The 57,671-nt window shown below is 59.1% G+C and carries 48 protein-coding genes and 1 tRNA gene; 33 read left to right on the forward strand and 16 right to left on the reverse strand.

The features are described 5' to 3' along the window. Window positions 1–214: 214 nt before the first annotated feature. Window positions 215–364 carry a hypothetical protein gene (locus tag VSP_RS42905; protein ID WP_198141313.1) on the reverse strand — a complete coding sequence of 50 codons (150 nt, stop codon included), beginning with the start codon at window positions 362–364 and terminating at the stop codon, window positions 215–217. A 673-nt stretch (window positions 365–1,037) separates the two neighbouring features. Between VSP_RS42905 and VSP_RS04705 the strand changes: the two genes are divergently transcribed. From VSP_RS04705 to VSP_RS41925, 5 genes are all read left to right on the forward strand, one after another. After that, window positions 1,038–2,900 (forward strand): NACHT domain-containing protein, encoded by a 1,863-nt coding sequence (locus VSP_RS04705; RefSeq protein ID WP_009959099.1) that lies wholly within the window; start codon window positions 1,038–1,040, stop codon window positions 2,898–2,900. Further along, window positions 2,891–3,826: an endonuclease/exonuclease/phosphatase family protein gene (locus VSP_RS04710; RefSeq protein ID WP_232289545.1), complete on the forward strand. Its 936-nt coding sequence runs from the start codon at window positions 2,891–2,893 to the stop codon at window positions 3,824–3,826. Before VSP_RS04705 ends, VSP_RS04710 begins: the two co-directional genes overlap by 10 nt. Continuing rightward, the gene (locus tag VSP_RS04715) at window positions 3,823–5,406 is read left to right on the forward strand and encodes an AAA family ATPase (RefSeq protein WP_009959101.1); all 1,584 of its coding nucleotides are present in this window, start codon (window positions 3,823–3,825) and stop codon (window positions 5,404–5,406) included. Before VSP_RS04710 ends, VSP_RS04715 begins: the two co-directional genes overlap by 4 nt. Before the next feature lie 84 nt (window positions 5,407–5,490). After that, entirely contained in the window at window positions 5,491–6,279 is a 789-nt protein-coding gene (locus VSP_RS41920; protein WP_156346124.1) for an HNH endonuclease, read from the forward strand. A 780-nt stretch (window positions 6,280–7,059) separates the two neighbouring features. Beyond that, window positions 7,060–7,470 (forward strand): hypothetical protein, encoded by a 411-nt coding sequence (locus VSP_RS41925; protein WP_157210740.1) that lies wholly within the window; start codon window positions 7,060–7,062, stop codon window positions 7,468–7,470. A 141-nt stretch (window positions 7,471–7,611) separates the two neighbouring features. On the opposite strand, the gene VSP_RS38910 is transcribed toward VSP_RS41925, so the two are convergent. From VSP_RS38910 to VSP_RS04760, 6 genes are all read right to left on the reverse strand, one after another. After that, a complete protein-coding gene (locus tag VSP_RS38910) occupies window positions 7,612–8,826 on the reverse strand; it encodes a hypothetical protein (RefSeq protein WP_009959106.1) in 1,215 nt (404 codons plus the stop codon). A 455-nt stretch (window positions 8,827–9,281) separates the two neighbouring features. After that, a complete protein-coding gene (locus VSP_RS04735; RefSeq protein ID WP_009959108.1) occupies window positions 9,282–9,704 on the reverse strand; it encodes a hypothetical protein in 423 nt (140 codons plus the stop codon). 152 nt (window positions 9,705–9,856) lie between these two features. Further along, window positions 9,857–11,071 carry a hypothetical protein gene (locus VSP_RS04740; protein WP_198141314.1) on the reverse strand — a complete coding sequence of 405 codons (1,215 nt, stop codon included), beginning with the start codon at window positions 11,069–11,071 and terminating at the stop codon, window positions 9,857–9,859. A 614-nt stretch (window positions 11,072–11,685) separates the two neighbouring features. Next, complete coding sequence (locus tag VSP_RS04750; protein ID WP_009959111.1) at window positions 11,686–12,681, reverse strand: hypothetical protein; 996 nt, start codon at window positions 12,679–12,681, stop codon at window positions 11,686–11,688. 429 nt (window positions 12,682–13,110) lie between these two features. Then, the gene (locus VSP_RS41930) at window positions 13,111–13,320 is read right to left on the reverse strand and encodes a hypothetical protein (RefSeq protein ID WP_156346126.1); all 210 of its coding nucleotides are present in this window, start codon (window positions 13,318–13,320) and stop codon (window positions 13,111–13,113) included. Between the two features lie 417 nt (window positions 13,321–13,737). Then, the gene (locus VSP_RS04760; RefSeq protein ID WP_009959114.1) at window positions 13,738–13,959 is read right to left on the reverse strand and encodes a hypothetical protein; all 222 of its coding nucleotides are present in this window, start codon (window positions 13,957–13,959) and stop codon (window positions 13,738–13,740) included. A gap of 120 nt (window positions 13,960–14,079) precedes the next feature. On the opposite strand from VSP_RS04760, the gene VSP_RS04765 reads away from it, so the two are divergent. Then, entirely contained in the window at window positions 14,080–14,739 is a 660-nt protein-coding gene (locus VSP_RS04765) for a helix-turn-helix domain-containing protein (RefSeq protein WP_009959115.1), read from the forward strand. 146 nt (window positions 14,740–14,885) lie between these two features. On the opposite strand, the gene VSP_RS04770 is transcribed toward VSP_RS04765, so the two are convergent. The 3 genes from VSP_RS04770 to lexA all read right to left on the reverse strand — a co-directional run bounded on the left by VSP_RS04770 (window position 14,886) and on the right by lexA (window position 17,167). Continuing rightward, window positions 14,886–14,971 (reverse strand) — tRNA-Leu (locus tag VSP_RS04770). A 301-nt stretch (window positions 14,972–15,272) separates the two neighbouring features. Next, on the reverse strand, window positions 15,273–15,935 hold the full coding sequence (locus tag VSP_RS04775) for a glutathione S-transferase family protein (RefSeq protein ID WP_009959116.1): 663 nt from the start codon (window positions 15,933–15,935) through the stop codon (window positions 15,273–15,275). A 623-nt stretch (window positions 15,936–16,558) separates the two neighbouring features. After that, window positions 16,559–17,167 carry a transcriptional repressor LexA gene (gene lexA / locus VSP_RS04780; RefSeq protein WP_009959117.1) on the reverse strand — a complete coding sequence of 203 codons (609 nt, stop codon included), beginning with the start codon at window positions 17,165–17,167 and terminating at the stop codon, window positions 16,559–16,561. A 102-nt stretch (window positions 17,168–17,269) separates the two neighbouring features. Here lexA and VSP_RS04785 point away from each other — a divergent pair, with 102 nt between their 5' ends. Continuing rightward, window positions 17,270–18,064, forward strand: coding sequence for a tetratricopeptide repeat protein (locus VSP_RS04785; protein WP_009959118.1), 795 nt, complete (start codon window positions 17,270–17,272; stop codon window positions 18,062–18,064). Between the two features lie 54 nt (window positions 18,065–18,118). After that, a complete protein-coding gene (locus tag VSP_RS04790) occupies window positions 18,119–19,345 on the forward strand; it encodes an aminotransferase class I/II-fold pyridoxal phosphate-dependent enzyme (protein ID WP_009959119.1) in 1,227 nt (408 codons plus the stop codon). Here VSP_RS04790 and VSP_RS40650 read toward each other — a convergent pair. Then, complete coding sequence (locus VSP_RS40650) at window positions 19,226–20,620, reverse strand: glycosyltransferase family 4 protein (RefSeq protein WP_009959120.1); 1,395 nt, start codon at window positions 20,618–20,620, stop codon at window positions 19,226–19,228. The two genes, VSP_RS04790 and VSP_RS40650, sit on opposite strands and share 120 nt — an antisense overlap. Window positions 20,621–20,813: 193 nt before the next feature. Between VSP_RS40650 and VSP_RS33875 the strand changes: the two genes are divergently transcribed. The 3 genes from VSP_RS33875 to VSP_RS33880 all read left to right on the forward strand — a co-directional run bounded on the left by VSP_RS33875 (window position 20,814) and on the right by VSP_RS33880 (window position 23,911). After that, a complete protein-coding gene (locus VSP_RS33875; RefSeq protein ID WP_009959123.1) occupies window positions 20,814–21,899 on the forward strand; it encodes a hypothetical protein in 1,086 nt (361 codons plus the stop codon). Between the two features lie 81 nt (window positions 21,900–21,980). Then, window positions 21,981–23,522 (forward strand): flavin monoamine oxidase family protein, encoded by a 1,542-nt coding sequence (locus tag VSP_RS04810; protein WP_009959125.1) that lies wholly within the window; start codon window positions 21,981–21,983, stop codon window positions 23,520–23,522. Window positions 23,523–23,545: 23 nt separating this feature from the next. Next, complete coding sequence (locus VSP_RS33880; protein ID WP_157210742.1) at window positions 23,546–23,911, forward strand: hypothetical protein; 366 nt, start codon at window positions 23,546–23,548, stop codon at window positions 23,909–23,911. 415 nt (window positions 23,912–24,326) lie between these two features. On the opposite strand, the gene VSP_RS04820 is transcribed toward VSP_RS33880, so the two are convergent. Further along, window positions 24,327–25,880, reverse strand: a complete 1,554-nt coding sequence (locus VSP_RS04820) for an outer membrane protein assembly factor BamB family protein (protein ID WP_009959127.1) — start codon at window positions 25,878–25,880, stop codon at window positions 24,327–24,329. A gap of 152 nt (window positions 25,881–26,032) precedes the next feature. Between VSP_RS04820 and VSP_RS38915 the strand changes: the two genes are divergently transcribed. From VSP_RS38915 to VSP_RS33890, 4 genes are all read left to right on the forward strand, one after another. Then, window positions 26,033–26,758, forward strand: coding sequence for an SET domain-containing protein (locus VSP_RS38915; RefSeq protein ID WP_009959128.1), 726 nt, complete (start codon window positions 26,033–26,035; stop codon window positions 26,756–26,758). Window positions 26,759–26,815: 57 nt separating this feature from the next. Next, the gene (locus VSP_RS04830; protein ID WP_198141315.1) at window positions 26,816–27,631 is read left to right on the forward strand and encodes an alpha/beta hydrolase; all 816 of its coding nucleotides are present in this window, start codon (window positions 26,816–26,818) and stop codon (window positions 27,629–27,631) included. 87 nt (window positions 27,632–27,718) lie between these two features. Then, a complete protein-coding gene (locus VSP_RS04835) occupies window positions 27,719–28,258 on the forward strand; it encodes a hypothetical protein (RefSeq protein ID WP_009959130.1) in 540 nt (179 codons plus the stop codon). 26 nt (window positions 28,259–28,284) lie between these two features. Further along, entirely contained in the window at window positions 28,285–28,479 is a 195-nt protein-coding gene (locus tag VSP_RS33890; RefSeq protein ID WP_009959132.1) for a hypothetical protein, read from the forward strand. An 872-nt stretch (window positions 28,480–29,351) separates the two neighbouring features. Here the strand turns inward: VSP_RS33890 and rpiB are convergent. Further along, complete coding sequence (gene rpiB, locus VSP_RS43740; RefSeq protein ID WP_009959134.1) at window positions 29,352–31,598, reverse strand: ribose 5-phosphate isomerase B; 2,247 nt, start codon at window positions 31,596–31,598, stop codon at window positions 29,352–29,354. Window positions 31,599–31,721: 123 nt separating this feature from the next. Between rpiB and VSP_RS04850 the strand changes: the two genes are divergently transcribed. The 3 genes from VSP_RS04850 to VSP_RS04860 all read left to right on the forward strand — a co-directional run bounded on the left by VSP_RS04850 (window position 31,722) and on the right by VSP_RS04860 (window position 34,586). Further along, complete coding sequence (locus VSP_RS04850; protein ID WP_009959135.1) at window positions 31,722–32,093, forward strand: type II toxin-antitoxin system RelE family toxin; 372 nt, start codon at window positions 31,722–31,724, stop codon at window positions 32,091–32,093. 38 nt (window positions 32,094–32,131) lie between these two features. Beyond that, window positions 32,132–33,346, forward strand: coding sequence for a magnesium/cobalt transporter CorA (gene corA, locus VSP_RS04855; RefSeq protein WP_009959136.1), 1,215 nt, complete (start codon window positions 32,132–32,134; stop codon window positions 33,344–33,346). 76 nt (window positions 33,347–33,422) lie between these two features. After that, window positions 33,423–34,586: an aminotransferase class V-fold PLP-dependent enzyme gene (locus VSP_RS04860; protein ID WP_009959137.1), complete on the forward strand. Its 1,164-nt coding sequence runs from the start codon at window positions 33,423–33,425 to the stop codon at window positions 34,584–34,586. Between the two features lie 416 nt (window positions 34,587–35,002). Here the strand turns inward: VSP_RS04860 and VSP_RS04865 are convergent, their stop codons facing one another. From VSP_RS04865 to VSP_RS04875, 3 genes are all read right to left on the reverse strand, one after another. Further along, window positions 35,003–37,294 carry a M60 family metallopeptidase gene (locus VSP_RS04865; RefSeq protein WP_009959138.1) on the reverse strand — a complete coding sequence of 764 codons (2,292 nt, stop codon included), beginning with the start codon at window positions 37,292–37,294 and terminating at the stop codon, window positions 35,003–35,005. Between the two features lie 126 nt (window positions 37,295–37,420). Then, a complete protein-coding gene (locus tag VSP_RS33895; RefSeq protein WP_081452401.1) occupies window positions 37,421–38,647 on the reverse strand; it encodes a purple acid phosphatase family protein in 1,227 nt (408 codons plus the stop codon). A gap of 39 nt (window positions 38,648–38,686) precedes the next feature. Further along, window positions 38,687–39,283, reverse strand: a complete 597-nt coding sequence (locus VSP_RS04875; protein ID WP_009959140.1) for a helix-turn-helix domain-containing protein — start codon at window positions 39,281–39,283, stop codon at window positions 38,687–38,689. A gap of 140 nt (window positions 39,284–39,423) precedes the next feature. On the opposite strand from VSP_RS04875, the gene tdh reads away from it, so the two are divergent. The 15 genes from tdh (at window position 39,424) to VSP_RS04950 (ending at window position 57,605) form a co-directional block, all read left to right on the forward strand. Next, window positions 39,424–40,449 carry an L-threonine 3-dehydrogenase gene (tdh, locus tag VSP_RS04880; protein WP_009959141.1) on the forward strand — a complete coding sequence of 342 codons (1,026 nt, stop codon included), beginning with the start codon at window positions 39,424–39,426 and terminating at the stop codon, window positions 40,447–40,449. A 23-nt stretch (window positions 40,450–40,472) separates the two neighbouring features. Then, on the forward strand, window positions 40,473–41,945 hold the full coding sequence (locus VSP_RS04885; RefSeq protein ID WP_044133430.1) for an arylsulfatase: 1,473 nt from the start codon (window positions 40,473–40,475) through the stop codon (window positions 41,943–41,945). A gap of 39 nt (window positions 41,946–41,984) precedes the next feature. After that, window positions 41,985–43,181, forward strand: coding sequence for a glycine C-acetyltransferase (locus VSP_RS04890; RefSeq protein WP_009959143.1), 1,197 nt, complete (start codon window positions 41,985–41,987; stop codon window positions 43,179–43,181). 35 nt (window positions 43,182–43,216) lie between these two features. Continuing rightward, the gene (locus VSP_RS33900; protein ID WP_009959144.1) at window positions 43,217–44,092 is read left to right on the forward strand and encodes a DUF3472 domain-containing protein; all 876 of its coding nucleotides are present in this window, start codon (window positions 43,217–43,219) and stop codon (window positions 44,090–44,092) included. Window positions 44,093–44,100: 8 nt separating this feature from the next. After that, a complete protein-coding gene (locus VSP_RS04900; protein WP_009959145.1) occupies window positions 44,101–44,712 on the forward strand; it encodes a trimeric intracellular cation channel family protein in 612 nt (203 codons plus the stop codon). Between the two features lie 486 nt (window positions 44,713–45,198). Beyond that, a complete protein-coding gene (locus VSP_RS04905; protein ID WP_009959146.1) occupies window positions 45,199–48,774 on the forward strand; it encodes a proline dehydrogenase family protein in 3,576 nt (1,191 codons plus the stop codon). A 120-nt stretch (window positions 48,775–48,894) separates the two neighbouring features. After that, the gene (accB, locus tag VSP_RS04910; RefSeq protein ID WP_009959147.1) at window positions 48,895–49,440 is read left to right on the forward strand and encodes an acetyl-CoA carboxylase biotin carboxyl carrier protein; all 546 of its coding nucleotides are present in this window, start codon (window positions 48,895–48,897) and stop codon (window positions 49,438–49,440) included. Between the two features lie 120 nt (window positions 49,441–49,560). Further along, window positions 49,561–50,922, forward strand: a complete 1,362-nt coding sequence (accC, locus tag VSP_RS04915; protein ID WP_009959148.1) for an acetyl-CoA carboxylase biotin carboxylase subunit — start codon at window positions 49,561–49,563, stop codon at window positions 50,920–50,922. A 115-nt stretch (window positions 50,923–51,037) separates the two neighbouring features. Next, window positions 51,038–51,913: a homoserine kinase gene (gene thrB / locus VSP_RS33905; RefSeq protein WP_009959149.1), complete on the forward strand. Its 876-nt coding sequence runs from the start codon at window positions 51,038–51,040 to the stop codon at window positions 51,911–51,913. A 49-nt stretch (window positions 51,914–51,962) separates the two neighbouring features. Further along, window positions 51,963–52,208 carry a hypothetical protein gene (locus VSP_RS04925; RefSeq protein ID WP_009959150.1) on the forward strand — a complete coding sequence of 82 codons (246 nt, stop codon included), beginning with the start codon at window positions 51,963–51,965 and terminating at the stop codon, window positions 52,206–52,208. A gap of 4 nt (window positions 52,209–52,212) precedes the next feature. Then, window positions 52,213–52,461, forward strand: a complete 249-nt coding sequence (locus tag VSP_RS33910) for a PIN domain-containing protein (RefSeq protein WP_075089372.1) — start codon at window positions 52,213–52,215, stop codon at window positions 52,459–52,461. Between the two features lie 2 nt (window positions 52,462–52,463). After that, a complete protein-coding gene (gene lpxK / locus VSP_RS04935) occupies window positions 52,464–53,699 on the forward strand; it encodes a tetraacyldisaccharide 4'-kinase (RefSeq protein ID WP_009959153.1) in 1,236 nt (411 codons plus the stop codon). Between the two features lie 1,021 nt (window positions 53,700–54,720). Then, window positions 54,721–55,302, forward strand: coding sequence for a 23S rRNA (guanosine(2251)-2'-O)-methyltransferase RlmB (rlmB, locus tag VSP_RS33915; protein ID WP_009959154.1), 582 nt, complete (start codon window positions 54,721–54,723; stop codon window positions 55,300–55,302). A 65-nt stretch (window positions 55,303–55,367) separates the two neighbouring features. Continuing rightward, entirely contained in the window at window positions 55,368–55,949 is a 582-nt protein-coding gene (gene secG / locus VSP_RS43580) for a preprotein translocase subunit SecG (RefSeq protein WP_009959155.1), read from the forward strand. A gap of 48 nt (window positions 55,950–55,997) precedes the next feature. Continuing rightward, window positions 55,998–57,605, forward strand: coding sequence for a peptide ABC transporter substrate-binding protein (locus tag VSP_RS04950; RefSeq protein ID WP_009959157.1), 1,608 nt, complete (start codon window positions 55,998–56,000; stop codon window positions 57,603–57,605). Window positions 57,606–57,671: the final 66 nt, after the last annotated feature.

Below are 57,671 nucleotides of genomic sequence, written 5' to 3' on the forward strand. Positions count from 1 at the left end.
AGTTGAGCCTGCAGGGCTAGATCCCCTCCGTCCTCCAACTTTCCCGGTATCAGAACAGGCAGAAGTGGGGCCTGACGTCAGTAAGGTCTACAGCTTGCTGGAACTGGAGAAGCGGGGTTTTGTGCGGTCGATGGCGGTTGCGGAAGGAGGGATTAGCTATTGGATGGCTCGAAGCACCCAGGCCGACCGGGAGTACAGTGTCACCTTCAGATCATCATCCCAACAGAAGCTCCAGCACATAGACGCAGAAATAGTCTTGTCGGCCCCAGGAAAGATCGACGAGTTTGCCAGGAACTTTTACCAGCATGTCGTGGGCATCAATCCTGACATGCCAGAAGTCCAGGAGGCAAGAGCATGGCTTCAAACGGGAACTGTGGGGGAAAAGCAGTTTGGCATACTGCGTTGTAAGACTGAGTCTCCAACCCAGTTCTACCGTCGACTGAGCATCGCCCTGGTGCCTCCTTCAACTTCTTTGGAGTGAAATCACTCTCAGTATCGCAACCCATGAAGACAATCCTCTGCTCACTCGTATTGCTAGTGTTTTGCTCCTTTCTGGGTGCCAAGGATCTGCATCTGGTTGATGGAAGAGTGTTTCCTGCTGTCGCGATCAACTGGGATGCCAACGGCCAACTGAAGGTGATCCACGGAAGCGGAGTGATTTCGATTTCACCGACTTTGTTGTCAGAGGCCGACAGGATTGAGTTCAACCTCAAGTATCCCAAGCCAGCACCAGTCCTTGCCAGTACGCCGACACCACCAGTCTCGGGGGCCCCAATTCAGTCTCTTTTGCCCACATCGGGAGCGCAGCGTTTGTCTCCAGCGGTTGCTTCGGAGAGACCGACTGTAGAGACTGTGACGACTTCACGGTGGACGATCAGTTCCACAGGGAAGCGCCACAACTCAGGTTGTAGGTACTACGGATCCGGTAGTTCATGTGGACCAACTGCTGGTGTTGCGTGCAAAAAATGTGGTGGTTGATTCTCCGAGAATTCTTGGACAGGGGTTGATGGCGCAGCATCAGCAAACAAACTTTGAGCATGAGCAACTCTTGGAAGAGCAAATCCAGATTTTCGAAAGTCCGAAGCGAACTTGCGCAACTTGAGAAGCAAGAGTTCGCACGGGCGATCCTGCCGATGTTGAAGTTGCTTGATGAGGGCATTCATCTTACGCAAGAGCAGGGAACATTTGATACATCAGGTATTGATTTCTGTACGGAAGGGGTTGCTGAGCGACCTAGGTGGGCTGTTCAATGCAAGGGTTTCCACGTAGCTGAGGAGGAATTGGGCGAAGTTCAGGTCCGACAGTGTGCAAGGTCTATATCCACCTTGAAGAAGAGCAATTGTAAGCCTCTGAGGTATACCATGGTATACAATCGGAGAGACAGGGATAGGCGCTTTCGAGACCGTGTATGCTCCATGCTAGAGCCACTCCAGGAACTCGATATCCAACCAGAACTCTGGTCATTGGATGACCTGCTTGTCAATGTCTTCAATGAGCTCGAGCGCCGTTTGGAAATAGAGGCGTCCGTGGCAGGAAATAGGATAAAAGAGCAGCTTATTAGTCACCACGGTGAAATCAAGAGCGAGATCGTAGACTATATTCCCTTCAAACTACAGAAGCTTACTACCGATCATACGCAATTCATTGTGGAGGATACTCAAGATCCCAAAAATAGAGGGGCCTTGGACGTCTTGCAAGAATCTAATGGTGATCATTTTCATCTAATTCTGGGTGACTTTGGAGTCGGTAAGACAACTCTTGCTGAGAGGGTGGCTTTGGAAGTCAGCCTGTCGGATGATAGGCAGCATGTGCTATTCATTCCCGCTGCAAATTTGCCGGCGTCAGCACGCGGGGCGAAAGAGGTGCAGTTTGCTCTGATGCCTGTTGCGGCAGTACTGGAGAAGATTGAGGATGCCGGACGTTGGATAGAGTCGATCTTGGCTACCGTTGCTGCAAACCTCCTGGAACGTAACGACTCGTCGATAGTGCTAATTGTGGATGGGCTTGACGAATCACAGCTGCTTGCTTTGCCGAACGGATTTGCATATCTGTTTGACTGCTTGGCACCTGTAAGAGCTGCAATCATTCTCACGATGAGACTGGAGTTCTGGGAGAGGCGGAGGCTTGAATTTGAAGCCGCGTTCACAGGTCGCATAGGGCCCGGTAAACCGCAGGGGCATCGCAGAAGAAGGGGGAACGTTGTTACGCTTGAACTATGGAACAATCGACAGATTGCGGAGTACATTGATCTAGTATCGGCAAATAGAGGTGGCGGCGTTCATCTTGATGTATTAAGCGAATTGAAAGCTCTTGTCTTGGATGGTGGATATCATTCTCTATATGGTGATATTCCGCGTCGGCCTCTTTTTCTGAAGATGCTTGTGGACTTGGTTATAGATGGAGGGGTGAAGGAAACTGGCCGTGTTGCTCTATTTTTGGGCTGGATTAGGATGAAAACGCGGCGTGATATCATGGCTCCAAGGACGGGGGTTGGGGCGCGGATTGGAATCGTGGACGCGAGGGAGGTTGCTGATCTCACGGAAGAGATAGCAATGAATGCAATGCTGCTCGCTGCGAAGGACATGTGGGGGGAGAGTGAAGGGAAAGTTTTTCTAAAACCAACAATCGGATTTGGACGTTTGAGAAGCTTGGACGAAAGCCTCAAGAGCATAAAGGACGTCACGGGTCTTGCCCTAAATACGCTATTGCGTCCTCTGAAAACCACCTCTCCTCTCCAACTTACTGAATTGAAGTTTGCCCATCTTGCGTTTCAGGAATTCCTGTTTTCCTTGCAACTAGCCAGAGGGGAGATCGTTCTCAACCCAAATTGGACGTTTCCTGATGAGATATTTGCGTGGAAAGCCTCTATTGAGAAAGAAAGTGCTGAGCTATGGAAATGAAGAGCGTTACTTTGATGCTCTCGCTAAACGACACTCCGGCGTACCTTCGGGCTTGGTGCCGGCTAGGAGCTTGTGGTCTTCTTTTGATCCTTATTTCAGCTCCACTGAATGGTCACGCCTCAGAGGTGGTCAGGCTGGTGACTTGGAACCTTGAATGGTTCCCGGGACGAAAACCCACGGCTACGCAGGGAAAGAAGGATCGGCACTTCCTTGAGGTTGCAGCCGTCATTCCCCAGTTTCGAGCCGATGTCATGGTTCTACAGGAGGTTCGGGATCAAGACTCGGCTGAGAAGTTGGCAAAGCTAATGCCAGGTTTCCAAGTTCATGTCGTGAGCCGGTTCAAAGACGAGGTGGGTGGTGCAGTCGGTCTTCAACAAATTGCGATCATGTCCCGATTTCCTGCTGATGGTGCGTGGGCTGAGTCTTGGAAGAGAGGATGGGCCAATGCACCGAGAGGATATGTGTATGCGAAGCTGATTGTGGAAGGTCGTCCTCTTCACGTCTATGGGCTCCATCTGAAGAGCAACCTGGGGGATCCGATCAAGAACACATCCAAGAGGGAAGACGCCGTAGAGCAGCTTCTAGGGCACATTAAGGACCAATGCAAAGCGGGTGAGCCTGTCGTGGTGACCGGAGACTTCAACACATCAAAGGAGCAGCTTAATTTGGCAGGAGATCGCACTTTGTTGAAGCTGGAAGAACAGGGCTTCTTTTGGGCTTTCGAAGGGGTGCCGCTGAAGGACAGGATCACCATTCCTGGAGGTGGTCGCTACCCTGATGCCTGTTTCGATCACGTCTACACACGGGATCTGGGGCGACCTGTGGCTGCAGTTTTGAAAGACACACCAGGGAGTGATCACTTTCCGGTGGCGGTGGATCTACTGCAAGGAGCCGCCAAAAATATTTATCAACCGGGCGAACAATGAAGGCAAAATTAGAGGGGGAACTCTTCTTTCAGGTGCTGGAACCAGGAGAGAAAATTCCAAAAGGAGCCAAAGGATTGGGGTTCTTACAGGAGGACCGATGGGACGACTGGGGGCAATACAGCACCCAGTTTTACCTTACAATAGTGGATGATGAAGGTAAGAAGCATGATGTAGGGCAGACTAAAATAGGGCAAATTGGACTTAAGGCGCATCATGCATCGGTTGCGCTGCCTGCTAAAAGCCGGAGCGTAAGATTGCCTCGTCGATTCTCAAGCCTCGATGAGGACTGCTTTTCACTCGGACAGGATGATCATTTCTATGACAATCTAAACCGCCTAGGCAGCGCGCTTCGAAGAAAAGTACTTCGATCGTTGAGAGACGTTGCGGCAGATGTCGATCTATGGAAAATTGCGCGAGATGAGGCGGTAATGGAACGCTCTTTAATGCGATCTATTACTGCCACAACGGTTGAAAGGCATTTTAGGAGAATTGCAAAAGGGGGCGCAAGATTAACAGACTTCAGTTTCAAGTTTAGCATCAAGTCGGAGAATGAGGATGCGGCATGGAAAAATTTGGAATTTGAGGTCATAGCTGACCAAAAGCCGCCAACCAATGTTCATGCATTGATAGGAAGAAATGGTGTGGGAAAGACCACCCTAATTGATTCGATGGTTGCAACGTTTGTGAACGATGAATCTGATTCTGGCAGTTTTGAGTGGGGCGGAAGTAAAGACGATGACGTGGGGTTCAGCAATCTGGTCAAAGTGTCATTTAGCGCCTTCGACAGTGGGGAGATCATTCCTCGAGTGGAACCTCAAGCGCCGGAATCAAAGTATACCTATATTGGCCTGCGCGAGGATCTCAAAGGGAGTTCTAGTTTCGGTCTGCCTAAAGATACAAAACAGCTCGCGGTAGAGTTTGTTGATAGTCTGGAAAAGTGTGGATCTGAATTGAAACGGGATCTATGGCTTGAGGTTATTCAAATGATGGGGGAAAGCGAGCCTCTTATGCGAAGGGCGCAGGTTGCGAAATGGATCGATCTCAAGCTTGAATCAAAGCTTGGCAGAGACAGACTCGTAGACTATTTTGATAAGAAATTAAGCTCCGGGCACAAGATAGTTCTTCTCACGATGACTCGTCTCGTTGAGAAGGTGGAGGAGCGGACACTTGTGCTGATCGATGAACCCGAGGCACACCTCCATCCGCCTTTGGTTTCAGCATTCATACGAGCAATATCGCACCTGCTGTTAGAGAAAAATGGGGTGGCGATAGTTGCAACGCATTCTCCAGTGGTTCTTCAAGAAGTTCCAAAGAGTTGTGTGTGGATACTCAACCGTGTTGGAGAGTCCGCGAAGTCCAAGAGGCCATCCATAGAGACGTTTGGGGAAAATGTCGGCACGCTGACGCATGAAGTGTTCAAGCTGGATATAACAAGTACTGGTTTCTATTCGTTAGTCAGTGATGTGGCGAAAGAGAAAGCAAGCTATCGACAAGCGGTTCGAGCGTTTGGAGAGCGACTTGGTGGGGAAGCGAGGGCAATGTTGAAATGCATGTACTTAGAAGAATTGGAAGATGATTGAATTATGAGATATATTGGGAAACCGAAGGCGAAAGGTGGGGGTGTTTTTTGCGCCCTTGCTGTTTATAACCTTTGCATCAGTAAAGTGAAAAACAAGGATCTCAAAGTCCGACTTGTTGGTATCGCATCTAGGATTAAGGAGTGCGCAGACGAGTATGATCGTTTGGCGGGTGTGGCGCAGCTTCATCGAATCTTAGCGCACACAGGCATCGCATCAGTTACGAAAAAGGAGTTGATGGCCATTTACGATGTGCGGATGGTCGGTCAAGACGGCCCTGGAAGAGGTGTGTACAACACGCTGATTGATCGAGTTCTCAATCGTGATTGCCCGCTTTGCGATGCTGGTGTGGCAACCACCCTCGATCATCATCTTCCCAAGTCTAAGTTCCCCAGTTTAAGCGTGGCACCTTACAATCTTGTACCCGCGTGCCCATGGTGTCAGAGGGAAAAGCTAGCCAAATTACCGCAAAACTCTAGTGAGGAGTGTTTTCACCCCTATTATGATGATGTTGAAGCAGTTGAGTGGCTGGATTGCATCGTGCTCCAAGGTAGCCCAGGTGTAATCAAGTTTATAGTTAGCGAACGGTGTTGCGATCAATCCGTTATGGAACGAGCGAAGAGCCATATGAAAACGTTCAATCTTGGCCGATTGTATTCACTGCGAGCAGCTAGTCAGATCACTGGGAGTCGAGCGCACTTTGCCAAGGTGTATGATAAGGGAGGCGCTGCCGCATTGTCTGCACACCTTCTTGAAGTGTCTAAAAGTTGGTATTCAATACACAAAAACTCCTGGCAGGCTGCAATGCATCGTGCTGCGTCGGAGTCTGATTGGTTCTGCAATGGTGGATTCAATGAGTGGAAGTCCTATCGCTAGCTGATGTCCCTTGCGTATGGTGTAGTCTTGGAACCGCAACGCTGCTGAGCGAGCGATTCGATATCTAGCTGTACAACGGAAGATTTCTGGCTCATTCACTGCAAAAGGTGCCGAGGAATACCTGCGAATGCTTGGTATCGCTCAGACCTGTCGATTCCAAAACAAATCATTCTTGGGGTCTCTAGATTCAGGGGAGACCAATCTGGCGGTGTTTAAGAGCCGGCGTTGACTTTGGTGGCTGGTGTTTAATGAGAAAGTGCACAGATGCCTTCTGACGTGTTGGGTTAGTCCTTAGTAAGGACTAGTGGTGGCGTGACCTTTTTACAATTTAGGCCCCTGTGAACAATTGTTTGCCGTGCATCTGTGTTCGAGTGAGGCTTTGACCGGATGAAGAGTTTGCTGGTCACTGCTGCCCTTCGAAAAGAGTCATTGATTGCTCGATACTTTGGAACTGCCTGATTGAACTAGCAACGTGACGGTGAAGGGGGCAGACTACAAGTTGCCAGTTGGTGGGCGCAGCCGATGTGTGAGTTGGGAGACAGGGGATGATTGATGTTGAGGTGAAGTCGACCGTTCTACTACACCTTGAATCAAGAATGTCTTGAGTTGAGGTGCAGAAACTGTTAAACTTGTATTAACAATCAATCGAGCAATCCGCCTTCATCATCAGACCAATCAGGGGTGAAGTGAAGGAGCAGCGATGAAGCTCAACATGCCGAGCCCGGGCCTTGGTTGGTTGTCCTAAAGAAATGATATACTTAAAAAAGATAAAAGACGTAAATGAAAGGCTATAAGGAAAACTCCTTTGATGTCCCCGAGGGGAACTATAGAATGAAAATCGTAAGCGGTGCTGTCGGTGCTGACAGGTACGGGAGTGAAAGGTTCCGCATTGTCGGTGATTTGACATCTCTCCCCTGCAGAGTCTACAACTACCAAGCTGGTATGAACTACAAGGATGGTTCATCAGAAATGCTGCCTGATCTGCACAAGATCTTGGGAGCCGAGGTGGTGAAAGTGGTAGGCGAGGATGGGCAGGTCTTACAAGAGGGCCTGCATCATCTACAAGGCAAGGAGTGTGACGTGCAAATCGTCCACATCAGCAACCCGAAACATGAGAAACCTTTCTGCAAGGTGGCTCGTGTGACAAAGTCAGGGGTTCTTGTGAAGGATCCTGATGCTAGATCTGCCTGACAGGTGAGCAGTGACAGTTCGGCCTCACGTGATTCCTTTGAAAAGGGGTTACGTGAGGCCGAATTGTTTTCAGACGGTTGGTCTCTGGGTGCCAGTGTGTATTCCAGATGGAACTGTCGAACTCGCCTACGGATGCGAGCTTCAGGCCGTGGGAGCTTCAGGGTTGAGTTCGTAGATTCGCTCGGAGTCGCCTTCTACGGGATCTAGTAACCAGCCAAGATTGATCAGTTCTTCAATTGCGGGATTGAGCAGTCTCGTCTTGACGGGGTAGGCTGAGCCACTGCTGACTGCTCGTAGAATGATGCAGGTATCCATTGGCCCAGTGGGGCTTTCGTCAAGAATCACAGTCAAGCCACGCTCTTCAACAACATTGTGAGCAAGAATGTGATCAAGTAACTCGATGGCAAATGGTGATGTCGGAGGGTGAAATCTGGCTTCCGAGTTTGTCTCGGGTGGAGTGCACGATGCGTCGGTGGAAAACTCTCCCGTAACGCCGGTCTGGAGCCGTTCCTGGGTGATCGTGCAGTAAAGTGTTCGCGGAGGTGTGTCTTCAGCTGTCAATCTGAGAGTGACTGTAAAGGGTAGAAGGCTCCGACTGACCAAGGGGATCCTCATGATGTTGGACGCTTCCCCGGGGTTGAGGGGTATTCTGAGACGAAGGTTTCTGGGGTTGAGGGTTCCATCGTTTGGGCTTCTGTGCCAGTGATCCAGTTCCTGACGGGCTACACAGCCAGTTTCGCTGTGTTCCACAACAACTGTGAGCCCTCTGGCCGACTTGTCTCCGTCGTTTCGGATGCGTAGGAGGATGAGGTAACTGAGGCCAGGATCGGTATGGAGCGGCTTCTGGATCAATGCCTCGGCTAGTAAAACTGGACCTCCTTCAAGCAGTCCTCGTACGCCCCACTGTTTGAGGGTTGCTCTGGCTATGGTGCATCTGTCGTCATGGAGCATTCCCGTCAAATCGTCGCCATCCAGGAGGTAGATGTCGTGAGGTTGTTCACTCTTCCACTCATCAAACCACCGGAGGTCTTCCTTCTTGAGGCGCGTGGGGAGGCACAAGTACCAATCCTTCAGCTTGTAGTCAGGACAGTTGGCTGCGGTCTTGTAGGAGTCTCTGATCTGGTGCTTCTGGGGATCGTCAAGACCTTCTGGAAAGTACTTGACCTGATATACGTCCAGAATGCCACCGTTTCCGAGGGTGCCGTTGCAGACATCAATACCCCCGTCACCACGATGAATTCGAACTCGCCGGCTGGAAGGGGTGTGCGCCTTGATGATCAGTGAGGCGACATCTTCAAATGCCTGCCTGGGTTCCGATACAACGTCCTGGAGCTGCTCGAAGGGATTTCTGGCCATGGGGTGAATATCGGGCGTTTAGGGTGTGGATTCAAGTTGGCTGCAGTATTCTCCCGTGTGCTTGCTGGTCCGCAACAGTTTGCATCAGATTTGGAATCGCTGGTGCCCTGTCAGATGTGGTACCTTGATGCGTTTTGAGTTTTTTCGTCTAGGGTATCCGAGGTGAGCAGGTGAAGATTCTGTAGGGAGGAGCTTGAAATTGCAAGTGGCCGTGACTCTTGTGAGCGATGCATTTTAAAAATCTCAAAGTAGCCAATTGAAAGTACACTGCTTCGGGGCTTGGAGCAGGGTCGCATTGCTCATTCTACAAAGGCGAGCGCGTCACAAAGTGATGTTGCGTGCTGCCTTGTTCCAGATGAACTCAAGAGGTGCGCAGGCGGGTTCCGAGCCAATGCGCATGTGATTGAATCTTCCTCAGCACAGAAAAAGTCACTGGTGCAGAGGAAGGTCGGCGGCTACTCGTCAGAGTAGTCAGTGTACAATTCGCCGGCGGGATAAATTGATTCGATTACCGCGTAGGGAACAATGAAATCTTCATCCTCGTACAAGCGAACCTCGACATCAACTCCCAAGAGCTGAGTGTCATTGAGGGTCGCGATGATCGTGTCGATGTCGTTCTCGTATTCCTCGGGAACTTGGACCAATCGGCCGAGTTCTTGAAGAAGGGCGGGTTCATCTGTTGAATAGATCTTTCGGAGAATGCGTGGTCTGGCAATGCTGCCCACAGAGATTGCGACATCAACGTAAACCAAATCCTGTTCGTCTGCGTTTATGTAGCGGCCTGCGCGGATGAATGCAGCTGCATAGGAATTTTCTGGGAGAAACGAGTGATGGCGCTTGAGCCACTTTGCGAAATTGAAATTTGGACCGTATAACATATGATTCTGACTGAATATTTGAAGGGTTTGGCGGAGCCAGGGACCCTGGATTGGTGATTTATTCATAAATGGCTTCTGGTGCGTTGGAAGCATGTGGCGAGTATGGATACAGCTGACTGGTGATTCCAACGCATCAGAGGCCCTGTTCTGAATTATTGAGGGCGTGTTCTGTTTCTTCTGCGTTCTGCTCTGACCGCTTTTGCAGATTTGCCGGAGTAGTTCTTCGACTTTGAGTCCAGGTCACCCATGCGAATCCTCATTTGAAAGTGTGCTTTGGCGGCATAGTAGGAGTCTAGGAAAGTCTTCATTTCAAGATTGAGCAGGATTGCTTTGGATCGATCGCCATTTACAACAGTGTCCCATGTGAATTCATAGCGGTCCTTGAGGTCAATGGCTTTGGTTTGGTAGACAAGAGTTCGCTTTAGAGCCCAGCGATCCATGAGAAGGTCGACTTTGATGGAAGGTTCTAGATCAACGCCACGCTGAGATGTGATGAGTTCTTTGAGTTCGGCTTGTAGATCGGTGTTGAAGTGTGTGGCAGTGATGATGATGTGGGAGTGAGGAAGAACACGAAGAGGCATGAATGACTGAATGCTCATTTCATGAACGATGTATGCACCGTCGATGGAATTGTTTTTAATGAGTGAAGCAATCGATTTTCTGATGGCAGACCAGTAGTTCTGAGCAAGCACGCTGTTTGTAACGCCAAATGGAATGTCGCCATCAAATGAACAGGTGAGGAAGAAGTAGTGAGCACTTGAGAAGCCAGGGCTGTACATGGAGTATGAATCCATGCCTTTGAAGAAGCTGCATTTGCTGCACAGACCCCATTTGTTGCACGGACCATTTCTGGGTGAACAACAATAGGACATCTTGCCTGAGTACATGCAGTTGGATGCAATGACTGGGAGAATGTTTTGAAAATAATTGCCCTTCTCAAAGCCATTGGAGTAGTCCCTCTCTTTGATGGCAGTGGATTTGATGAACATCTTTTGATCAATGGAGAGGAGATGTAGGTTGTCAGTGAGCTCTGTTCTTGAGAGCCAGTTCAATTGTTCGAGGCGAGTGATTTTCTGCGTTGCACCTGAATTTATTAGAGAAGAACCCTGCGGGTGTACTCTGGAGAGAACAACAGGATTATTTGAAGTGAGGTGAGCAGAAGGAGACCCAGAAGCAGGATCATTGAGTGAGATTGCTGTATGGGGATCAATTAATGATGAATGAGAAGAAGGAGTGGGTATAACTTGATCTTCTAGGAGCGATTTGGTGAGAACTGGTGTTCGCTGTTCACCAACGAATTGTTTCACCTCATTGACTGAAGTGATCATTTGGGATTGAGTCTCTTGATTTTCTGAAATGCTTGTCATAAGAAGGCGATCTAACGGACCAGTCGTCCCGTGATCGACTGGTGAGAGGTGCCATGGAGAGCAGGCGGGTTGTCGCATCTGCTCACAGGAGGCCGTATGGTTATCTGTGGGGATAATCTGAAGGGGTGTCCGGCACCGTCCGAACATGACGGTGCCAGGCAGGACCGTTATCGCCTGCGGCGGTGCGGTCGGAAGCCAACACCTGGGTGATACAGGTGCAAATGCCTAGACGGGTTTATCGGAGCCGAGTCTGGATCGGCATCGATTTCGCCCTCAAAGGCGTCGAGGTCTCGGTGATCTTCTTCGAAACTCATCTCAATCGCTCTGTCAGAGAGACTGGGGTGAATTTCGTCGGAGTCACTGAAGCGGTTCTGCTGGGGATATTGATAGCGTCGTCTGAAGGGGGGCATGTGCAGCCTTTCTTTTTTGGTGGGTTAAACGTGCCGAGCCGTGGAGCTGGGCGGGAATATTTGTGAAACTAGGAGCGGTGATCATGGGAAAACTAGAACTGGGAACTGTCTGTAACTTAGATGGGATTGATACACCTAGGCTGATAATTGTCAATCGAAAAGATTGAGCTTTTTCAAGGAAACAACACTCGTGAATATTTTGCCTCATCTGGCAGAATATTTTGGGCGTGGGGCAGGGGAAATTTCGAAGCGGGTGACTCTGGTGCCGTCGTAGTCGATTTCAAATGTGCCGGTGGTGTCAGGGAATTCATTGCTGGTGACGACATAAGTGACTTGAAGTTGGTGGGGACCCGTGAGCTGCACAATGTGGTTCACCGCGTCGGTACACGGTTTGAAAACGAGGCTGTGATCAGGTGCTGTCTGTGCCACAAAGGCATCAAGTCCTCTCATGCCCCCAGGGCCAATTCTGATGCCTTGGAGAGGTGTGCCCTCCCATTTTAGCTCGCAGGTATAAATGGGCAGATCTTCGCCGTTGAGCTTATCCGTGATTCGTTGAATGTAAGCAAAACAGCTTGTGGCAGGTCTTTGACGGTGGGGATTCTGGATCCTGATGTGGTAGTGTAGCACTTTTATTCCCCCGGCCCAGTCTGCCAGATCTCCATTTTGAGGGGTGACAGACATCTGAAGTTGGTTCCCAGACTCCAGGCACCATTCTCCTGTCTCAAGTTTCTCAAAGACCGTGGATCTGATTATTCGTGCCAGGTGCTCGCGATCTCCGAAGGGCGTGGAGTTGGCCAGGACTGCGCCCACGATGCCCTGAAGGGGCTCCACTCCCTTCTCTTGGAAGGAGATCATGGGCAGGCCCAAGAAACACGCTATGGCAAACTCCTGATGGGTAAACAACGAACCGCGGTGACCATCAGGTTTGGATTTTCCAGGCTTGGTGAGTTTCTCACGCTTGAAGTCGATGAAGACGTAATAGTCGGCGTCCCTCAGCTCACGGAAAATGGTCTCGACCACCGATTTTGTGGTCTGAACATCAGGAGCGTAGAACACCTCGAAGCCCAAGCCGCGCACCCCAAGGGTCTCGGCGATGGCTTTGGCGGTCTCACGCTCGTGGTAGTCGGTGTTCTGGCCGCAGCTGAGGAAAAGCTTCGCTCTCTTGGTGGGTTGCGACGCACTGGAAGGCTCTGTGGACATGCGCGAAGGTATTACATGGTGGCATGTGTGCAATAGGGTTGGCGGGGCGTTTGCTCGGTCGGGTGGGGGGCTAGGTTGCAGCGTCAGCGTCGTTTTCTGTGGGCTCGATGGGCCTAAAGTGAGCTTCTTGGCTGCTGGAGCGTTGGTGCGAGTGCAGGCTCATCCGATGTCGGAAAGACAATCTCGGCGGAGTCCCCTGCGATTGCGGGTGGTCTGAAGGTGTTTTCCAACTTCCAAGTTCCAAGCGCGTGTTGAGACGGTCGGGCAAATGCTGGCACTAAAACAGTGCGGGGACACGAAAAAGCCGCTTGGAGATTCTCCAAACGGCCTCTTTCATGGGAAGTACCCGGCGGCTGAACTGGCGGGTCAATGCCAAACAAGCGTGCCACAGTGGTCCTTAGGGGGATTACACTGTGGCACGAGTTGATGTTAGGAGACCGCCTTCAACAACCAAGAGTTCGCCTTTTTCTCGGCGGTTATACAGTTGGCTGCGGCCAGCTTTTTGCGAGCTTCAGTCAGCTTCTTGGGATCCGGGAAGGATTCATGAAGTTCAGACGCGTGAACCCCTTTGATCCCGTAGGACTGGATAACCTGAAGAAGCGCCGGGGAGTAGTCTTCCTTGCCAGGGACGTCCTCCATCTCCTTCAGAAGCCGGTGATTGTCGACCCGGTTGCTCGTAAGGTGGCCTTGAACCTCTAACTCGGCCTCCCTGCGGAGACGTTCGAGGGCTTGTTTTCTCGTGCCGTGGGAAGTTTCGCCCTCGGGGGGCTTGACTCCATCTTCAGGGGCGGGATGTTCTCTGGTACTGTGGGTTTCGATTTCGACGTTCGAAGGCTGCGGTACAGAGGTCCCGGCGGCTGGAATCGCCGGGGCCTCATTGTTCGTCGTGCCTGTTGACACCGATGCTCGTTGGTTATCTTGTTCCATAACAATGGTTCTATCGTATTTGTTTCCACTAACCTTGGTGGGGGCGTTGAATGCAAATTGCCACTCGGCAATGATTCAAATTGGTGTCAAGCGTGAGACAATGCTCTGCGGCAACATGATGATGCCTTCCTAGCGCCCAGCCTCTTTTACTTCGAGTTTCTGAATTGCGCTGAGAACTTTGGGTAAGTCAAACCGCACCGTTTTATGTCCAAGTCGAAGATAGGGAATTTTGCGCTTTCTCATAAGCTCATCCACCATTCGAGTGGACGGAAAACCGAGTGCCTCCATGAGCTCTTCTTTGGTGAGAAGGATGCTTTTGACGGCGGGTTGCTGGCGTTCGTCTCTTTCCATGTGGCAGTCGGCATGCAGGGGGTGATACTATGTAGTCGTACAGTGTAGTGATGTGGTTGTGCAAATAAAAACTTCGGAAAAAGCACGACAATGTGGTATTACGCTGTAGTAGTCGCCTGTATGCCAATTGCCCGCCGAACAAAAAAGCCTTGCAAAACAGTCCGGCAGATCCGCGAAGCTGCTGGCAAATCGCAGAGTGAATTCGCCGAGGACGTTGATGTGTCGGTCGCCTATGTTCAGGCGATCGAACAGGGCGCGAGACCTGCAAGTCGCGAATTCGCAATCAAGGTGATGGGACGATATGGTGCCTGGTGGGAGTGCGTGGCGGACAATTGGGAGCAGGCAATTGACCTCTCAGGGAGGCCCTATACTTCCCGGTCTTATGCAGACTTTTGTGAAGATGTTCCCGAAAACCTTTCAGATCACGATGTCGAGGTCCTGGTGGCCCCGGTTCGCAAGCTGGTTAAGGGAGCCGCAATGGTAGGTAAAACTCGTCTGGTTGCGTTGTGGCTACACCTCGTGCTTGTAGATGGCTTCAAGTCCCTGCGTAACGTTGAATTTTATGGCTGTAGATCGACAACCACTAAGCTGACCTATGGAAGGTTGCGCGAGGATAAAGGGCTTGCTGCTGCTCTAAATTTTACTGACGCCCCATCGGTGCAGGATGACGTAATCGCTATGGAGATTCACACTCCTGGGGATTCCGTCTTTGGAAGGGAGTATCCGGATTTGCGAGACCTTTCGTCACTAGTTGAGAAGTACGGGTCCCCTAATCTCTAATTTTGGAACGCTGCGGTTGCTACGGCGGTGAGTGTCAAGCGAGTGTCAAATAAGTGCGCTCCTACCGGTATTTATTAGGCATAATGCGAGCGTATGCGTCTTATGGGCTTTCTTTGCAACGCCCTGAATATGAGGTGTTTTCCCAGTGCCGACAGCGGGACTCGAACCCGCACGGTGGTCACCCACCAACAGATTTTAAGTCTGGTGCGTCTACCGATTTCGCCATGTCGGCCGGTTGATCGGGAAGTCGGAAGTGTCACTGAGAATCGACGGCAGGCAAGTCGGAATCTGGTGATTCTTGTCGTTGAGTGTGGGGGAGCGGAGGTGGTCGTCCCTTGAAACGTGTCGCAAGAGGACGGCCAGGTTCGAGGTGGACGAGAGGGGGACTCGGACATTTATCGCGATCCTTCAGACCGCGATGTACAGGGGAGGGGACCCGGGGTCTGCGTCCCTTCGTGGCCTCCGCCCCTTATATGGGTTGGGCTCCATGGGCCGTTAAGGCCGTGATGATCGTAGATCATATCAAACGAAGCTCAGAACTTGAACCCGCTCATGCGGGCGCGCCATGCTCCCAGGGCGGTGAGGTCCGTGGGAAGGGAATTCCAGCCCTTCCAGGTGTAGTTGCCGATGATCCCGTAGAGCAGGAAGTCGGCGTAAACCGGTTGGTTGCCGAGGAGGAAGGGCTTCTGCTGCACCATGGCGTCGAACCGCGCAAAGTGCGTGGCGGCGCCGGCCCGTAACTGGTCGATCTGTTGGTGCCACTGGTCCACGCAACCCCGGCCGAACTTCCGCTCCTTGTGGCGGATCAACATCGTGCGGGCGACGAAGTCTGTGATGGAGGGGACATAGAAGACGTCGGTGGCGCGGAAGGTGGCTCCTTCCACTTCGTTGTCGAGGTAGTCGATGAGGATGTCGTGAAGCCCTGCGTACGCGGCGGGGAAAAGCGTGCCGCCAGCAAAGGTGACATCGAGATACCGGGCGACATCCTGGGTGTCTGCCCCGGTTTCATAGACGACGCGATCCCCATGCTTCAAGGCTGGCACCTGATAGTAGGCCCCCTGGGTGAGCTCAATCACCTTGGTGCGATCCCAGTTGGGAACGTCGATGACCTCATACGCCACGCCAGCGGCATCCAGGATGCGTTTGACCGGCAGGCAGTACGGACTGTGGGGAAGGTCGTAGAGGAAGAGAGACATGGGGGAGGGAAATTAGGAATTAGGAATTAGGAATGCGGAGTGATGGAGTGGTGGAGTGATGGAGTGATGGAGTGATGGAGTGATGGGGTGATGGGGTGATGGAGTGATGGAGTGATGGAGTGATGGAGTGATGGAGTGATGGAGTGATGGGGTGATGGAGTGATGGAGTGATGGAGTGATGGAGTGATGGAGTGATGGAGTGATGGAGTGATGGAGTGATGGAGTGATGGAGTGATGGAGTGATGGAGTGATGGAGTGATGGAGTGATGGAGTGATGGAGTGATGGAGTGATGGAGTGATGGAGTGATGGAGTGATGGAGTGATGGAGTGATGGAGTGATGGAGTGATGGAGTGATGGAGTGATGGAGTGATGGAGTGATGGAGTGATGGAGTGATGGAGTGATGGAGTGATGGAGTGATGGAGTGATGGAGTGATGGGGTGATGGGGTGATGGGGTGATGGGGTGATGGGGTGATGGGGTGATGGAGTGATGGGGTGATGGAGTGATGGAGTGATGGAGAATCGTGCGGCCCAGTGTCATACGCTCTACGCAGGCACGCAAAAAAGGGACGCGTCCGGAGAGCGTCCCTTGGAAGGAAGAAATGGGTGGGGAGGAGAGAGACCTACCGTCCGTTGTAGGGGCGGAAGAGGCCGACCATGACGCCTTGGATCATGAGTTCCCGGGCGGGAATCAAGTCGGGGTAGGAGGGGTTCTCGGCGCGGAGGAAAGGCTGGCCGTTGTCCACAAGGTACCGCTTGAGGGTTGTTTCCCCGTCCATGAGGGCGGCGACGATGTCTTTGGGCCGGGGATCGCGCTGCTCAAGGATGACGTAGTCTCCCTGAATGATGTGAGCGCCGGTCATGGAGTCGCCCCGGACCTTGAGAGCGAAGGGCTTGGACCGCGGGGAGAGTCCCATGGTGCGGAGGTCCAGGGTGAGATTGCCGTCAGAATGCTCCGGGTTGTCCGCCGTGAAGCCGGCGGGAATGAGGCCGAAGATGGGGATGTCCACCGTCTCACGCTCCATCACCTCTGGGAAAACCACAGCGCGGGCTTTGCCAGCGAGTCTGCGAATCACTCCTTTACGTTCCAGGGCCTTGAGGTGGCTCATGGCGGCTGTCTGGCTGGCGAAACCAAAGTGCAGCTGAATGTCACGCGTAGAGGGCATGACGCCCTGCTGGCGTTGATAAACTCTGAGGAAATCCAGTAGCTCTTGTTGCCGCTCCGTAAGCATGGTTAGATGTGAACACTGTTCGGTTGTGCAGTCAAGAGTTTTTTGGCCATTCGTGTTTTCTGCTTGGAGCCGGGCGCAAGCAGGCGTTATTCCCCGCATCCTATGAAGCGTCTCATTGTGCCCCTCCTCCTTGCCTCACTGGCTCTGCCGCTCGCCGCAGCCCAGGAAAAGAAGAGCGAAGCCAAGAAGCCCGCCGCATCTTCCTCCAAGAAGAGCGCGGCGAAGCCGGCTGAGGAGTCTGCCGCCAAACCCGAGGCGGGCTCTGAGACGAAGAAGACCGACAGCGGCAGTGCGACGGAGCTGGGACTGCCTGACCAGAAGAAGGCGGGGGCTCTGCCGCCACTCACGACGGGCCTGTCTGAACTGGCTTCACAGGCCTTTGCCCGCAAGGACTGGAAATCTGCCCGCAAGTACTACCAGCAGATGCTGGAGGTGGATCCTCTCAACGCCCTGACCCACGCCAATCTCGGGGCGGTGGAGCAGCAGGCAGGGCGCCTGAAGGATGCTCAATCGCTCTTCAGCCGGGCGGTGGCGATCAACCCCTCTCTCCAGCAGACGTGGGTGGCGCTGGGCCTGGTGAGCTATGAAAACGGGGATCTGTACTATGCGCTTTCCGCTCTGGGGCGCGCCATCCATGAGGATCCGGCCGATGCCCGCGCGCACAACTACATGGCCATCGTGCTGAAGAAGCTGGGGTGGCTGGATGCGGCGGAGCTGGAGCTGCTGCGCGCCATCGAGCTGAACCCGGACTACGCCAATGCCAACTTCAACCTGGCGCTGATGTACCTGGAAAGGAAGCCCCCGTCGATCGAGCTGGCCCGACGACACTATGAACGGGCGGTGGCCCTGGGGGCGGCCAAGGATGAGCTGGTGGAGGAAAAACTCAGCCAGCAATAACCGCTGCACAGGGGAAGTTGGCTCCTGAACCCCGTTTCACGATCACTGTCGAAAATGCCGGATCCCGTCCCGCCAGGTGATGCTGCAGCCGCGTGCGGTGTGGCGGATGAGCTGGCCAGTCTGGAAGCACAGGGGCTGCGCCGGCGCCTGCGCACCTTTGTGCCGCTGCCTGCCATGTCTGTCCTTGCGGAGAGCGGGGCGGAGGTGGTGAATTTCTCCTCGAACGACTACCTCGGGCTTGCCGCCAGTGAGGAGCTGAAAGCGGCCATGTGTGAAGGGGTGGGGCGCTATGGGAGTGGCTCGGGCGCCTCGCGGCTGGTCTGCGGCACCTTGCGACCGCATCAGCAGCTTGAGGAGTGTCTGGCGGCGTTCAAGAAGACGGATGCGGCGCTCACCTTCTCCAGCGGCTACGCGACCTCTGTGGGCGTGATCCCCGCGCTCTGCGGCAAGGATGACGTGGTGATTCTGGACAAGCTCAGCCACGCGTCGCTCATTGATGGCGCAAAGCTGAGCGGGGCCACCCTCCGTGTGTTTCCTCATAACCATCTGGAAAAACTGGAACGGCTGCTCGCCGGAGCCCGGGGTGATCACGCCTCACGGCGTGTCTTGATCGTGACGGAGTCGATTTTTAGCATGGACGGTGATGCGGCAGCGCTGCGCGAGATCGTGGCTCTGAAGGAGCGCTACGGTGCCTGGTTGATGCTGGACGAAGCTCATGCCGTGGGCGTGCTGGGCCCGCAGGGGCGGGGGCTGGCGGCGCAGTGCGGTGTGGAGGGCCGGGTGGAGATTCAGATGGGCACGCTGAGCAAGGCGCTGGGGGTGAGTGGCGGCTACATCGCGGCCAGCCGGGCCCTGGTGGATCTGTGTCTGAACAAGGCGCGCAGCCTCATCTACAGCACGGCCCCGCCACCCGCTGTCGCGCACGCTGCGCTGGCGGCGGTGAATCTCACGGCCAGCGCACAGGGAGACGCACTTCGTGCTCGGTTGTTCGCCAACCGGCAGACGTTGGAAAAAGGTCTGCAGACCTCCTTTGCGGATCTCCCGGCGGCGATTCTGCCCTTGCAGGTGGGAGAGGAGCGGGCAGCGCTGGAGGCCAGCACCCAGTTGCTGGAGCGTGGATACCTGATCCCCGCCATCCGTTACCCCACGGTGGCGCGGGGTTCAGCGCGGCTGCGGCTGACGATGAGTGCTGCCCATGAAAAGCTCCAGATCGAAGGTCTTGTCGCGAGCCTTCTCCACATGATGCCGCAACTGCGGCAGGGCGGAGAGCAGTCGCTTTGAGTAGCTCCAGAGCAGCCCATGGCGGGCGGCGAGGGCGGTCTCGAAGCGCATGCCGCTCTTTTCGGCAAAGGCCTTCAGCAACTGCCGGCTGGTTGTTTCCTTGGCAAAGTGCTTCCTGGCATGCTCCAGACCGGCCTGGCCCATCGTCTCGCAGCGCGCGGGATCGATGAGCAGGTTTTCCAGATGGTCGGCAAATGCCTGAGGCTGGCCTTCCTCTGAAATCAGGCCGTTCACGCCGTGCAGCACCATCTCCGGCACACCGGCCAGACGGGTGGAGACGCAGGGGAGCTGGGCGGCCATGGCCTCCATCAGGACGGTGGGCAGGTTGTCCTTGCCGCCGTCATGTTCGGTTTTGCAGGCCAGGGCGAAGACTTGGGTCTCCTCTGTGAGCAGTTTGATGATGGCTGGCATGGGCAGCGGGCCGGTCAGGGTGACGCGATCCTCCAGGCCGAGCCGGGCGATTTGGCTCTTGAGCGGGGCTTCGAGGGGGCCTTCTCCCACGATCCGGCAGTGGAAGGGCTCGCCGCGATCTCGCAGCACGCCACAGGCGGTGATGAGGTCGTCGTAGCCTTTCTTTTCGATGAGGCGGCCGACGCTGAGGATGCCTCCCGGGGCCTTGGACCGGTCAGCGGAGGCCCGGGCGGCCATGAAGGGCTCCAGATCCAGCCCATTGTACACCCGGCGCACCCGGTGGGCGGCGTCAGGGTGCTTTTCCCGGAGCTGGCGGGCGGTGAAATCGCTCACCGTTACCACGAGACTGGCATCCCTGACCAGTTGGGCGCAGCTGGGAATGGACTCCGACTGATTGCAGAAGATGTCGTTGGCGTGGGCGGTGAAGCTGAAGCTGGTGCCGTGGAACTTTCTCAGCCACCAGCAGGTGCGCGCGCCGATGCCCGCGAAGTGGGAGTGGGTGTGCCAGGGGGCATCGCTGCCCATCTTCTTCAACACGTGGCTAATGTAGGCTGCCTCATACACCCGCATCTTGTCCGGGCGGTCTCCCCACTGGCGGAGCGTGAGCACCACGCTCTGGGGCAGCAGATTGGATTCCTTCCACTGCTTGATGAGCTCGATGAGACACTCCTCCTGAGGGAGGAAGTGCACCCGGTCCATCAGCTCGGCGGGGAAATGGCGGATGCTCTCTTCCCGGGTGTCATGGATGGAGAAGATCTGCACCTGCACGCCCAGTCGCTCGAGTTCCAGGATTTCCCGCACGCAGAAGGTCTGCGTGAACGTGGGAAATCGTTCGAACACATAGGCGATATGAGGGGAGGGCATTGTTCTGAGTTAGGCTTTTCCGGCAGGGAGCGCAAGCCCGGAGCAGTGGCCGGGGCGCGTTTCCTGAGAAGTTACTTTATCGTCACTGTTTAGACGGTTGTTCTGCTTTTTTCTTCGCGCGCTTGCAGTTTTTCCCAAGGGTCCTAAAATTGCCTGTCACGGTGGTAGCCACCCTGACAAACAGATTCAAACCATGAAAATACTGCCTCTTCTGCCGTTGTTTGTGCTCACGCTTGCCACCGCGCAGGCTCAGGAGCTGGAAAAAATCACGCAACCGGGAGCGATCTCCGGGACGGTGAACATCAATTTTGCCACCCGCACCCGTCTGACCGACGAAGGCAAGCCGGAGGTGGGGGCCAAGGACACCTATGAACTCGCGCTGGCCGTGGCCAAGACCACTGAGTTCAAGGGCAAGGTGGAACGCCAGCCGCTGATCACCAGCAAGCTGCTGGGTCGCGTGGAGCAGCCCGGGCAGCTCTTCTACTCCCTGGATCTGGCCGTGATCAACCCGGCCAACATGACGCAGAAGAAGACCGTGGGCAAATGGGTGGGCACGGTGCCGATCACTTCCGAGGGGGTGTATGAACTGGAAGGTGCTGGCGACAGCAAGCAGCGCATCAGTGTGGACGCGATCGGCAAGGCACCTGCCTTTACTGACAACTTCGGCGGCCGCCTCTATGGCAAGGGCAAGAAGACCCAGGGCGTGATGTCCTATGTCCGCCAGCTTCAGGGCAAGGAAGTGAAGATCGAGGTCAAGAACACGGACCCGATGCGTTTCGAAGGCGTGCAGATCGCCATGGGGCCGTCCCAGAACTATCCCAAGACGACCGTCAGCGGGAACCTGGACTTCGACTATGAAACGGGCAACTGGCTGACCAACGGCATCCGCTTCAGCTACAGCGTGAACGGCAAGGCCTATGAAGATGTGGTGACCGGCTCCATCAAGTGGGTGGAAGATCCGAACCGCGCCACCAACGGCAAGGGCCAGTACGAGTTCAACCTCCGCTGGAATGAGGCTGCCAACAAGCCCGCCAGCACTGAGGCCGACGCCTTCAAGGGTGCGAGCGATGAAGAAGCCTTCTTCGCCGTGGACAACAGCATCCCCTCCCTCACCGGTGTGGTGAAATACGAAGACACCATGGCGAAGGTCAAGGGTGAAGACTCCTGCACCGCCAGCAAGATCACCTACCAGCTGGACGCCAACCAGCTCACCAAGCAGCAGGTGATGAACTTCCTCAAGCTCTGGCTCATCGGCATCGGACCCACGAACGACGAGTAAGATCTCGAACTCCCCCTGGGGTGTGGAGGGTATCTCCACGCCCCTTTTTTGAACCCATTTCCAACGAACTCACCGACGACTATGAACAAAGGACGCACCCCGCTTTTCCGCTCCCTCATGCGTGCCATGCAACAGGCTGGTCCTGCCGTTTCCGGCAAGACGCGCCGTGACTTCATGCGCCTGGCCGGCGCAGCCATCCCCGCCACCATGGTGGGCCTGCGCGCCCAGGAGAAGGAAGCGAAGAAGGTCTCCGGTGCCGTCGCCGTGGTCGGTGGGGGCATTGCCGGCCTCACGGCCGCCTACCGTCTGCAGAAGGCAGGGGTGGAGGTGCACCTGTATGAGATGCAGGACCGCTTTGGCGGCCGCATGTTCACCAAGCGGGACTTCAACAAGGACGGCATGTTTGTGGAGCTGGGCGGCGAGCTGGTGGACTCCAATCACAAGGACCTCATCGAGCTGGCTGCGGAGCTGGGAGTGGAGATGCAGGGCCTGAAAGAGGGCGAGCAGGGGGTGGACTTCTACCACTTCGGCGGGAAGGTTTATACCGACAAGGACGTCATTGCCGCCTTCGGGCCTCTCGGCCAGAAGATCGCCGCCGACGCGGAAGGCCTCTATGATGACAAGGAGGAGTTCACCGCCAAGGCCAAGCAGTTCGACAACATCAGCCTGAAGGACTACCTCAAGAATGTGGGAGCAGGCACCGACCGCTGGCTCATCAACATGCTGGAGACGGCCTATGTGCCCGAGTACGGCCTGGACTCTGACCAGCAGTCTGCGCTGAATCTCATCGATTTCATCAATCCGGACACGAGTGAGGGCTTCGAGATCTTTGGCGACAGTGATGAAGCCATGCGCGTGAAGGGCGGCAACGACACGCTGCCCACCGCCGTGCATCGTGCCCTGGATGGCAAGATCAAGCTGAACAGCGGGCATCGCCTGGTGCGCATTCAGGAAGACGGCAGCAAGATCAAGCTGACCTTCAGCACGGATGCCAAGACGGTGGTGGCGTCTTATGAGAATGTGCTGATCACCGTTCCTTTCACCATGCTGCGCGGCGTGGACGGCATCTACGATCTGAAGCTGAGCGAGGAGAAGAAGCGCTCCATCAAGGAGATGGGCTTCGGCACCAACCTCAAGGTCATGTACGGGTTCACGGAAAAACTCTGGCGCACACCCGGCGCAGGCCGTGACTTCTTCTGCAACGGCAGCGTGTACGCAGACCAGCCCTACCAGACCATCTGGGAGACCAGCCGCGGCCAGTCGGGCCAGAGCGGCATCATCACCAACTTCATGGGCGGCTCCCCCGGTGCCCAGTACACGCCGGACCGCGTGGACAAGTTCCTCTCCGAGGTGGACGTGGTGTTCCCGGGTCTGAAGGGCAAGTTCGACGGCAACAAGATCATGATGAACTGGCCGCAGATCAAGTTCATGAAGGGCAGCTACAGCTGTCCCAAGGTGGGCCAGTACACCTGGGTGTATGGGGCCGCCGCCTCTGCAGAGCTGGAGGGGCACCTGCACTTCGCCGGGGAGCACACCAGCTTTGAGTCGCCCGGTTACATGAACGGAGGCGTCGAGTCCGGCAACCGCGCGGCAAGAGAGATGCTCGGGGTTGAGGAGGCGTAGAGGAGGGGGAGATTGAGTTGATTTTGAGAACGCTCCGTTGGGTTGCTGGACCTGGCGGGGCGTTTTTGTTTTTGGGGTGGAGTGGTGGAGTGGTGGAGTGGTGGAGTGGTGGAGTGGTGGAGTGGTGGAGTGGTGGAGTGGTGGAGTGGTGGAGTGGTGGAGTGGTGGAGTGGTGGAGTGGTGGAGTGGTGGAGTGGTGGAGTGGTGGAGTGGTGGAGTGGTGGAGTGGTGGAGTGGTGGAGTGGTGGAGTGGTGGAGTGGTGGAGTGGTGGAGTGGTGGAGTGGTGGAGTGGTGGAGTGGTGGAGTGGTGGAGTGGTGGAGTGGTGGAGTGGTGGAGTGGTGGAGTGGTGGAGTGGTGGAGTGGTGGAGTGATGGAGTGATGGAGTGATGGAGTGGTGGAGTGGTGGAGTGGTGGAGTGGTGGAGTGGTGGAGTGGTGGAGTGGTGGAGTGGTGGAGTGGTGGAGTGATGGAGTGATGAGGGGCGGGATTGAGGAAAGGACGGTTCTGGCACCCTTTCAGGGTGCGATGCGTTTTTTTGTGCGCACAGGAGGTGTCAGTCGCTGCGCTCCCTCAACCTCCGGCTACCTTCTGGGATGCCTTCGGCGTGGCTTTTCCGGTGAGGGTCCGACGGAAGGTTCGGGCTTCAACGAGGGAGACGGCGCCGGAGATCGCTGGGCAATGTGTTATTGCATGAAGCCATGAGCTCCCGCCATTCCTCGTGCGACTGAGGCAAACTAAAGTTTGAACTACGAACAGCTTCCAACACCTTGACCACTGACGCACTGCCCACTGACGCACTGTTTTACCGGCCCCGCAGATCGTAACAAATCATCCGCTGGCCGGTGCGGCCGCGCACCTGCTCGTCATAGTTCTGGGTCACATAGAGCAGACCGCGGCTCACGGCGGGGAGGCACCAGGTGTGGGGGGCGTAGAAGAGCTGGGTCCTGGCGGTGACCTTGCAGCCTTGGGCATTCAGGTCCAGCCAGAGCAGGCTGCCCAGTTCCCCAAGGCAGAGGAACTGGCCATCCACCAGCAGCAGGCTGGCGCGCTGGGCGCCCATGCGGGCGGTGCGGCCGGGATTGAGCTCGGTGTCATCCCAGTAGAGGTCTTCGCGCCAGTTCTCCCTGCCCGTCGCCACATCGTAGCACACCAACACGGCCTGGCGCTCGGTCTCGCCGTGAATGCCGTAGAGGCAGCCGTCCCTGTACACCGGGTTCATCCAGTGCACGGCGAACTTGCTGGAGCTCCAGAGCTCTTTGGACTTTAGTTTTTCATCGAACTCCAGCATCACGCCGCCGAGGGGGCGGTTCTTGGGATAGGCGGTGGAGATGAAGACGCGGTTTTGACCCGGAATGGCCACTGGGGAGGCGCCTGTAGCCTGGATGTACTCCTCCGCGCGCCAGGGGTGGCGGTCGTAAACGGAGCCGTCTTCGGGATTGATCGTCAGCAGCCCGCCCGTGGCAGGATTGCCCTCGCCCCCGGCGTAGATCAGCACCACGGGCTTGCCGTGGATCGTGGCTGGCACTGGGGAGGCATAGCTGGCGCCCCAGTCGTCTTTTACGCCCCAGAGGAGCTGGCCGGTCTCCAGGTCAAAGGCCCCCACGCTCAGGCCGGGGTCTGCCAGGGCGGTGTAGCGGGCCTCGCTGTCATCGTCGGGCACGGGGCGTCCTTTGCCGCCCACGTTGACGATCACCTTGTTTCCCAGTACCAGGGGGCTGCTGCCCTGGCCGAAGAAGTCCTGCGGAACGTTGAACTCGGTGCGCAGGTTCCGCTGCCAGAGGATCTGCCCTGTCTCAAGGTCAGTGCAGGTGAGGACGCTGGTCACGCCATGGGTGAGGACACGGCTTCCGGCAATGACCGGTGAACTGCGCGGCCCGTTGGCGAAGCCGTAGCGGTCCCGGTACTCCATGGTATAGCCCTGGGTCCAGTAGCGCTGCCCGGTCTCGGGATGCAGGCATTCCAGCACTTCCTTGCCCGCTTCTGCATGAAACAACACGAGGCGGTCACCCTGGATGGCGGGGGAGGTGTAGCCGTCGCCTTTGCCCACCTCCCAGACCTTCGCTGGCCCGCCCGCAGGCCACTGGTGGAGCAGGTGGGTCTCAGGCGATGTGGCATCGTCGGTCGGCCCTAGGAAACGGTGCCAGTCGCTGGTCTGGGCGGCCGGATTCAGTGCGGAAGGCGCGGCGAAAAATTTGAGCCGGTCAAATGCAGTGGGTTTGATGGGAGCGGCGGCCTCACGGGCCTGCACCGTGGGCGGGGCGGGGTCTTTCCACGGTTCCGCCCTGAGCGTGATGGTGGTGGTGGTGGCCCCGCTCAGGACCGCGGCGCAAAGGAATCTCGAAAAAGGCGTCGTCACAGTGGCATGGTACGGAAGTCGCGACCAAATCCAATCGCTTGTTGCATCGGGGCTTGTGCTTCTGCATGGGGGGGCACCGCTTCTCTGGCAGGAGAGAGTGCTTTGCCTTGACTTGTGTGACGGCGCAGACACCATGCCGTTCTTCAGCAACCATGGCCAACCATCCCAAGCCCCAGCCCAACGAGTGGTACGTTGTGCGCAACTCTCAGATCCACGGCCGCGGCCTCTACGCCCGGAAGGCGATCCCCAAGGACACGTGGATCGTGGAATATGTGGGCGAGCGCGTGGACAAAGATGAGAGCGATCGCCGTGCCAATGCCTTGCTGGACGAGGCCAAGGAGAGCGGGGGTGCCCGCGTGTACATGTTCATCCTCAATGACGAGTGGGACATCGACGGCAACGTGTCCTGGAACACGGCCCGTCTCATGAACCACTCCTGTGAGCCCAACGTGGAGGCTCAGACTTGGGACGAGCAGGAGATCTGGTTCGTGGCGCTGCGCGACATCAAGAAGGGTGAGGAACTCACCTTCAACTACGGCTTTGACCTGGAGTGCTGGGAAGACCACCCCTGCCGCTGCGGCACGGCGTCCTGCGTGGGCTACATCGCAGGGGATGACTACTGGCCGGCGCTGAAGAAAAAAGTGGCTGCCAAAAAAGCGCGGGAAGAGAAGAAGGCGCTGGCCGCTCAAGCCGTGAAAAAGGTTGCCAAGGGCAAGAAGAGCGTGACGAAGAAGAGCGTCGCCAAGAAAGAGGTCGCTGCCAAGAAGGCGGTCGCAGCGAAGAAAGAGATCGCTGTCAAAAAGACGGTCGCCAAGAGCGTCAAAGCTCCCGCCAAGAAGAAGCAGGCTGCCAAAAAGTCCAAACCTGCTGCGAAGTAGCAAGACCTGTCAAAGCAGAGGCGTTCAAGGGCGATGCATTGCATCGCCCTTTTTCGTGTGTTGATTCTGTTGATGGGCTGGAGTTGTCTGGCGAGCGGGAGCCAGGCGGGTTTGATTCAGGACATTGAGTTCGCCAAACCCGATGGGGTGAGCCTTACGCTGGACGCGTTTGTGCCTGAGGGGCCGGGGCCTTTCCCCACCGTCATCCTGGTGCATGGGGGCGGCTTCGACAAAGGGGACAAGACCACCTACATCAAGCCCTTGTTCGAGCCGCTGAGCCAGGCGGGTTTCGCGTGGTTCACCATCAACTACCGACTGGCGGGGCAGCGGCCCTGGCCGGCGTGTCTTGAGGACGTGGAAACCGCCATCCGTTGGGTGAAGGCTCACGCCGCGGAGTACAAGGTGGATGTGAAGCGCATCGCCCTGGTAGGGGAGTCTGCCGGCGGGCACCTTGTTTCCTATGCCGGAGCCCGGTCCCAAGGTGACACGAGCGTCGCGGCCGTGGTGCCGTTCTATGCCCCGCATGATCTGGAAATCCGGGCCCGGGCGCGCCAGGAGGTGAAGGAGGGGGCCGCGAAGATGTTCGGAGTGAAGACCAAGCCGGTGGGAGCCGATTTTGTGAAGTTGGGCAAGGCCTCACCCGTCAATGCGGTGAAGGCAGGGATGCCGCCGTACCTGCTCATTCATGGCGACCAGGATCCGACGGTGCCGCATGATCAGTCCATCGCGTTTCAGAAGAAGATGCAAGCTCTGGGGAACGTGTGTGATTTGATCACCGTGCATGGTGGCGGGCATGGGATGGGGCCGTGGAGCAAGTTGAAGCCGGACTATGCCAAGGAGATGGTGGCGTGGTTGCGGAAGGTGATGGAGTAGGGGCAGTGGGGCGGTGCGGTGGCTACGAGAAATCGCGGAATCTAGATGCGTGATTTGCGTTTGGAGATTCGCGGGACAACTTGCCGCATGGAAAATGAGTTGGATGTCCTTGTCGACGTGGCGGAGCGCCTCGAGAGGGCTGGCTTTGACTACATGCTGACAGGATCCTTGGCCTTGAACTACTATGCGCAACCGCGGATGACGCGGGATATAGATGTGGTTTTGGCCCTCGTGCTCAGAGATGTGACCCGACTGGAAGATGTCTTCGGTGCTGAGTACTATCTTTCGCCGGATGCAGCAAAGGAGGCGGTTCTTCATCAGTCTTCGTTCAATGCCATCCATCAGCGATCCATGATCAAGGTTGACCTGATCATTCGGAAACGTGAGGAGTATCGCCTTGAGGAATTTGGCCGCCGCCACCGTGTTTCCATGGCTGGCAAGGAGCTTTGGATCGTTAGCAAGGAGGACCTGATCCTCTCTAAACTGGAATGGGCCAGAGAATCGCTATCCCAGCGCCAACTTACCGATGTGAGGAATCTTCTCGCCACTGACTGCGACTTGGACTATCTTTGGCTATGGGCGTCGCGCTTGAATCTGACCGATATCCTGACACAGGTTTCTCCATAGGGGATACCTCGCCGGAAATCAATCGGATGATCTTTGAGCGCACGATGCGTCTGACAGGTGAGGAGCGCTTCATGATGGGAGTTCGCATGTTTGACGCCGCCCGACAGATCGTTTGGTCAAGCTTGCCGGCTGGTCTGTCCGAGTCTGAGCGCAAGCTGGTCTTTTTTGAGCGGATGTATGGTCAATCGCTGGATGATGCGTTGATGCAGGGCATCAAGTGAGGTCCCTCTTTGTCGCCCGCTGTTTGGGGGCGCAAAAAAGAAAGCCTGCGTCGAGCAGCAAAAGGGTGCCGAGGAGTGAAGAGGCGGAAGAGCTTGCTGCGCAACGATCCGGCGTCCCTCCGGGACGCAAGATGGATAGATCGTGAGTTCCGGTGGTTGTTCACCACCGGCTCCAGTCCGATGTCATCAGGGAAATAAGTCGCTTCATCGTGGCACCTCCCAGGGGGTGCAAGTTGAGGGCTGAAAGCCCGGAATAATTCCAGCCTTGGGCAACGCCCAAGGTCATTGGGGAACAGAGATGCTCAGGGCTGTAGGCCCGGTTCATTCAGGGATGTTTGTCGTGGGCAGGTTTGATGAGGTCGGGCCTTCAGCCCTCAATGAGTCTTTGATCTGCAAACCTTGGGCGATGCCCAAGGCTGCAATGAGGCCGGACCTTCGGTCCTTTTGAACCTGTGATCTCACCAACTGGAACCTCAATGCGCCACCCTGACGCCGATCCCATTCTGAAACCCATTGGCAGTCAAAACAGCGGTGCCATCACTTTTCCCTGATGGCATTGGGCTACAGTCCGATGTCCCTCCGGGACTTGAGGCGGGACTTGCGCGCAGGGTGGGCCCGGAGTTCTCAAGGAGCGGCGAGGTGTTGGCGATGTTGGGAAGAAGTTGACTCCTCGGCCTGCCGTTTGCGGTGCAAGTGTGCGAGGGATGAAGCGGAGGAAGAGCTTCATCGTCCCGCATGCGGGAAGGATCTACGAACAACTTCCATCATCCCCAACCAAGCACGAAAATCCAACGCAGGCTGACGCATGTACTCCGTACAGCTACACTCCCAACACCTTGACGCACTGGCCACTGACGCACTGCCTTACTGGCTCAAGGAAGCGGGAAGCTGCGATTGATGTCGGCTACGGTGCGCTTGATGTTGTCCAGAATCACCGGTTTGTCGCGATACTCCAGCGCCTCGTGGATGAGGGCGGCGATCTGCTTCATCTCGGGCTCCTTCATGCCGCGGGTGGTGACGGCGGGCGTGCCCATGCGGATGCCCCCGCCCAGGGTGATCTTTTCCGTGTCGAACGGAATGCCGTTCTTGTTTACGGTGATGCCGGCGAGGTCGAGCGTCTCCTGGGCGAGTTTGCCATTGAGGCCGCGGGGGCGGAGGTCCACGAGCATGACATGGTTGTCCGTGCCGCCGCTGACGATGCGGTAGCCGTGGGAGGTCATGGCATTGGCCAGGGCCTGGGCGTTGCGCACCACCTGCTGTTGATACGCCCTGAAGGAGGGCTGGAGGGCTTCATGGAAACAAACCGCCTTGGCCGCGATCACGTGCATGAGTGGTCCGCCTTGCACACCGGGGAAGACCTGGGAGTTGATCTTCCTGGCCAGATCCTCGTTGTTCGTCAGCACAATGCCGCCGCGGGGGCCGCGCAGGCTCTTGTGCGTGGTGGAGGTGACGAAGTCTGCATGGGGCATGGGGCTGGGATGCACGCCGCCTGCCACGAGGCCGGCGATGTGGGCCATGTCCACAAAGAGGTAGGCCCCCACGCTCTTGGCGATCTCCGCCATGCGGGCGAAGTCGATGATGCGGGGATAGGCGCTGGCCCCGGCAGTGATCATCTTGGGCTTGCACTCCTCGGCTTTCTTGGCCAGCGCGTCGTAGTCGATCCGCTCGTCCTTTGGGCTCACGCCGTAGTGCACCACTTCGTAGAAGCGGCCGGAGAAGTTGGCCTTGTTGCCGTGGGTAAGGTGCCCGCCGTGGCTCAAGTCCATGGTCAGGATCCGGTCACCGGGATCCAGCACGGAGAAATAGACGGCCGCGTTTGCCTGGGATCCGCTGTGGGGCTGCACGTTGGCGTACTTGGCGCCAAAGAGCTGGCAGAGACGGTCAATCGCGAGCTGCTCCACCTTGTCCACCTCTTCGCAGCCGCCGTACCAGCGCCTGCCTGGGTAGCCTTCGGCGTACTTGTTGGTGAGGCAGGTCCCCTGGGCGGCCTGCACGGCGCGGCTGGCGAAGTTCTCGCTCGCAATGAGCTCGATGTTGTTCTGCTGGCGGTGTTCCTCTGCGACGATGAGCTCGGCGATGGCCGGGTCCACCTGCTTGATCACATCTGCCGCGCGCTTGCGCAGGGAGTTCATCTTGTCCACCCGGCGGGCATGGCGGCCGCCTTCGAAGGGGGTGGAGACGAAGGTTTCCACGATCTCGACCGCGTCATCCAGAGAGGTGGTGGCACCAGCCAGGCAGACCACGTTGGAGTTGTTGTGCTCCCGGGTCACCTTGGCGGTGGCCACATTGTGGACCAGAGCGGCCTGGATGCCGGGGTGGCGGTTGGCCGTGATGCTCATGCCGATGCCGGTGGTGCAGACCAGTACGCCCGCGCTCACCTCGCCGCTGAGGACGCGGTGGCAGACGGCTTCGGCAAAGTCAGGGTAGTCCACGCTGCCCTTCCCGTGGGTGCCGAGATCGCTCACGGGGTAACCTTTGGAGCGGAGGCGGGCCACAATGGCGTCTTTCATCTCCAGACCCCCGTGATCCGTCCCGATGGCGACGGCGGGGAGCTTCACCGCGGGGGGGGGGGCCACCGTCGGGTCGGCCGGGGTGGCGCTTTCTGCGGTGGGGACGGCAGCGGCTTCTCCAGCCTCTTGGGTGGAGCCGTTCTGCTTGTCAAACGTCTGGTCGATGTAGGCGACCACGCTGGGCAGGACCTTGAGCAGGATGTCGCGAGTCTCTTCGTAGGCGTCGAGCCCAGCGCCGAAGGGGTCGTGCACATCCCGGCCCCGCAGTTCGTCATCGGCGGCAAATTCGCTCACCAGATAGGCCTTGTCGGAGGCCTCGGGGAACATCATCTCGATGGCACGCAGGTGCCCCTCAGACAGGGCAAAGATGTGCGTCACGTCATCCAGGAGCTCCTTGGAGACCTGCTGGCTCTTGAATCCAGGCAGATCCAGGCCCATGCGGCGCAGCAGTTCCACCGTGTTGCGGCTGGCGCTGTCTCCCGGGTAGGCACCTACTCCGGCGGAGAGGACCTGGTAGTCGCGGCGTTCCTTGACGAGATCGCGGAAGAGGGCCTCCGCCATCGGGCTGCGGCAGGTGTTGCCGGTGCACACAAAGAGGACGCGTTTCAAGGGCAGGATAGGTAAGGGTTGGTCGGAAGCGGGGGCAGTGAAAATGCCCCCTCCCACCGGGTTTGTCAAAGCCGCGGCGAAGTTTGGCTTTTCAACGGCACGCTCCCCGCTACTGTCCCCCGCATGCTTCAGATTGTTTTCAATGAGATCAGCGCCTCCGAATTGTCCCGGCTGCCGACCCCGGTGCAGTTCACCCTGCTGGAGGCATTGAACATTCAGCCTGAAGACGTGGACCAGAACCGGATCGAGCAGCGCTTTGGCGTCATCCTGCGCGGTGCGGGCAAGCTCTACCGCTGTCGTGCGGGCGACTACCGCATCTACTTCGCGGTGGAGGACTCGCACGTGAATGTGCACCGCGTGCTGCATGGCAACACGCTCAAGGACTTCCTTTTCCGCAGCAACCTCGGCAGCGCCGGGGAGGATGAAGTCCTTGGGGAATCAAAAAGTTTCTGGAAACTCATTGAAGAGGGCGAGCGCACCCTGAAGATGGTCTGAGCCGCACCGCGGGCCGGGACGGCGAGACCAGATTCCTTATGAATCCAACGACTCCGCCTGATCCCGATCGCAAAAAGAACCCCTCCAGTCTCGATGAAGATCTGGAGGTGGGGGCCTCTGGAGAAGACAGGGCCTGCGATCGACCCCGCTTCCTCCTGCCGCGCCTCTTCGGCCGTGCGCCGGGGAGCGCCCCTGGCATCGAGGTGGCGGATCTGGGCAAGATGACCAGCAGTCCGGACCGCGTCATTGTGACCTGTATCGACTACGCCCCGTCTGAGGTGTGTGCCGTCGATATCCTGGACATCGATGACTTTCTGGCCCAGCACCGCCCCGCCTGGTCCTCTGTGAGGTGGATCAATGTGGACGGGCTCACCGACATGAAGGTGATCCAGGCCCTGGTGGCGAAGTATGATCTGCACCCGCTGGCGGTGGAGGATACGCTGAACCCCTGCACCCGCCCCAAGGTGGAGATCTACCCTGGGGATGACGGGCATCAGGCCCGGCTCTTCCTGGTGGCCAAGATGATCTCCATGGAAAAGAAGGGGCTGCACTGTGAGCAGATCTCGTTTTTCGTAGGCAAGCACACGTTGCTGACCTTCCAGCCCACGCGCGGAGACATCTGGGATCCGGTACGCCAGCGCATATGCAAGTCTGGATCCCGCATCCGGCAGAATGATGTGAGCTTCCTGCTCTACACGTTGTTGGACGCGATCGTGGACCAGTGTTTCCCCGTGTTGGGGGACTACAGCGACCGTCTGGAGGACCTGGAGGAAGAAGTGCTCCTCCGGCCCACGCCGGCAGTGATCAACCGCATCCATCACCTCAAGCACGAGCTGCTCCTGCTCCGCCGGGAGTTCTGGCCCATGCGGGAGCTGATTCATGGTCTGCAGCGGCTGGATCATGACTTGTTCTCCGAGACCGCCTCCCTCTTCATGAGGGATGTCTATGATCATGCCGTGCAGGTCATTGAGCTCATGGAGACCTACCGGGAAGTCAGCATCTCCATCATGGAGACCTACATGAATGCGATGAGCCACCGCATGAACCAGACCATGAAGGTGCTCACCGTGCTCTCCACCATCTTCATGCCCCTGTCCTTCCTGGCGGGTGTGTATGGCATGAACTTCCAGCACATGCCGGAGTTGGAGACCGGGTGGGCCTATCCCTGGTTTTACCCCATCGGCTTCTGGGCCATCTGTGTGACTATTGTTTCCGGCATGTTCTTCTTGTTCAAGAAGAAGAAATGGCTCTAGGGAGACGGGTGCCTGTGGAATGTGTGCTCCGCTGCCTGAGGCGGGGACGTATTCCTGTTTTCCCCCGTTCCTCTCTATGACGCTCGACGAACTTCTCGCCTCTGAAGCCACCCGCACTGCTGAGTTCCCCGTGGCGGAGAAAAGCATCTTCATGGCGCACGCGGGCGTGTGCATCCTGCCGCGGCGTGTCACCCGGGCCATGCAGGAGTATCTGGAGATGTGCTGCCTCCAGCACCAGGAGAGCGGGGACGTGTGGCGTCATCTCAATGAGACGCGAGTCATCGCGGGCAAGCTTATCGGGGCCCGGGCCAGCGAGATCTCCCTGCTCGGGCCCACCTCCCTGGGACTCAGCCTGGTGGCCAACGGACTGCCCTGGCAGGCGGGGGATGAGATCGTGTGTTATCACGATGACTACCCTGCCAATGTGTACCCCTGGATGGATCTGCAACGCCATGGCGTGGTGCTGAAGTTCATCAAGACCGGGGCCCCCGGGGCGATCACCGTGGAGTCCGTGGAGCAGGCGCTCACGCCCAGGACGAAGCTCGTGGCCCTGGCCTCGTGTCACTTCTTCACCGGCTGCCGGATCGATGTGAATGCCATCGGCCGCATGCTGCGCCAGCGGGGTGTGCTCTTCTGCCTGGATGCCATCCAGACGCTCGGCGCCTTTGACACCTCCGTGGAGCATGTGGACTTTCTCAGCGCGGATGCCCACAAGTGGATGCTGGGACCGATGGCGGCCGGCATTTTCTACGTGCGAGATGAGGTTCAGGAAATGCTGCGCCCCAGCCTGGTGGGGGCGTGGAACGTGAGCTCGCCCAACTTCATCGCCCAGGACGAAGTGGTCTTTGAAAAAGGTGGCCGCCGGTATGAGCCGGGTGTGCTCAATGCCGCGGGACTCTATGGCATGAGGGCGGGGTTGGAGATGCTGCTGGAGTTTGGCATGGAAAACGTCAGCAACCGCCTGCTCACGCTGAAGCGGCATCTTGTGCCCCGGCTGGAGGCCCTCGGGTTCGAGGTATTGCCACCCACGGATGGGGCGGCGGCCTCCGGCATCACCACCGCCACGCGCAGTGGCGGCGTGCCGCTGGAGCGGGTGTTCGAGCACCTGGCCGCCCATCAGGTGGTCGTCTCCCTGCGCCACAACCGGGCGGGGGTGGCGCATCTGCGCTTCAGTCCGCACGTGTACAACACGGAAGCGGAGATCGACCGGGTGGTGGAAGTGATGGCCAGCGCAAACTGACGGGAGGGTCTCCGGTGATACAACGCTTAAAAGCGAATGCCATCAGGGAAAAAGGGCGAGGCCGATTGTCTCTCTTTTGCCAATGAACTGAGGGTTGGAGGCCCGGGCTGGTATGACGCCGGACCGTTGGTCCTCAGTTTCATCATGAAACGATGTTGATCGCTCTGCCCAGTCTTATCCCTGCTGGCATTGGCATTTATGCGGGCAGGAAGCAGCCATCCAGTGCGGGGCTTCGGATCGCCCGCGGCTCATGACATGCGATCTGGCCTCCCTTCGTTCACCCGCTGGGGGCGGCGGTTCCCAGCCCGGACCAACCAAGCACCAAGCACTCGAAACATGGCAGGGCAAGTGAGGTGCTTCCTGCAAAAGACCGCCCAACACCCCACCCCCGACCCCTTGCCCACTGCCTCGTGAACTCAAAGCTCCTTTGGCATCCAGGGCTCCAGCTTGCTCACTTCTGCTTTCGCACTCGAAGTAACAGGAATGCCCCAGAACTCAAAGAAGGGCCCAAGGTTCTTTTTTGTGATCTTGGAGAACCGGATCAGGAACTGATCGCGTTTTTCCTCATCGTTCTTGGGCGTGGGGCCAAAGGAGGGATCGGCAAAGGACCAGATGTACTTCTTGTAGTTCTCCCAACCAAAGCCCTGCACGAGCTGAACATAGGTGGTGAGGGCATGGAAGGGGTCGCCTTTCCAGATGGCCCATTTCTCGCCTTGATCCTTGGCTTTCTTCGCAGCGTCGATGTGTTTCTTGATGGACTCCGGGCTCACGCCGCCGTGGCCGATCAAGAGTTCCTTCTTGAGCACCTCGGTGTAACAATAGAGGCCAAAGACGTTGTTGGTGACTTCGCCGGTGCCTTCGAAGGTGAAGTTGCCGCGCTGATGGTTGTGGCCGATCTCGTGGTAGAAGCCCCAGCCGGGATACTTGATGCGGCCGTAGGTCACCATCTCCGCAGACTCCGGGGTGTGAATCATGATGGGGTAACCAGAGTGCATGAAGCCGGCGCTGATCTGGACATCGGCCACCATGCGTTCCGGGCGGGTGCGTTCGGCGGTCTGGTTCGAGATGTCATCCTGCGCCGTGACCACCCGGTCCCAGAACTCCATGAGCTCGGTGGGATTGGTGATCTTGCGGGCGACTTCGCTGGGCAGGCTCACCACCATCTTCTCACCGGCGAGTTCCGCCCAGGGGCCCTGGGCCTTTTTGATGTTGTTCCACTGCTCATCAGTGTCACGCCCCAGCTTGAAGTAAGGCGACTCGACCGCGCCGGCGATTTTCACCTTGAACGGCTCCGAGGCATTTCGACGCGCCCTTCCCGGAACGGTGATGTACACCAGGCCACCAAACGCAGTGCCCATCTTGGTTTCGACATTCTCGATGCCCACGGTGCGGGTGATGTCTGGCGCACGACGCCAGCTCTCCAGGTGGTAGAGTGTGTCGCTGTGGCAGCCCACGCGAATGGAGAAACCATTCCCCACCATGGCTTCCGGCACGGTCACAGTGATGGGTTCACCCGCCACTGCGTAGAGGCCGGTGCTGGTCCACCCGTCGATGTTGGCATCCACGGTTATTTCCTTGGTGACACGAGGCGCGTCCTTGGCCGGCTGGCCGGGAAACACGGCGGAGGCCGGGTGGGCGGCCACGGTGGGGCTGCTGGCCAGACGCAGTACGCGGGTCTCCATGCCCAGGCGGATGCGTTGCGAGGCGTGCTGGGCCATCGTCAGGGGCTGCTCCCTGGTGGGCACGCCGGAGTCCCCTTCACCCAGCGCGCCCATGACGGCACCCTGGAGGGAGTTGCGCCCCGGAGGCTGGGCGGCCAGGGCCACCTGGATGGCGTTCGTGCCCTGGCCGATGTCGTCGGGGTTCAGGGAGGGGCCGCCTTCCCGCTGTTTTTTGATCGCGGTGATGGCGTCGAAGGCGTTCATCATGCGGGGCAGTTCTGTGCGGGCGGAGAACTGGCGGATGGTGGCGGCATCAAATCCACTGGAGTCAGTGAAGGCGAGTCCGGTGGGCATGATGGCGTTGTTGAAGCCGTGGGCGATGCTCAGGGCCTTGCCGCCGCTCGTTTGTTCAAAGGCCCATCCCGTCATGGCCGCGATGATGCCGCCGCCTCCCTTGATGTACTCGATCGCTGCCTGGCCTTCGGCGGGATCGGTGATGCCCTGGGCATTGAGAATGACGACGTCATAGTCATTGAGCGTCTTCTTTTCCAGCGGGCCGTCCATCTTTTCGGCGCGGAGCCCTTTCTTGTCGAGGAAGGCGATGAGGTTGCTTCCCTTAACCCCGATGCGGGGCTTCTCCTTGTTGCCCACCCAGCGCACGGCATTGAGCAGCAGTGTGCCCATCCCGCCATCGCCGGCGTCCTCGGCGCTCAGATAGCTGTTGTGGCCGAAGAGCATGAGTCGGCCCTTGCCATAGCCGGCGGCGGCGGCGAGGGCGAGCTCCGGTTTGCCGGTCTCGGCGGCGGAGATCACGGGGAAGGCCAGATTTCCCCAGATGGCCACCGGCCCGGGGGCTCCGAGCCTTGGGATCGAGGAAACGCCTGAAAGAATCTTGGCGCGTTCCGCGTTTTGCCATTCACCGGGTGTTGCGGCAGGTGTCGGAGCGGTGCCGGGCGCAGCGGGCCTGATGGGGAGGGCGGTCTGGGCGGTGCCCACGCCCTGGGACAGGGCCAGCAGGAGGGCGAGGGTGAGGGGCAGTGGTTTCATGGCGGTGGGTGGATGGATGGGCGGGAGCGGAGACGATGAGCAGAGGGGGAACCGGGGCGTGGACAGGGAGCGCCGATCTTCCCTGGTTCCGGGAAAAACAGCGTGCGCAGGGGTCTGGGGCTGGCCTCAGGCGGGGCGGGCGGGCAGGATGACCTCCTGCAGCACGCTGCCATCAAGGCGGGACATGGTGACGGTGAGTTGTTGTTTGCTGGCGTGACCGCGTATGATCGTGGCGCGCTCCGGCTTGGGGCCGCCGCCCACCAGCTGGGCATAGGGCACGCTGGCATCAGCAGGCAGCCAGTGGGGCTCATGGGTGTGGCCGGAGATGACGAGTTGCACCCCGGCCTTCACCAGCAGGTCGTGCCACTTCGCCCGGCCATCGGCGCAGTATTCGCCGCCTTTTTTCTCATCTTTCCAACGCAGAGGGATGTGGCAGAAGAGGATCTTGTACGGGGCGGACTTGAAGTGCGGCTTCTCGATCTCCTGCGCCAGCCACCGGGCCTGGAGCGTGCGGAAGGCGGCAAAGTCATTGAGCCCTGCATAGACTGGATGATCGTCCGGCTTGTCCTCGCCAGTGTCCAGCACGAGAGCTCCCACCGGACCCTGACGGAAGGAGTAGTACCACTGCGTGCCCTCCACCTGGGTGAAGCGGGGCAGATGGCGGGCGGCCGGGCCGCGGACATCGTGATTGCCGCGGACAAAGAAGTAAGGGACGCCCGTGGCAAAGGCCACGCCCTTCGGGCTCAGGTACTGCTCCACCATCTTCTCCTCCTTGTAGATGTCATTGGTGACATCTCCGTTCCAGAGCAGGAAATCGCCGGGCTTTTCCTGATGGAGGGCGTGCAGCTTCTGCAGCGTCTCCGCCTGCTCGTGGGTGTCGTTCCAGACGGTGAAGGTCGTTTCCTCGGCCGAAGCGTTCAGGGTGCGGAAGGTGTGGACCGCGCTGTACACGGCCGGGCCGCGCTCGATCTTGTAAGCATTGCGGAAGTTCACCGGACTGGCTCCGACACGGTAGTGGTAGGTGGTGCCTGGTTTCAGGCCTTGCAGCCGGATCTTGAAGGTGCGCTCATCATACGGCATGAGGCCGCCGTCTGCACCGCCGGCCTTCTGGCCCAGGGCGGCCGTCTCGCCATATTCGATCCATCCCGAGCCGAAGCCGTTGGTCGCCCAGAGGATGCTGACGGCGTCTTCTGCAGGATGGGTCAGCACCGGGGCGCTGGCGAAGCCAAACGGCGCAGCCTCAGGAGCAGGGGCCGCCGCCGGAGGGGTGTTGACGGCGGGTGCCTCTGCAGCGGCGACCGCGCCACCCACCGGGAACAACGTGCTGCAAGTGAGAAAGCGGCGTCTCTTCATCTCCCGCTGATGGCCATGCTTTTGGGGGTGTGACGCAGTTTAGCGATAAATCACTACCAAAAACACGAGGGCCTCACCCTTGCCCGCGTTCAGAATGGCATGAGGCACGTCTGCCCGGTAGGTGGTGGAGTCGCCATGGTGCAGGGTGTCTGTGTCTTCGTTGGACTCCACCTTCACCAGCCCTTTCACCACCGTGAGGAACTCGCGCGTACCTTCGAAGTGCGGGGCGCTGCGCAAGGCTCCGCCGGGCTGCAGCTCGACTTCGTAGAACTCCACATCCTTTTCCAGATTTAGCGGGCTGAGGGTGCGGATGCGGCAGTGGTCATCAGACCGATAGTGGAAGGCGCGGTCATGATGCCGGATGACGGTGATGGAGGAGCTGACGCCCGGTGTCTCGATGAGCTCGCTCAAGCTCATGCCAAAGGCCTGGGCGATGCGCAGCGTCACGGCGAGCGTGGGGTTGGCCTGTTCCCGCTCGATTTCGCTCAACATGGAGCGGCTCACGCCACTGGCTCCTGCCAGGGCCTCCAGGGACCAGTTGCGGTCTGAGCGGAGCTGCTTCACCCGCGCGCCCAGGTGGCGGCTGATGGCTTCTGCGGGGACGTCTTTGACTCGGGCGGCAGCTTTTCTGGGCATAATCTTCTACAATAAACCGGAATTTAGTCTTGCATACCGGAAAAATAGAATCCAAAATACCGGCGGAAGCATCCGTTATACCGGACAGTGAGTCCCAGATGCTCTGCCATCCTCATTCAGTATTGACTGCCATGCCCTCGATGAAAGCCCTTGTGAAAGCGAAGTCGGAACCCGGACTCTGGTTGGAGGACGTGCCGGTGCCCACCGTGGGGATCAATGACGTGCTCATCCGCGTGCACAAGACGGGGATCTGCGGTACAGACTTGCACATCTACAAGTGGGATGACTGGGCGCGCCGCACCATCCCGGTGCCGATGGTGGTGGGGCATGAGTTCGTCGGCGAGGTCGTGAGGGTGGGGGACAACGTGAGTGACTTCCACCCGGGGGAGATTGTCAGCGCGGAAGGGCATGTGGTCTGTGGTCGCTGTCGCAACTGTCTGGCCGGGCGTCGCCACCTGTGTGCGGATACCAAGGGTATCGGCGTGAACCGTCCGGGAGCTTTCGCGGAATACATCAGTGTGCCGATGACGAACGTGTGGCACCATCGTGAAGGGGTGGACGAGGAGGTTGCCTCCATCTTCGACCCCTTTGGCAATGCGGTGCACACCGCCCTCTCGTTTGAAGTGCTGGGAGAAGATGTGCTTATCACGGGTGCCGGACCCATCGGCATCATGGCGGTGGCCATTGTAAAACACGCGGGTGCCCGGCACGTGGTCATCACGGATGTGAATGACTACCGTCTTGACCTCGCCCGGCAGATGGGGGCGACGGTGGCGCTGAATGTCACGCGGGGGAACCTCAAGGACGTGCAGAAGCAACTCGGGATGAAGGAGGGCTTTGATGTGGGCCTGGAGATGTCGGGCAACCCGGCTGCCTTCCGCAGCATGATCGACAACATGTGCCATGGCGGCAAGATCGCCATGCTGGGGATCCCGTCGGAGGAGATTGCCATCGACTGGAACAAGGTGGTGTTCAACATGCTCACCATCAAAGGCATCTACGGTCGTGAAATGTACGAGACCTGGTACCAGATGAGCGTCATGCTGGAGAGCGGTCTGAACATCAAGCCCGTCATCACGCACCGGTTCCACTATACGGATTTTCAGAAGGGCTTCGAAGCCATGATCTCGGGATTGAGCGGCAAGGTGGTGCTTGACTGGAATTAACCTCTAGAACCCAAACAACCTGCATGCCCTGGAAATCTTCATGGATCCCCGTGCTGGCCGCCGTAGTGACGGTGGCGGCCTCACTTCAAGCGTCGGCGCGGCCCAACGTCATTGTGTTTCTGGCCGATGATCTGGGCTATGGCGAACTGGGGTGCTACGGGCAGAAAAAGATCAAGACGCCGAATCTGGATCAACTGGCGGCGGACGGCATGCGGTTCACGGACTTCTACTCCGGCCACGCCGTCTGCGCGCCCTCCCGCTGTGTGATGCTCACCGGCAAACATACGGGACATTCTTTTGTGCGGGAAAACTCCGAAGGGCGTGCCGCCCAGGCGAAGGAGCGCAACCGGATCAAGGCGGCGGATGGCTATCTGCCGCAGATTGCCCTGCCTGCCTCAGAGGCCACCTACGCGAGTGCCTTGCAGAAGTCTGGCTATCGCACGGCGTGTGTGGGGAAGTGGGGGCTGGGGCACCCCAGCAATGAGGGCTCGCCCAACAAGCATGGGTTTGACCTCTTCTACGGCTACATCTCCCAGTGGCAGGCCCACTACTACTACCCCACTTACCTCTGGCGGAATGACGTCAAAGAACCGCTGGAGGGCAACGATGGCAAGGTGGGGCGGCAGTACGCCGCCGATCTGATGGAGCAGGAGGCCCTGAAGTTCATGGAAACCACGGGGGGCGGGCCGTTCTTCCTCTACTACGCCACCCCGGTGCCGCATGTGTCACTGCAGGTGCCGCCGGATGAACCCTCGCTGGCGGAGTACAAGCAGGCCTTTGCCGGCCAGGATCCGCCGTATGATGGCAGAAAGAGCTACCTGCCCACGGAGGACCCGCGCGCCATCTATGCCGCCATGGTGACCCGCATGGACCGGACCCTGGGCAAGTTTCGCGATCTGCTCAAGCGCACGGGTCAGGACCAGAATACGCTGATCATCTTCACCTCAGACAACGGGGCCACGTTCAATGGCGGCTATGATCGCGAGTTTTTCGGCGGCAACCAGCCTTTGCGCGGCATGAAGACGCAGCTCTGGGATGGTGGCATTCGCACTCCGTTCATCGCGGCCTGGCCCGGATCCATCCAGCCGGGGCAGGTCTCCAGGTTTGTGGGGGCGTCCTGGGATCTGTTTCCCACCTTTGCAGAGATCGTCGGCTTTCCCGTGCCCGCGGGTCTGGATGGAGTGTCGATCCTGCCCACCCTGAAGGGCGAGGTCGCGACGCAGAAGCAGCATGATCACCTCTATTGGGAAACGGTCGCGGGCGGTCATCAAGCGGTGCGCATGGGTCCATGGAAGGGCATCCGCCTGGGCGTGATCAAGAACCCTTCCGCTCCCGTGCAACTCTTCAACCTTGAGACCGATGTCTCAGAGACCACCGACGTCGCGGCCCAACATCCCGACATTGTGGCGAAGATCGCTACGATTATGTCGGCCGGTCGCGTGCCCAGCGCGGAGTTCCCGATGGGGGAACTCGACCGGCCCGTCTCCAAGCAGTGAATTGAGTCTTATCCCTCTTCCCTTTTCCCTCTTTCAGTCATGAGTGCTTACGATACCTTTCAATCCCACCTCAACACGCAACTGGACGCCATACGCGCCGCCGGCACCTACAAGAAAGAACGCGTGCTGACCACGCCGCAGGGCACGCTGGTGCGCGCCAATGGCGGCGAGGCGGTGCTCAACCTGTGCGCCAACAACTATCTGGGTCTGGCCCAGCATCCGGCGGTGCGCCGTGCTGCCCACGAGTCGTTGGAGCAGTGGGGCTTCGGCCTCGCCAGCGTGCGGTTCATCTGCGGCACCCAGCATCCGCACAAGCAGCTGGAGGAGAGCCTGAGTGATTTCCTCGGCACAGACGACACGATCCTCTATTCCTCCTGCTTTGATGCCAACGGCGGGCTGTTTGAGACATTGCTGGGGCCGGAAGATGCCATCATCAGCGATGAGTTGAACCACGCTTCCATCATTGATGGCGTCCGTCTGTGCAAGGCCAGGCGGTTCCGCTACAAGAACTGCGACATGGCCGATCTGGAAGCGCAACTCCAGGCGGCAGATGCTGCTGGAGCCCGCTACAAGCTCATCGCCACCGACGGTGTGTTTTCCATGGACGGCTTCATCGCGCCGCTCAAGGAGATCTGTGATCTGGCGGACAAGTATCAGGCGCTGGTCATGGTGGATGACTCCCATGCGGTCGGCTTCATGGGCGCGCATGGCCGCGGCACGCATGAGCATGGTGGTGTGATGGGCCGCGTGGACATCATCACCGGTACCCTGGGCAAGGCTCTGGGCGGCGCCAGCGGTGGCTACACGAGCGGTCGCAAGGAGATCATCGAGCTGCTGCGGCAGCGATCGCGGCCGTACTTGTTCTCCAACACGCTGGCTCCTACCATCACCGGAGCCACGCTGGAGGTGCTGCATCTGCTGAAGCAATCCACCAAGCTCCGGGATCAACTGGAGGCCAATACGCGCTTCTTCCGTGAGGAGATGACCGAGGCGGGCTTCAACATCCTGCCTGGGGTCCACCCCATCGTGCCCATCATGCTGGGGGATGCCGCTCTGGCGTCCCGGTTCGCGGATGTGATGCTGCAGAAGGGCGTCTATGTGATCGGCTTCAGCTTCCCGGTGGTGCCCCAGGGGAAGGCCCGCATCCGCACCCAGATCAGTGCTGCCCACTCCCGGGCAGATCTGGAATTTGCCGTGCGGGCGTTTGTGGCGGCAAAAAAAGAACTGGGGCTCTGATCCCCGCTTGTGAATTCCTTTAACCTGACCTCTCCATGACCCGTCTTCTTGCCATTGTCTCCGCGTTCACCGTGCTCGGTCTCTGTGCTGCACCTGCAGCGGAGTCTGAAAAATCTGCCGCCCCCAGGATCAATGCTGCCTGTTCCATTCATCTGGGCTGGCAGGCGCCGGCTTCAGAGTGGTTCTATCTGGAAGCAAGGGTGGAGAAGTCCACCCCGGGGAGTTACTTCATGGTCTGCGGCTGGAACACGGGCTACTTCGGCGTGCAGGAGCTGGGTGGGGGCAGGAAGGTCGCCATCTTCTCGGTCTGGGATCCCACCAAGGGGGACAATCCTGAGCACGTGAAGCTGGAGGACCGCGTGGAGGTGCTTCACGAGGGCAAGGATGTGAAGGTGTCCCGCTTTGGCGGTGAAGGCACGGGTGGCAAGAGCATGACCGAGTTCCCCTGGAAGCTGGGCGAGAAGATCCGCTGCATCGTGCAGGCCAAGGTGGAAGATGGGAAGACCGCGTACTCCGGCTGGCTCTGGCAACCCAGGTCGAATGAGTGGAAGCACCTGGTCACCTTCCGCGTGCAGACGGGTGGCAAGCCCCTCTCGGGCCTGTATTCCTTCGTGGAAGACTTCCGCCGGGATGGCAAGAGCGTGGGCGAAGAGCGTCGTGCCGTCTTTGGCAACGGCTGGGTGAAGACGGTGGACAAAGGGATGGTGCCGCTGGCGCAAGCCCGCTTCACGGCGTCCAAAGCTCCCACCGAAGCCAGAGACATCGTCGATGCCGGTCAGGCGGAAGGTGGTTTGTATCTCGCTAATGGTGGAAAGGTCTCTCCGAGTGTGCCGGTGGGTACCGTGCTCAACGTGAATCCACCGCCGTTGACGGTGCCGAATGATTTGCCGGCTGAGTTGTTCAAGCCGTAATACGGGAGATGTCACCCTGGTTTGAGCACTTCGCCGTGGCCGTTTGCGCCATCTCCGGGGTGCTCGCGGCCACGGGGCAGCGGTTGGACTTGTTTGGCGTGCTGGTGCTGGCGCTGGTGACCTCCGTGGGTGGCGGAACCATCCGCGATCTCTGCCTGGGCGTGCGTCCGGTCTTCTGGGTGCAGGACCCGTCGCACATCGTCACCGCCACGCTGGCGGCACTGGGCACGTTCGTCGTGGCCCGCTACTGGAAGATGCCGCACAAGGCCTTGTTGATCGCGGATGCCTTCGGGCTGGCCTTGTTTACCATCGTCGGCGTGGAAAAGTCGCTCGTGTACCAGTCATCCGGGCTGATCGCGATCATGCTCGGCGTGGTCACCGGGGTGGCCGGCGGCATGCTGCGGGATGTGTTGCGTCGCGAGGTGCCGATGGTGTTCAAGCCGGACATCTATTTCTATGCCACTGCCGCCTTTGCCGGGGCGGTGGTGTATGTGCTGCTGGTTCGTTTTGCGCCGGCCTTCACCGGGGGGCGGGAGATCTCCATGGCGGTCATCCTGGTGCTGCGGCTTGCCGCGATGGGTTGGAAATGGCGGCTGCCGGAATTTAGGGTGAGGGGGTAGGTTCTTGGTTCTCTTCCGATAGTTATTGCATTAAACCCGGAGGGTTCGCCGTACATAGCCATGGGGCGGCCGAGTGGAGCGAGGACTACCCATGGTATGTCGTGTTGGGAATTCTACCGCGGAGCGGTAGGCCCATAGTGACCAAGGTTCCTGCTGGATGCATCGCGGTATTGTCGTCAGAGGTGCGCCACACCATGGGCCTACCGCTCCGCGGTAGCAGTTGCGACATCATTTCCACGGGTTGCACTCGCTTCGCTCGTTTCACCCGTGGCTACTCATGGCGAACCCTCCGGGTTCAATACGGGGCAAAACCACGAGTGATACCTGCTCAGAGCTGGAATCCGGTCCGCGGCGTCGGGTCTTTCGTCTTTTGTTTTCCCGTCGTCTGTCTTCCCGCAAAATCGGGTCACGAAGTCCCCTTGTCGTGCGTGGGGGGAATGTGTGAAAATAGAGCTGCCCGACTCTCCGGGCGCACCCTCCTCACTCGTGAACACCATCCCCCCCGAGAAAGTACAGCAGGCCCTCTCCATTGCCAGTGGTCTGCAATATCGTGCGGCTCAAGTGCAGACCGCCGCAGAAAGAAGGCAGCAGGCGGAGCTGGACCGGATGCTGCAGCGGCCCAAGGACAAGGCGACGCTGGTGCAGCTCACTGACCAGGCCTTCCGGCCCCGCTCGGCGGACCGGGTGGCGGAGCAGTTCACCCACATCCTGGAGGTGCAGGGGGTGCCGCGGTTTTTCAATCCTCTGGACCGCGCGCTTTTGAGGGGGTTCAAGGCCTTTGGCAACTGGCTGCCCGGGGTGTCGGTGCCCATGGTGAAGGAGCATCTGCAGCATGAAACAGCCAATGTGATCCTCCCGGCGGAGCTGGAGCTGCTGGGGGATCATCTGCAACGTCGTCGCGAGCAGGGGATCCGGATGAACGTGAACTTCCTGGGGGAAGCCATCCTCAGCGAGGCAGAGGCAGCGCGGCGGATGGAGCAGTATGTGGAGGCCATGCGCTCACCGGAGACGGAGGTGTTCTCCGTCAAGATCTCCACGCTCTACTCCCAGATGTCGCCACTGGCGCGGGAGCACACGCTGGGCGTGCTTTGTGACCGGTTGGAGAAGCTCTACCGGACGGCGCAGGAGCATGTCTTTCTCCGCCCGGACGGCATTCGCGTGCCCAAGTTCCTGTATCTCGACATGGAGGAGTACCGTGACCTCAGCCTGACCTGCGAGGCCTTCATGCGCACGCTGGACCGGCCCGGTCTGGAGAAGGTGGCGGCGGGCCTGGCTCTGCAGGCCTACATTCCGGACTCTGCCCAGTGGCAACGGCGGATCAACGAATGGGCCCGACGCCGGGTGGCGGCGGGCGGTGCGCCTGTGACGCTGCGGATTGTTAAAGGCGCGAACCTGGAGATGGAGCGGGTGGAGGCCTCCATCCGCGGCTGGCCCCAGGCTCCCTACAAGAGCAAGCTGGAGACGGACGCGAACTACAAGCGCCTGTTGCACGAGGGTTTCCGGCCGGAGAACCTCGCGGCGGTGCGTCTCGGCATCGCTTCACACAATCTCTTTGATGTCGCCTACGCCCTGGTGCTGGTGGGGGAGGGGCGGGCGCTGGACCGCGTGCAGTTTGAGATGCTGGAAGGCATGGCCAACCCCCAGCGCCGCGCGCTCCTGGAGAAGATCTCCAACCTGCTGCTCTATGCCCCGGCGTGCGGGAAGGAGCAGTTCGTCAGCGCCATCGGCTACCTGATCCGGCGGCTGGATGAGAACACGGGCGGGGAGAACTTCCTGCGCCATGCGTTTCACCTCGAACCCGGCAGCCCTGCGTGGAAGCTGCTCTCCGGCGGGTTCGTGGAGTCATTCTCCCTCCTGCCGGTGCTTTCGGACGCGCCGCGCCGCATCCAGGACCGGGCCCTGCCGGTTATCCCGCGGGAGATGCGCGAGTTTGTGAACGAACCGGACACGGACTGGAGCCTGCCGCAGAATGGCGGGTGGGCGGCTCGACTGCTGGATGCAGCCCGGGAGGGCTGGTATGGGGTGCCGTTTGCGGTGGCTGGACGTGAGATCAGCAGCGGCAGAAAGACGCGCCCCCTGGTGGATCCGTCGCGCCCGGGCCACCCATTGGGGGAGGTAAGTCTTCCGGCTGCGGATGAGATTGATGATGCGGTGGAAGCTGCGGTCAAGGATGAGGACGGCTGGCGCGCCCTGACCCCGGCGGCGCGCACGGACTTCCTGAAACGCGTGGCGCATGAGATCCGCAAGGCGCGGGGGCATCTGATGACGGCGGCGCTGGCAAATACGGGGAAGGTCTTCGCTGAGTCGGATCCCGAGGTGAGTGAGGCGGTGGACTTCGTGGAGTACTATGCGAGGTCGGCACAGTATTTCTCTGAGCAGCTCGGACCTCACGTGGAGGCCAGGGGAAAGGGCGTGGTGGTGGTGGTCTCCCCCTGGAACTTCCCGATCGCCATCCCCTGCGGGGGTGTGGCGGCCGCTCTCGCAGCGGGGAATACGGTGATTCTCAAGCCGGCTTCGGATGCGGTGGTGCCAGCGTGGGAGCTCTGCCAGTGTTTCTGGAGGGCTGGGGTGTCGCGGAAGACGTTGCAATTCCTGCCCTGTAGCGGGGCGGATGCTGCGCGGCTGGTGCAGCATCCCGGTGTGGACTCCGTCATTCTCACAGGCGGCACGGCCACTGCGCTGGCCATGCTGGAGGCAAAACCCGGGATGCATCTGGTGGCGGAGACGGGCGGTAAAAATGCCACCATCGTCACCGCCATGGCGGATCGCGATCAGGCCATCAAGAACGTGCTGCATTCCGCCTTCAGCCATAGCGGGCAAAAGTGCTCTGCCACGTCCCTGCTGCTGCTGGAGGCGGAGGTGTATGACGACCCGGAATTCAAGCGGGGGCTGGGGGAGGCGGTCATGAGCTTGCGGGTGGGGTCCGCCTGGGAGCTCTCTACCAAGATGGGGCCGCTGATCCGCCCTCCTACGGGTGAGCTCCAAACCGCCCTGACGACGCTGGAGCCGGGGGAATCCTGGGCTCCCGCGCCGCGCTGCCTCGATGGCAATCCGCACCTGTGGACTCCCGGCGTGAAGTGGGGCGTGCAGCCTGGGAGCGTGACGCATCTCACTGAGTTCTTCGGGCCGGTGCTGGGGGTGATGCGGTTTGAGAAACTGTCTGAAGCCATCGAGCTGGTCAATGCCACAGGGTACGGCCTGACCAGTGGTCTGGAGAGCCTGGATGACCGGGAGCAAGACGAATGGCGGCAAGGGGTGCAGGCGGGCAATCTCTACATCAACCGCACAACGGTGGGGGCTGTGGTGCTGCGCCAACCGTTTGGCGGCATGGGCAAGAGTGCCTTTGGTGCCGGGATCAAGGCGGGCGGCCCCAACTATGTTGCTCAGTTCATGGATTTTCGTGAGACGGTGCCGGCCCTCCCAGCCGCCCCGCGTCCCGGGTCGGAGCTCGGGCGTTTCCTGGAGGCGCTCCAGGGCTGGGACACGCTGAACCTCATGGAGAACAGCCGCCTGGTGGCGGCCTTCTCCAGCTACGAGCGGGCCTGGACGACTGAGTTCTCCCAGGAGCACGACACCTTTCGTCTGCTGGGGCAGGACAATCTGCGTCGCTATCTCCCGGTGAAAAATCTGCGCATCCGCGTGACGGCCGCGGATACACCTTTCGATTTATTTGCCCGCGTTGCCGCAGGGCGCGTGGCAGGTTGTGATCTCACCCTAAGCGTGCCTCCTGGGACGGAGTGGCGGCCCTTGAGCCGCCTGCGGGAGGCCACGGCCGGGTGGGAGTCCGGCATAAAGTTTGTGGAGGAGAGTGATGCGGATTTGGTGCAGGTAATCAGGGAGCGAAAGACGGAGCGCCTCCGGTACGCGAGGCCTCAGGATGTGCCGGTGGCCGTGCGTCGGGCGGCTGCGGCGCAGCAGATCTTTGTGGCGGATGTGCCCGTGCTCATGGAGGGGCGCCTGGAACTGCTCTGGTATGTCCGCGAGCAGAGCCTGAGCTGCGATTACCATCGTTATGGAAATTTGGGCGGAAGGGTGGGAGAGGTGCGCGCGCTGCCGGATTGACCCGGAGTTCCTCAGCCTCAGGCGGGGCGGCAGAACAGGGGGGGAGGGACCCCGGGTCCCTTTTTCCTTGCCAATCCCCATATCCTCGCTTCCTATCACAGCTTCCGAACATTGCCCTACATGGAAGACAACTCCAACCAAACGAAAGACGCTCCGGGTCTGGATCTCAAAGAAATCCGGCAAATCGTGGATTTGATGAGCAAGAACGACCTGTCCGTTTTCCATCTGGAACATGGCTCGTTCAAGATCAAGCTGCGTCGCGGCTCTGACATTGAGGCCGCCAAAGATCTCCTTTCCAAGATGCCCATTTCCGCCGGGGTAACGACCGTGGCGGCCCCCTATGCGACGGCACCTGCCGCCGCTCCTGTTTCCGCTGCCCCTGCGGCAGCCCCGGCACCCGCTGCGGCGGCACCTGCTGCCTCCGAGCCTGCCGGCCCGACGATCAACTCCCCGATGGTGGGCACCTTCTATCGCGCTCCTGGCCCGAATGAGAAGCTGTTCGTCAACGTGGGCGACACCGTGGATGAGAACACGGTGGTCTGCATCATCGAGGCGATGAAGGTCATGAACGAAATCAAGGCAGAAGCCCGTGGCACCATCGCCCGCGTCCTGGTGGATGACACGAGGCCGGTGCAGTACGGTCAGCCCCTCTTCGAGCTCAAGTAAGCTCGCCTCAACCTTCGCCAGAACCTCCGTATTGCTCACGCTCTGGTGAGTCCGGGGGCAGGGACAGAATCAACGCAGCCAGACTGACGCCCCGCCCCTTCCTTTCTCTCCCACACCGAAATGTTTCGAAAAGTTCTTGTCGCCAACCGTGGTGAAATCGCCCTGCGCGTCATCCGCGCCTGCAAAGAGCTGGATGTAAAAACGGTGGCGGTCTACTCCGAGGCGGACGTGGACTCCATGCACGTGCATCTCGCGGATGAGGCCATCTGTATCGGGCCTGGTCCCAGCTCTGAGAGTTACCTCAAGATCCCCCGCATCATCAGCGCGGCGGAGATTGCCAACGTGGACGCCATCCACCCCGGCTATGGCTTCCTCAGTGAGAAGGCCGAGTTCGCGGAAATCTGCCAGCGCTGCAAGATCAAGTTCATCGGGCCCTCGCCCGAGGTGATCAGCATGATGGGCGATAAAAACACCGCCCGTGCCACAGCCCGCCGCCTGGGTGTGCCGATCACGCCTGGGTCTGATGGCATCATCGAGACCGAGGAGCAGGCTTTTGAGATTGCCCGCCGCATTGGTTATCCCGTCATGATCAAGGCCTCCGCCGGTGGTGGTGGTCGCGGCATGCGCCCGGTGCTCAATGAGGCCACGCTCCGCTCCAGCTTCCAGCAGGCCAGCATGGAGGCGCTCAAGTGCTTCGGTGACGGCTCCGTGTACATGGAGAAGCTCGTGGAGCGCCCGCACCACATCGAGTTCCAGGTCGTGGCGGACAGCCACGGCAACGTCGTTCACCTGGGTGAGCGCGACTGCTCCATGCAGCGCCGCAACCAGAAGATCATCGAGGAGTGCCCCTCTCCGAAGATCTCTGACGAGATCCGCCAGGCCATGGGTGAAGCCACGGTCAAGCTCTGCAAAGAGATCGGCTACGAGAACTGCGGCACCATCGAGTACCTCGTGGACAATGAAGGGAAGAATTTCTACTTCATGGAGATGAACACCCGCATTCAGGTGGAGCACCCCATCACCGAAGAGGTGTACGGCTGCGACCTGATCAAGGAGCAGATCCGCATCGCGGCGGGCCTGCCCATCTCTGAGCACGTGCTGAAGAACACGCCCCGTGCCCACTCCATCGAGTGCCGCATCAACGCAGAGGATCCAGACCGCAACTTCGCCCCCAGCCCAGGCAAGATCAATCACTGGTATGCCCCTGGTGGACGTGGTGTGCGCGTGGATACCCACGTGTACTCTGGCTACACGGTGCCTCCGTACTATGACTCGATGATCGCCAAGCTCATCGTCACCGGTGCCACGCGTGACATCGCCATCCGCCGCATGCGGCGTGCCCTGGGCGAGTTCATGATTCACGGCATCAAAACGACGATCCCGCTGCAGAGCAAGATCATCATGACGAGCGATTTCCAGAATGCCAAGTACGACATCACCTGGGTGGAGAACTTCCTCCGCCAGGAAGGTCTGAAGGGCTAGGCGAGAACATCGCGATACGCCTTCGAGGCACCTTGGGTCTTCCCGAGGTGCCTTTTTTTGTCGTCACCCCGGGTGCTGTTGTTTGCCTTTGCCACTGATTGGTCTTTTATGCGGCGTGTCTTCTTCTGTCACCATCTCTGTGCCTGCCACATCGGCCAACATCGGTCCGGGCTATGATTGTCTGGGCCTGGCGCTCTCGCTTTACAATCAGGTCACCGTGACCCGGTTGGAAGGGGCGCCGCGCATTGAGCCGCATCACGCGATGGTGGAGACCATTGCCGCCTTGTTCTTCCAGCAGCGGGACGTCGCGGCCGCGCCTTTTGCGTTCTCCTGGTCCATCGGTGGCGATGTGCCGCAGTCCCGTGGTCTGGGCAGCAGCGTCACGGTACGGCTTGGCGTCCTGATGGGGTTGAATGAACTCTGCGGGAGGCCGCTGAACAAGCAGCAGCTCTTTGCCCTCTGCTCGGAGGCAGAAGGCCATCCCGACAACGTGGCTCCGGCGGTGTTTGGTGGCTTTGCCCTGGCCAACAGCCGGCAGTGGTTCCGGTTTGAGGTTCAGCCCCGCCTGAAGGCCGTGCTGCTCATTCCTGACTTCGAGGTCGAGACTGTGCACGCCCGCAGCGCCTTGCCAGAAAGCGTGCCGCACCATGACGCCGCCCGGAATACCGCCAACGCCTGCACCCTCGTGGCCGCCTTCGCCACGGGCGAGTATGAGCGCATTGGCGATTCCTTGGAGGACTTCCTGCACCAGCCCTACCGTCGGCACCTGGTGCCCGGCCTCTTTGAGGCCATCGGTGCCGGGGTGAAGGCCGGGGCCATCGGCGGCTACCTGAGCGGTTCCGGCTCCACCATCGCCTGCCTCGCCACCGCGGAGGATACGGAGTCCATCGCCCAGGCCATGAAAAATGCCCTGGTGCAGACCGGGGCCACCGGCCGTACGGTGGTGGTGCCTGCCGACAACGTGGGGGCGAGTGTGGTCTCCCAAGGTTGACTTGAGCCCAGCCGCCGCGATACTCGATTTAAGCAGACGCGTTCACGTTATGGTCAATGCCACCTTTCCCGCGGATATCCTGGTTGGCCTGGACTTGCACGAAGGTGACAAGGTCGAAGGCATCGTCCACGACGGGGTTGTGACGCTGCACATCGCGGAGCGGGCTGCGGGTGATTTCAGCAGCAGCGTTGAGCCGGTGAAGCAATTCCTGGCGCAATGGTCGGGAAGGTTCACGCTGGATGACTGCGATAGCGATTCGCGCTTGGATTATCTCACTCAAAAACACTTGAGGTAAGCCCGTGCGAGTTTTTTTGGATGCCAACATTCTGCTGGACGTCGCGCTAAAGCGCCCTGGCTTGCACGACGCCAGCGGCACTGTGCATCTTGAGCGGGCGTTTGCGTTGGGCATGGGGGATTTTGAAGACGCCATGCAAGTTGCCACTGCTGAGGCGGCAGAAGCGCAGGTCATTGTGACGCGAAACCTTGCAGACTTTGCTGCCTCTCCAGTGAGGGTGGTGTCGCCCGAAGCATTTGTTACTCTCACCTGATCATGGATCTCAAAGACCAACTTGAAGACCTGGAGCAGTGGGCCATTGAGGTCATCCTGCACAACAAGCAGGGGTTCAAGGAAAGTCTGGCCCGGTTCATGTTGCACGGGCTGTCATGGATCTATGCCGGCGCGGTGCAGTTGCGCATCAAGCTCTATCGGGAGCGCTACATCCGTGACCATCATGTGGGCGTGCCGGTCATCAGCATCGGCAACCTGACGGTGGGCGGCACGGGCAAGACGCCGGTGGCTGAGCTGCTGGCGAGGGCCTTGCAGAAGGAAGGGCGCAACGTGGCCATTCTCAGCCGCGGCTACAAGAGCAAGCGGCAGAGGCGGGTGCGTTTCTGGACCAAGTGGCTGGCCCGCATCCGGGGCGAGGAGCTGCCGCAAAATCCGCCCCGGGTGGTCAGCAATGGAGAGCGCGTGCTGCTGGACAGTCACACGGCCGGGGATGAGCCCTTCATGCTGGCGAGCAACCTGCCCGGCGTGCCGGTGGTGGTGGACAAGGACCGCGTGAAGGCCGGTCTGTATGCCATCAGGCAGTTCAACTCGGATGTGCTCCTGCTGGATGACGGGCTGCAGTACGTGCGGCTCAAGCACCGGCTGGACATGGTGTTGATTGACCGAACCGCCCCCTGGGGCAACGGTTTCCTGCTGCCCCGTGGCACCCTGCGGGAACCCCCGCGCCATCTGAAGCGCGCCAGCTACATCTTCCTCACCAAGTGCGACAGCTCGGACAACACCGAGATCATCCGTGAGCTGCGCAAGTACAACCGGGTGGCGGAGATCATCGAGTGCCGCCACCGGCCCAAGTACCTGGAGAACATCCACACCCGCGAGCGGGTTTCGTTGGAAAAGATCTACGGCGCCCACGTGGGGGCCGTCAGCGGCATTGCGGTGCCGGAGAGCTTCGAGAGCGGCCTCCGCAAGCTGGGTGCCAAGGTGGATGTGACCCTCCGCTTTGCGGACCATCACCGGTTTACGTTGAAAGACATCCGCAACTTCATTGATCGCTGCGAGCGCCGCGATGTGGAGATGATCGTCACCACCGAGAAGGACTTCGTTCGGTTCCCGGAAATAAGAAACCCCGAGGTGCCCATCTACTTCTTGCGTGTGGAGATTGAGATCGTGAACGGCAGGGAAATCTTCGACCGCATGGTGCGCATCCTCTGCGAGCCCCGGGAGGTGCCGCGGCCGGTGTACGGGTCAGAGCTGGCGGGTTTGCCGTTGGAGCAGTGAGGGCCGGTGCGTCAGTGGGCAGTGGGCAGTGGGCAGTGGGCAGTGGGCAGTGGGAAGTGGGCAGTGGGCAGTGGGCAGTGGGCAGTGGGCGGCGCGTCAGTGGGCAAGGTGTTGGGGGCGGGCTTGGTGGGGTGGAGGTTGTGTCGGCTTGCGGAGGCCTTGGTTGTGGGCAGCAGGAGGTGATTGGTGATTCTGCCCTGCAATAGGAGCGGAGAGGAGTTGGAGTTCCGCTTTTAAGCGGTCAGGTTCCGCAGTGTCGAGTGCATCGTCACAGGGAGAGGGCGAGAAATTGGGAGGAAATTGCTGGGACTTCATGCCTTCGGCATCTGGTGCTTGTGGGACCAAGAGCGTCGTGGGTGCCGCTTCTTCCCCATTTTCCCGTTCTCTGACTTTGGCGATGCGTTGGGTAACGTGGGGCCTGGCCGCTTAAAAGCCAATGCCATCAGGGAAAACGCATCGTCTTGCTGTTTTGCCTTGGCGCGCCTCGGAGCCGCGATGGTGCAGCCGCCACGACTGTAACTGGTGAGCCCCATTCAGAAGGGCCGAAGTTCCGGGTTCATACCAGCCTGGGGCAACGCCCCAGGGATAGATGGCCAAACTACCCTTGAGGGCTGTAGGCCCGGTGTCATCAAGTCTGCCTATGACGAGCATCCCTGAATGACGTCGGGCCTACAGCCCTCAACCTCTAAAACGAGCGCCTACCTTGGGCGTTGCCCAAGGCTGCAATGATGCCGGACCTTCGGCCCTCAATACTTTCACAAAAGGGAGATGCTCGCCCTCTCCACTTTTCCCTGATGGCATTGGTCCCGCATGCGGGACGGAACTCCAACTCCTCTCCGCTCCCCTGATCATTGACGCATTGGGATGCCTCCGGCCGAGGTCCGTGTCTTGGCAGCCCATCGATGAGCATTTTATCCCCGTGGCTGCGCCCGGCCTCCTGCAACCTGCGAACCAAGAACTCCCCCCCAACATCCCGCAAAGAATCTCTTGCACAGAGGCCAATCCTTTGCGGCTATTCCCCATGCGCCGACAGGAGAATCAAGCCAGAGCCAACAAACATTCCAACCCGACTGCTTCGATCCGTATTTATGAGGAGGACGATCTGGCGAGCGTCCTGGCGGACAAGCCCAATCCTCTGGTTCTGGTTCTCGACTGCATTCAGGATCCGCACAATCTGGGTGCCTGTCTGAGAACGGCGGATGCGGCGGGGTGTGATCTGGTGGTGATGCCAAAGGACAAGACGGCTCCCATCTCGGATACGGTCATTCGCGTGGCCTGTGGCGGGGCGGAGAACGTTCCGATTGCCCGCGTCACGAATCTGGCCCGGGCCATGGACAAGCTGAAGGACCTGGGGGTCTGGTTTGTAGGCACGGAGGATGAGGGCAAGCAGTCCATCTATGACGTGGATCTCAAGGGGCCGATTGGCATCGTCATGGGAGCGGAAGGGGAGGGTATGCGCCGTCTCACTGGCGAGCGTTGCGACTTTCTGGTCAAGATCCCCATGACGGGGCAGGTGCCGTGCCTGAATGTGAGCGTGGCCACCGGGGTTTGCCTCTTTGAGGTGGTCCGCCAGCGCCTTTCTGGGGGTGGTCGCCGCCGGTAGGACTTGACCGGGGGTGCCCTTTTCCCTTGTGCCCTCACAGAACTGTGCCATACTCGCCGCCCTTTATGGACTATCTCATAGGCTTCCTCCTTGTGCTGCAGGTGCTGATCTGCCTGCTGCTCATTCTCATTGTGCTCATGCAACGTCCTCGTCAGGAAGGGCTTGGCGCGGCATTCGGCAGCGGCACCATGGATCAGGCTTTCGGCGCGCACACCACCACGGTCCTGCAGAAAGGCACCACCTGGCTGGGCATTGGATTCTACGTGATCACGTTTGTCCTGGCGGTGCTCGTGGCTCACAAAGATGGCTCCAAGGCCAACGTTCCTGCTCTGATTGATGAAGCGGACAAGAAACCCGCTGCCACCGCCCCGGCTGAGCCTGCGCTTCCGACGACTCCTGACGCGGCTGCTCCGGCCCCTGCACCTGCCCCGGCTGCTGAGGCTCCGGCCGCTCCTGCCCCTGCACCCGCCCCTGCTCCTGAGGCTGCTGCTCCGGCTCCGGCCGCAGAGACCGCTCCGGCCCCGGCTCCTGCGGCTGAACAGCCGAAGCTGGCTCCCGTGGATGCTGTTCCTGGCTCGGCCCCTACGCCGCCTCCGGTTCCTGTCACTCCCGAGCCTGCTCCTGCTCCGGCCCCTGCGGGCAACTGATTCTGATTTGATTCGCGCTTTGCAGCGCTCTGCGCTTTATCTTGGGGGATGCGAGACTTGTGCCGCATCCCCCTTTTTGTGCTCGTGACCGGTGTGCTTTTGACCTCGTGTGGTCGGGATGCGCAACGGGCAGATCTGGTGTTCATCAACAGCGCGGAGATCGAAACGCCGGATCCAGCGATGGCCACCGACCAGGTGAGCATGCGGATCAGCGAATCCCTCTTTGAAGGTCTGTGCCGCAACAATGCCGAGGGCAAGGCGGAACCGGCGGTGGCGGAGCGCTGGGAGATCTCTGCCGACCACAAGAAGTACACGTTCTACCTGCGAGCAGACGCGGTGTGGAGCACGGGTGAGCCGGTGACCGCCCAGGACTTTGTGTTCTCCTGGGAGCGGGCGCTCCGGCCTTCCACGGCGTCGGACTATGCTCCGCAGCTCTACCCGCTGGTAAATGCCAAAGCCTACAACGAAGGGACCCTGAAGGACTTCAGCCAGGTGGGGGTGAAGGCGCTGGATGCCAGAACGCTGGAGTGTGTGCTGGAAAATCCCGTCCCGTACTGGATCGATCTGTGTGCGTTCCTCACCCTGTCCCCCGTGCACCGGCCTACAGTGGAAAAGTACGGGAGCAGCTGGATCAAGGCGGACCGGCTCGTCGGGAACGGGCCCTATCTCTTTGAGCGATGGCTCATCGATGACCACATCCGACTGCGGCGCAGCCCGACCTACTGGGACCGCAAGAATGTGGCCATGGAGACGGTGGACGTGATCCCGATCACCGAGGCGAATACCGCGCTGAACTACTTCCTCACCGGGCAGGCGGACCTGATGATGGACAAGGGCATGGTGCCGCCCTCGCTGGTGCCCAAGCTCAAGGAGCAGGAATACTTCAAGACGGGGGATTTCCTCGGGACCTGGTTCATCCGCGCCAATACGACGAAGGCCCCTTTCACCGACGCCCGGGTGCGGCTGGCCTTCTCCTATGCGGTGGATCGCAAGCGCATCGTCGAAAAGATCACCCAGCTTGGGGAGCGGCCCGCTTATTCCCTGACGCCTCCGGGGGCGGGGCAGAATTTTCAGCCGCCGCCCGGGGTGACCTTTGATCCTGTGCGGGCCCGGGAACTGCTGGCTGAAGCGGGGTTCCCCGGGGGGCGGGGTTTCCCCCGTGTGGAGTACTTGCACCTGCCGCTGCCCATTGAGCGGAATATCGCGGTGGAATTGCAGGCGATGTGGCGGGAGGTGCTGGGCGTGGAGGTGGGGCTGGAGAAAAAGGAGCAGAAGGTCTGGCTCGCCACCATGCGGGAGCTTAGCTATGACCTCTGCCGGTCTAGCTGGGTGGGGGACTACAATGATCCCAACACCTTCCTGGAGATGTTCACCACGGGGAACGGGAACAACCGCACCGGCTGGGCCAGTGCGGAGTATGACCACTATGTGGCGCTGGCCGCTGCCGAGGGGGATGTCGCGAAGAGGCAGGAGATCCTGCAGAAGCTGGAGCGGATTCTCATCGCAGAGGCCGCCCCCATTTTCCCTGTCTATCACTACGTGGGGGTCCAGTTCCGCCGGCCAGAGCTGGGAGGGGTTCAGGCCAACTTGATCGACAATCACCCCTTCCGGGCCATGTACTGGAAGAAGCAAGCGGGGGCAAATCACTCACGCTGAGCGAAAAAGCGCGGTGCCATGCAACCGGGCCCGGCGTGGCTTGCGAAGGTGTGTGGTGCGGCGCAT

This window comes from Verrucomicrobium spinosum DSM 4136 = JCM 18804 (genome assembly GCF_000172155.1).
GTDB lineage: Bacteria > Verrucomicrobiota > Verrucomicrobiia > Verrucomicrobiales > Verrucomicrobiaceae > Verrucomicrobium > Verrucomicrobium spinosum.

What these genes read in the sequence shown, in the direction of transcription:
- VSP_RS38915 (WP_009959128.1), top strand. Translation starts at nt 26,033, where the DNA reads ATGGCCAACCATCCCAAGCCCCAGCCCAACGAGTGGTACGTTGTGCGC.
- VSP_RS04900 (WP_009959145.1), top strand. Translation starts at nt 44,101, where the DNA reads ATGTCACCCTGGTTTGAGCACTTCGCCGTGGCCGTTTGCGCCATCTCC.
- VSP_RS04865 (WP_009959138.1), bottom strand. Translation starts at nt 37,294, where the DNA reads ATGAAACCACTGCCCCTCACCCTCGCCCTCCTGCTGGCCCTGTCCCAG.
- VSP_RS04950 (WP_009959157.1), top strand. Translation starts at nt 55,998, where the DNA reads ATGCGAGACTTGTGCCGCATCCCCCTTTTTGTGCTCGTGACCGGTGTG.
- VSP_RS04740 (WP_198141314.1), bottom strand. Translation starts at nt 11,071, where the DNA reads ATGACAAGCATTTCAGAAAATCAAGAGACTCAATCCCAAATGATCACT.
- VSP_RS40650 (WP_009959120.1), bottom strand. Translation starts at nt 20,620, where the DNA reads ATGCCCTCCCCTCATATCGCCTATGTGTTCGAACGATTTCCCACGTTC.
- VSP_RS04790 (WP_009959119.1), top strand. Translation starts at nt 18,119, where the DNA reads ATGCCGGATCCCGTCCCGCCAGGTGATGCTGCAGCCGCGTGCGGTGTG.
- VSP_RS04710 (WP_232289545.1), top strand. Translation starts at nt 2,891, where the DNA reads ATGGAAATGAAGAGCGTTACTTTGATGCTCTCGCTAAACGACACTCCG.
- VSP_RS04835 (WP_009959130.1), top strand. Translation starts at nt 27,719, where the DNA reads ATGGAAAATGAGTTGGATGTCCTTGTCGACGTGGCGGAGCGCCTCGAG.
- VSP_RS04890 (WP_009959143.1), top strand. Translation starts at nt 41,985, where the DNA reads ATGAGTGCTTACGATACCTTTCAATCCCACCTCAACACGCAACTGGAC.
- VSP_RS04785 (WP_009959118.1), top strand. Translation starts at nt 17,270, where the DNA reads ATGAAGCGTCTCATTGTGCCCCTCCTCCTTGCCTCACTGGCTCTGCCG.
- VSP_RS04765 (WP_009959115.1), top strand. Translation starts at nt 14,080, where the DNA reads ATGCCAATTGCCCGCCGAACAAAAAAGCCTTGCAAAACAGTCCGGCAG.
- VSP_RS04705 (WP_009959099.1), top strand. Translation starts at nt 1,038, where the DNA reads ATGAGCAACTCTTGGAAGAGCAAATCCAGATTTTCGAAAGTCCGAAGC.
- VSP_RS38910 (WP_009959106.1), bottom strand. Translation starts at nt 8,826, where the DNA reads ATGGCCAGAAATCCCTTCGAGCAGCTCCAGGACGTTGTATCGGAACCC.
- VSP_RS04850 (WP_009959135.1), top strand. Translation starts at nt 31,722, where the DNA reads ATGCTTCAGATTGTTTTCAATGAGATCAGCGCCTCCGAATTGTCCCGG.
- VSP_RS41925 (WP_157210740.1), top strand. Translation starts at nt 7,060, where the DNA reads ATGAAAGGCTATAAGGAAAACTCCTTTGATGTCCCCGAGGGGAACTAT.
- VSP_RS04775 (WP_009959116.1), bottom strand. Translation starts at nt 15,935, where the DNA reads ATGTCTCTCTTCCTCTACGACCTTCCCCACAGTCCGTACTGCCTGCCG.
- VSP_RS04735 (WP_009959108.1), bottom strand. Translation starts at nt 9,704, where the DNA reads ATGTTATACGGTCCAAATTTCAATTTCGCAAAGTGGCTCAAGCGCCAT.
- tdh (WP_009959141.1), top strand. Translation starts at nt 39,424, where the DNA reads ATGAAAGCCCTTGTGAAAGCGAAGTCGGAACCCGGACTCTGGTTGGAG.
- corA (WP_009959136.1), top strand. Translation starts at nt 32,132, where the DNA reads ATGAATCCAACGACTCCGCCTGATCCCGATCGCAAAAAGAACCCCTCC.
- VSP_RS04715 (WP_009959101.1), top strand. Translation starts at nt 3,823, where the DNA reads ATGAAGGCAAAATTAGAGGGGGAACTCTTCTTTCAGGTGCTGGAACCA.
- secG (WP_009959155.1), top strand. Translation starts at nt 55,368, where the DNA reads ATGGACTATCTCATAGGCTTCCTCCTTGTGCTGCAGGTGCTGATCTGC.
- VSP_RS33900 (WP_009959144.1), top strand. Translation starts at nt 43,217, where the DNA reads ATGACCCGTCTTCTTGCCATTGTCTCCGCGTTCACCGTGCTCGGTCTC.
- rlmB (WP_009959154.1), top strand. Translation starts at nt 54,721, where the DNA reads ATGCGCCGACAGGAGAATCAAGCCAGAGCCAACAAACATTCCAACCCG.
- VSP_RS04760 (WP_009959114.1), bottom strand. Translation starts at nt 13,959, where the DNA reads ATGGAAAGAGACGAACGCCAGCAACCCGCCGTCAAAAGCATCCTTCTC.
- VSP_RS33895 (WP_081452401.1), bottom strand. Translation starts at nt 38,647, where the DNA reads ATGAAGAGACGCCGCTTTCTCACTTGCAGCACGTTGTTCCCGGTGGGT.
- accB (WP_009959147.1), top strand. Translation starts at nt 48,895, where the DNA reads ATGGAAGACAACTCCAACCAAACGAAAGACGCTCCGGGTCTGGATCTC.
- VSP_RS33875 (WP_009959123.1), top strand. Translation starts at nt 20,814, where the DNA reads ATGAAAATACTGCCTCTTCTGCCGTTGTTTGTGCTCACGCTTGCCACC.
- VSP_RS04750 (WP_009959111.1), bottom strand. Translation starts at nt 12,681, where the DNA reads ATGTCCACAGAGCCTTCCAGTGCGTCGCAACCCACCAAGAGAGCGAAG.
- lexA (WP_009959117.1), bottom strand. Translation starts at nt 17,167, where the DNA reads ATGCTTACGGAGCGGCAACAAGAGCTACTGGATTTCCTCAGAGTTTAT.
- lpxK (WP_009959153.1), top strand. Translation starts at nt 52,464, where the DNA reads ATGGATCTCAAAGACCAACTTGAAGACCTGGAGCAGTGGGCCATTGAG.
- VSP_RS04875 (WP_009959140.1), bottom strand. Translation starts at nt 39,283, where the DNA reads ATGCCCAGAAAAGCTGCCGCCCGAGTCAAAGACGTCCCCGCAGAAGCC.
- VSP_RS04885 (WP_044133430.1), top strand. Translation starts at nt 40,473, where the DNA reads ATGCCCTGGAAATCTTCATGGATCCCCGTGCTGGCCGCCGTAGTGACG.
- VSP_RS04810 (WP_009959125.1), top strand. Translation starts at nt 21,981, where the DNA reads ATGAACAAAGGACGCACCCCGCTTTTCCGCTCCCTCATGCGTGCCATG.
- VSP_RS33890 (WP_009959132.1), top strand. Translation starts at nt 28,285, where the DNA reads ATGATCTTTGAGCGCACGATGCGTCTGACAGGTGAGGAGCGCTTCATG.
- accC (WP_009959148.1), top strand. Translation starts at nt 49,561, where the DNA reads ATGTTTCGAAAAGTTCTTGTCGCCAACCGTGGTGAAATCGCCCTGCGC.
- VSP_RS04860 (WP_009959137.1), top strand. Translation starts at nt 33,423, where the DNA reads ATGACGCTCGACGAACTTCTCGCCTCTGAAGCCACCCGCACTGCTGAG.
- VSP_RS41930 (WP_156346126.1), bottom strand. Translation starts at nt 13,320, where the DNA reads ATGGAGGACGTCCCTGGCAAGGAAGACTACTCCCCGGCGCTTCTTCAG.
- VSP_RS04925 (WP_009959150.1), top strand. Translation starts at nt 51,963, where the DNA reads ATGGTCAATGCCACCTTTCCCGCGGATATCCTGGTTGGCCTGGACTTG.